This window comes from Actinomycetospora rhizophila (assembly GCF_042657905.1).
Lineage (GTDB): Bacteria > Actinomycetota > Actinomycetes > Mycobacteriales > Pseudonocardiaceae > Actinomycetospora > Actinomycetospora rhizophila.
The window spans coordinates 57160-113600 of the sequence record NZ_JBHSKG010000019.1 but is presented as its reverse complement, the minus strand read 5'-3'; the positions used below and the strand labels follow the sequence as shown (position 1 = coordinate 113600).

Here is a 56441-nt window from a genome sequence, read left to right as displayed (position 1 = left end):
TGACAACGAGCCTCCAGGGACACACACCGTGACCGGAACTGCAGAGCGTACGGCCTTCCGGGGTATCGATCCACAGGACGTGCGCCAGGGCGACCTACTCCTCGTGACCCAGATTCCCGGCGAACCGCTGGGTCAGATGATGGAGGCCCTGGACGGTACGCGCTTCTCGCACTCGGGCATCGCGGTACGGCATCCCCGCGGTGACCTGGACCTCCCCGCGACGCACATGGCCAGCGCGCTCGCCACGAAGCTCGACGGCGAGGGGTTCGACATCGGCGGTGTCCGGTGGGACCCGTTCCACGAGCTGTGGGACAAGCACCGCGACCTCTACTGCATCCCGATGCCGGACCAGCTGCGCGGGCGGGCGCTCGCCTACCTCGACGTCTTCCGCCCGGAACCGGGTCAGGAGGGGACGTTCTCACTCGTCAAGCTCGTCGCGGTCGCCCTCGCGCTGCGGGCGATCGAGCTCCAGGAGGACCGGTCGCAGCACGCGGAGGCGCTGTTCACCGCGGCGTCCGACATCGCCACGGCCTGGGCCGCCACCGTCGACGAGCCGAGCTACTACTGCGCGGAGCTCGTGGCCAACGCCTACGGCCGGACGTTCACCCGCGCCGAGATGGTGCCGCCGAAGGGCACCCCCGGCCTCGGCGACGGCTTCGACGAACCGTGGTGGATCAGCCGCCTCGCCGCTCTGCTCTCGGAACGGTTCGAGGGCATCGACGACCCTCGGGGACGGGCGTGGGCAGGCCTCACCTCGGCGCTCGCGGGCGGCGACTGGGACTTCGTCGTCCACGCGATCGGCGCCTCCGCCCGCTCGGCGATCTTCATGTTGCGCGGGCGGATCGAGGGCGACGTGGCGGTGCCGGACGAGCTCGTGGCGCCGGCTCCGGGTCACCCAGGTCTGGCGCAGAACGACGCGATCCCTCCTGCTCTCGTCACGCCGCGGATGCTGTGGGCGGTGTTCGGGCACGACGCGGCCGGCAACGACCTGATCCGGCGGATCGAGCCTCCGAGGTGAACGCGGCGGCGGCCCGTGTCCTCGGGACACGGGCCGTCGACCCCGAACAACACACGAGGTCTTCGAGGAGGGCGTCCGTTCTCGTGCGAACGAACCGCGCCGGGGAGTTCGTACGCGACGGGCAGCACGGGAGGCGGACCGGGCGCCTCAGCGATTGCTGTAGACGACGACCTGCAGGCGGGTCAGCCGGTACTCGTCGGTCGAGACGAACACGTCGCTGGCGTCCAGGACGTGACGCTGGCCCGGACGGACGTAGATCACCCAGACCTGCCGGTCACTTCGCTGCAGGGATTGCTCGAGATTGCGCACGAATCCCTTCATGACCTCCTCCCGGAAGGGATTGAAGAGGAAGAACACGGTCTCGTCGTCGTCGAGCTCGTACTCGGCGACATCCGCATGCACCACCGTGATCCGATCGGAGCGACCGCCGCGATACTTCGCGATGTTCGCTCGTGCGACGTCCACCAGGGTCTTCGAGAACTCGACCCCCACCACCCGTCGGAATCCTGCATCTGATGCGATCAGCATGGCGAGGCCCTTGCCGCATCCGAGGTCGACGAAGGTCCCTTCACGAGGCACCTCGACGAGGCGGAACAGCTGGCGGAGCTCGTGGTACGACGTCGGCTCGTAGTGCACGGCGTGGGCCTGATTCGGGCCGACCACCTCGAGCTCGAGCACATCGACCTGCGCGTACGTGTCGGTCCCGTGGCGTAGGTCGAACCACGGGTCACGCGCGACACTGAGAATCTTCCGCCCGGTGTGGGCGACACCGTACTGGCGAAGTGCCCTCCGAAGCGTGTAGACGATGCCGCCCTGCTCCAGCGACGACGAGAACAAGGAATGTATCCGCACTCGAGCTCTCGAAAATGCTCCGACGCTCCGCACAGTAATGCCCCCCGCCCTTGCCGACCTGGACGACTCGGGTCCCGATCGCCGCAGCGGAACATCAGCAACCCAGCGCGAGAGGCTAGCGAAGCGGGCGGGATGGAGGGAAGCGCGCAATCCGATCAGCGCCCGCGCGCGAAGAGGATCTCGCTGATCGTCCGGAGCAGCACCTTCGCGTCCAGCCAGAGCGACCAGTTCTCGATGTAGAAGTTGTCGAACCGCGCTCGGTCGGAGATCGGGGTGTCGGCACCGCGCAGGCCGCTGACCTGGGCGAGACCTGTCAGTCCCGAGGGGACGCGGTGCCGCTGGTCGTAGCGCGGGTGCTCGGAGGAGAACTTCTCCACGAAGTGCGGGCGCTCGGGACGGGGCCCCACCAGCGTCATGTCGCCGCGCAGGATGTTCCAGAGCTGCGGCAGCTCGTCGAGCGACGTCCGGCGCAGCAGCCGCCCGACCGGACCGACACGGTCGTCGCCCGCGATCGACCACTGCGTCGCCGACTCCCGCTCGTCCGCCGGGCGCATCGAGCGGAACTTCAGGCACTCGAACACGCGGCCGTCGCGGCCCACCCGCGCCTGCCGGAAGATCACACCGGGTCCGCCCTCGAGACGCACCGCCAGCGCGATCAGTCCTAGGGCGGGCGCGATCAGCACCAGCGTCGTCGCGCTGACCACGACGTCGAAGACCCGCTTGAGCGCCCAGCTGACGCCGTGGAGCGGAGGCGTGCGGATCCGCATGATCGGCACCGAGCCGATGTGGTCACCGGTGCCGGTCTGGGTGACGACCGCGGGCAGGCGCGGGACGACCAGGAGATCGCAGCCGGCGCACTCGGGGCTACGGACGCGGTCGAGCAGGTCGGCCTCGTCGAACTCCCCACCGGCGACCAGGACGACGTCGATCCCGTTCTCGACGACGACGTGCTCGAGATCGGCGAGGGCGCCCACGTGGGGGGCGACCGCCGACGCGGCGGGATGTCGGCCGTCGTCGAGGAACCCGGCGACGGCGAGCCCGTAGCGGGGGTGGCGCTGGAGGATCTCGATCACGTCGGCGGCCAGGGGCCCACCGCCGACCACGAGCGTGCGGTGGGCGACCACCCCGCGACGGCGGGCGGCGAGGATGAACCGGGTCGTGGCGATGCGCCCGAGCACGACGAGCCCGAGGCCGGGGAGGGCGATCAGCAGGAACGTCTCGACGCCCTCGCCGTCGTGGCGCAGCGCGAACACCGACGCCACGAGTGCGGCCGCGACGAGCAGCCGCCCGATCACCATGGGGAGCTCGTCGAGGACCGAGAGGTGCAGGGTTCGGCCTGTCCAACCTCGCCGCGCAGGCCCAGCAGCTCGACACCCCGCTCGTGACGCTCGGCGCCGGCGCGTTCCAGGGCGGCCTCTACGCGGCGGCCGGGCGCCTGATCGGCCCGTTGACCTTCCTCGCGACGTCGCTGCAGCTCGTCGCCGCGCCCTGGCTCGCCCGAGCCGGCACCGACCCCGACGCGCTGCACGCCGAGGAGCGCCGCGTGATCAAGGTCGGCGCGGCGCTGGCCGTCGCGCCGCTGCTCGTCGCGCTGGCCGGGCCGCCGCTGATCCCGCTGCTACTGGGCGAGGAGTACGCGCGCTCGGGCACCGTGTTCGCGGTGCTGGCGATCGGGGCGGCGGTCGTGACGCTCAACCAGCCGCCGGCGATCATCGCGCAGACCCGCGGGCACCAGCGGGGCGTCGCGACCGCCATCGCGGTCGGCCTGGCCTTCGGGCTCGCGGCGACGCTGGTGCTGGCGTCCCTCGGCGGCGCCGTCTGGGCGGCCGCCGGCTACGTGGTCAGCCAGGTCATCATCTTCGTCCTGCTCTGCGTCGTCGCCCGCCGCGCCCGCCGCGCGCCCCTCCCCGCCCCCACGTGAGCGAACTTCGGGGCTATAGCCCCGAAGTTCGCTCACATAGGTTGACCGGCGTGTCGCTGTTCCCGGGGTTCGACGTCGTCGACGTGACCGTCGGCGGCACGACGATCCACGGCCGCGTCGGTGGGTCCGGCCCACCGCTGCTGCTCCTGCACGGCATCCCCGAGACCCACCTCATGTGGCGGCACCTCGCCCCGGAGCTCGCCGAGCAGTGGACCGTCGTCGCCACCGACCTGCGCAGCTACGGCGGCAGCGGCCCCGGCACGGGTGACGACCACTCCATGCGCGCCCTCGCCGCCGAACAGCTCGCCGTCATGCGCGCCCTGGGCCACGACCGGTTCGCCGTCGCCGGCCACGATCGCGGTGCCCGCTGCGCCTACCGCATGGCCCTCGACCATCCCGACCATGTCGGCCGCCTCGCCGTCCTCGACGTCGTGCCGACCGCCGAGGCGTTCGCCCGCGCCGGCCGCGAGTTCGCGCTCGGGTACTGGGTCTGGTCGTTCCTGGCCGCGCCGGCGCCGGTGCCCGAGCAGCTCGTGCTGGGCGCGCCCCGGACGCTCGTCGACCACATGCTCGACTCCTGGTCCGACGACCCCGCTGCCTTCCCGCCGTGGGTGCGCGAGCGCTACACGGCCACCTTCCGCGACCCGGCCCGCGTGCACGCGATCTGCGAGCAGTACCGCGCCGCCACCGAGATCGACGTCGCCCACGACGAGGCCGACCGCGGCGCCCACCGCCTGCGGTGCCCCGTGCTCGCGCTGTGGAGCGCCACCGGCGCGCTGAACCGCTGGTACGACCCCCTCGACGTCTGGCGCGAGTGGGGCGACGACGTGCGCGGCGGGCCGGTCGACGCCGGGCACTTCCTGGCCGAGGAGGCGCCCGACGCGGTCGGCAAGGCGCTGCGCGAGTTCCTGGCCTAACCCTGGTCGGCGTGGTGCCCGTTCGTGCCGGGCACGGTGATCGTGCCGCGGGTGGCGCGGCGGCGGGGCCGCGGCGGCGGCGTCGTGGCCTCCGACGGCTGCTCGGGGACCGTCTCGCTCGCCCGCTCGGCGGTGGTCCGCTTCGGGGTCGGGTGCACCTCCGGCGCGGCACCGCGCGCGCGGACCCGGGCCGTCGGGTGGTCGCCGGCGCCGTCGGTGCTCGGCAGGGGTTCCGGACGCGTCCGGACCGTGCGCGCCCCGGACGCCGGGGACCACGCCGGGGGTTCCGGCGCGACGGGTGCCGGGGCCGGGGTGGGTGCCGGAGCGGGCGCCGGCGCCTCCGGCGTCGACGACGATCCCGACGGCAGGGCCAGCACCGTCCGGCGCGCGCCGCCGGGGGCGTCGCGGACGTCGGTCGCCCAGGTCAGGAGCGCGCCGAGCACGGGGACGCCGGCCAGGCCGAGCGCCGACGCGGCGGCGTCGACGTCGTCGGGGCGCGTGCTGCCGCGGCGGCAGACGAGGACGACGCCGTCGGCGTGCCGGGCGACGTCGACGGCGTCGGCGGCGTCGGTGACCGCCGGGGTGTCGATGAGGACGTGGTCGTAGCGCTCGCGCAGCGTCGCCAGCACCGCGTCGAGGCGGCCGCCGACGAGCACCTCGCTCGGACGGGACCCGGTCGCCCCGGCGGTGAGGACGTCGATGCTGCCCCGCGACCAGCGCTGGATCGCCGCCTCGAGCGCCACGCCCTGCTCGAGGACCTCGCGCAGGCCCACCTGGGCGTCGAGGGCGAGCGCGCCGGCGAGCGTCGGGTGCCGCAGGTCGGCGTCGACGAGCAGCACCGAGGCGCCCGACGCGGCGAAGGCGACGGCGAGGTCGACCGCGGCGGTCGAGGTGCCCTGGTCCGGGCCGGTGCCGGTGAGCACGAGGCAGCGGCGGTCGTCGGCGACCGACCGCAGGGCGGCCCGGGCCCGGCGGTAGGACTCGGCGCGGGCGCGCATCCGTCGCGCGACCCGTCCACGAGCCCCGACCGGCGGTTCGGCGAGCAGCGCCGGGTACCTCGGCGCCCGCCGCAGCGCGGGCACGACACCGAGCACCGGGCCGCCGAGGCGCTCGGCGAGGGTGTCCGGGCTGTCGACCGCGTCCCGCAGCGCCCGCCGAGCGAGCGCGACGCCGACGCCGAGCACGAGGCCCACGAGCAGCGCGACGGCGAACAGGATCGTGGTGCGCGGTCCGGACGGTTCGTCGGGCAGGGTCGGCGGGAGGATCACCTCGGCCGTCGCGATCGGCCGGTTCACCGCGCCGCCGGTCGACTCGATGGTGCCGACGAGCCGGGTGAACGCCGTCGACACCGCACCGGCCACGAGGCGGGCCTGGTCGGGCGAGCGCTCGGTGACCTCGAGGGTCAGCACGACGGTCTCGGTCACCGAGCTCGCGGTGATCGCGCCCTGGATCTCGTCGGCGGTCGGGGCGCCCCCGAGCAGCAGCGACGCGTCCCGCGCGACCCGGGGGCCCTGCAGCAGCTCGGTGTAGGACTTCACGCGCTCGGTGGACAGCTGCGCGCCCGAGTAGGCGTCGGTCGAGGACGACTCGGGCTGCGCGGACGCGACGTAGAAGACCGCCGACGACGTGTACGTGCGCGGCAGCAGGACGTCGAGCAGCACCGCGCCGAGCAGGCACAGCACCAGCACACCGGCGATGAGCTTGCGGTCCTCGCGCAGGACGGTCCAGTACTCGCGCGCGCTCATGAACGTTCTCCTCCGAGGGCCGCGGGGGGTCGGGCCGGGGACGGGATCGGGACGGCGGGGGGCGTGGGCGACGACGCGGCTGCGGCACGGCCGGCCCACCACCGGTGCCAGCGCGCCAGGGCCGGCGTGCCCGGCTCGGCGCGCTCCGCGGTGGTGAGCCCCTCGGCGGCGCAGGCGACGGCGACCAGCGCGAACGCCCAGGTCGACGCGGCGGCGGGCTGGGAGAGGAGCAGGGTCAGGAAGACGACGAGCGCGACCGGGACCGCCCGGCCGAGACGGCCCGCGCCGCGTCCCGGGGCCACGAACGCGGGCACGAGGATCGCCAGCGAGACGAGGACGACGAACGGCAGCCCGTTGACGGCGATGTCGGAGACCAGGTTGATCCCGGCCTGCTTCTCGGAGCCGAGCCCGCCGAGCGGGGACTCGGTGAGCGCGCGGACGCCGGCGTCCGTGGCGTCCTGGCGCTCCGCGAGCGAGGTCTCGTTGGAGCTCTGCTTGGCGCTCAGCCCGAGCACCGGGGCGTAGAGCGCCACCCACCCGGCGCCGGCGATCGCCGCGAGCCCGCCGATCTGGCGCAGGAACCCGCCGAGCCCGATGCCGCCGCGCGGACGCAGGAAGACGTCGAGCGCGAGCACCACGACGAAGACGCCGAAGCCGGCGGTGGACAGGGTGCCGGCGAGCCCGGCGAGGATCAGCACCTTCACCCAGTGCGCCCGGTAGCCCACGGCGTCGGTGAGGAACCACGCGGCCGCGCAGGACATGGCCATCCAGCCCGACTCGCGGCCGAACCCGGTCAGCCGCGGCACCTCGAGCCCGAACACCTCGCTGGTCGAGTAGCTGATCGTGAAGGGGACGTAGACGGGCTGCAGCTCGACGGTGCCCACCGGGACGGTGGTGAGCTGCCCGGCGCCCAGGCCGGCGACGCCCCAGAGCAGCGCGGTGACGACCCAGGACGCGCAGACGAGGACGACCGCGACCACGAATCCCCGGGCCACCGCCCGCCGGGCCCGCGGGTCGGCCAGCACGATCGCGAAGGCGACGAGCGAGCCGATGGTCAGCACGAAGTCCTGGAAGAGGTCGCGCACGCGGTCCGGCGCGAACACCGCGGCCCCGTGGCCGACCATCCACAGGTAGGCGACGGCGACGAGGCCGACGAGCAGCGGCACCGCGGGTACCGGACGGGCGCGCACCCGCTCGCGGCGCAGGAGCGCGGCGATCGCGGCCAGCACCGCGACCGCGCAGCCCGCCAGCGCCGTGCTCTCGCCGAACACCCCGGGACGCAGCAGGGGCAGGGTCGCGAGCATCGTGGCGGCGGCGACGAACGGCGGCAGGGTGGGGGCGGTCAACGAGCCCCACAGGGTCCGCGTCGGCCGCGCCATGTCACCCCCTGCTCGGTCGTCCGTGCCCGGGCGGCACGGCCGTTCAGCGTAGAGCGAGGCTACCCGATCGGGTCAACGCACTCGGGGCCGGAATCACGCTCGGTCGTCGAGGAGGCCCGTGACGAAGTCGTCGGTCCCCAGCGAGCCCGCCGCCTTCTGCGCCGAGACGACATAGTGCTCACGGTCCGCGAGCACGCGGGTGATCGCCCTCCCGACGTCCCCGACGTCGTCGACCCGGGCGCCCACGCCGCACCCCGTGGCCTCCAGCACGGTCGCGATCCAGCCGCGGTCGGGCCCGAGCACGGGGACCCCGCGCGCGCAGGACTCGGCGACGATCCCGCTCGGCGCGTCGTTGTCGTGCAGCACCGCGGCGACGTCCACCGAGCGCAGGGCGGCGTCGAACTCGTCCTCGTCGAGCAGGCGGTCGTCGACGTGCAGGCGGCCACCGGCGCGCAGGCGGGCGGCGTCCGGGTCGGCCTCGAGGAACGCGCGGACGTCGGGCTCGCAGCGCCCGGCGAGCACGACGTCGACGTCGTCGCGGGCGGCCGCGGCGCGCACCAGCACCGGCACGTTCTTGCGCGCGCTGACCACCCCGAGGACGCCGAGGCGGGCGCGGCCGCTCGTCCGCGGTCCCGGCGGCATGTCGTCCACCGGGGTGACCGGGTCCCGGACCGGCAGCACGCCGGGGAAGCCGGGCCGGCGGGTCACGACGCCGAACGCGTCGGTGAGGAAGCGGACCCGCACGCCGGGCAGGCGGCGCAGCGCCGCGACCAGCGCGGGCTTGAGCGCCATGCCGACGGTCGCCGGCTCGGGCCCGCCGGGCAGCGCGGTACGCATCAGCAGGACGGTGACCCGGGGTCGGCGCGGGCGGGCCTTGGTGAGCGAGCCCCGCAGGAGGGTGCGCAGCAGGGGGCGGACGGCCTTGTCGCCGTCGGGGATCACGAGGTGCGCGGCGCCGCGGGCGCTCGCCGCGGCCAGCGCCTCGGGGACGGCCCGGTCGTGGTCGTCGCTGCTCAGCCGGACGGTCTCGAGGCCGGCGAGGTGCGTGGCGAACTCGGGCGAATCGGCCACCCGGGGCGAGACCAGGAGAAGACGCTCCGTAGGCGGGAGGACGTCGAAGAGCAACCGGACGTAGCGCAAACGGTGCCCGAGCGGGTCCAGCTCGACCACCGCAGTACTCCGAGAGTGATGCATGTTGCTCCATCCTGACGTAAGTCGTGCGCGATCGTTAGGTTACGCAGGCTGACTGAGCATGGGGCGAGGTGTCGATGGAGATCGCGTGGATGACCGACGCGCAGGCTCCCTACCGTGAACCGCTGTTCTGCGAGCTCGCGCGGCGCGGCGACCTGACGGTCCACTTCCTGTTCACCGAGGAGCCGGAGCGCCACTTCCGCTACCGCCCGCACCCCGGGTACGCGTCCGCGCTGGTGCCGTGCTGGCAGATCCCCCGTCGGGGCCCGCTGGCGGGCCTCGACTCGTACCAGGCGGTACTGCGGCCCGGCGCCACGCGCCCCGTGCTCGGCGCCGACGTGATCGTCATCCCGACCTGGGCGCAGCTGGCCAGCGCCTGGACGATGCTGCGCGCGGTGCGTCGCGGCGTCCCGTACGTGATCTTCTCCGAGAGCACCCTGACGAGCCGGCGCTTCGCGCGCGGACCGGTCGACTGGCTGCGGCGCTGGCTGTTCACCCACGCCGGTGCGGTCGTCGTCCCCGGCCCGGCCGCCCGCGACGCCTCGATCGCGTCCGGGGTGGCGCCCGAGCGCATCGTCGAGTCGGTCAACAGCATCGACCTGGGGCTCTTCGGCGACCGCCCCCGCGAGATCCGTGCCGGGCTGGGGGAAGGTCCCGGCCCCGACGCGCCCGGGCACCGCTACGTCTACGTCGGCCAGCTGATCGCGCGGAAGAACGTGGGGGCGCTGGTCGAGGCGTTCGCGCGCCTGGACGGGTCGCCGACGCTGGACGTGGTGGGCGACGGGGTGGAGCTGCCCGCACTGCGGCAGCAGGCGGCCGACCTGGGCGTCGCCGACCGCGCGCACTTCCGCGGGTTCCTCGACGAGGACGGGGTGGTGGAGGTCCTCGCGACCACGCAGACCCTGGTGCTGCCCTCGCTCGAGGAGGTCTACGGGTTCACGCCGCTCGAGGCGCGCGTCGCGGGCCTGCACGTCGTGGTGTCCGACCGCGCGGGGATCGCCGAGAACCTCCGCGACGTCGACGGGGCGTGGATCGTGCCGCCGGACGCGGACGGGCTGTTGCCGGGGCTCGAGGCGTCGCGGCGGGCGTGGACCGGGTGGGCGCAGGACGTGCCCACCGACTCCGCCTCACCCGAACGCTCCGCCGACGACGTCCTCGCCGCGGCCAAGATCGCGTTGGGAGGCGCTGCGCGCACGTGAGTGAAATGGGTCGCCGGGGCGACCCATTTCACTCACGTGGCGGAGCCATTGAGCACGTTCCCCGCGACACGGATCGCGCCGGAGCGGCGCAGCGCGAAGGCGCCCTCGAGCGTCCCGACGCCCGGGCCGTCGACCCGGTTGCCGGTGATCGCGCCGGCCGGCACGTCGTCGAAGGCCACCGCCCGCACCGCCGGCCCGCAGCGCATCGTGTTGCCCTCGACGACGACCTCGGTCGGCGGGTCCTGCGGGCGCCCGCCCGCCGTGAGGGCGTCGCCGCCGGCCAGCGCCCCGACGACCGGGATCGCGGTGGTGTTCATCGTCGCGTCGTGGCGGTTGCCGCGGACGGTGACCCGGCGCGCGCCGCTGATGATCTGGACGTGCGCGAACTCCCGGAGCCCGCACGCGGTGAACGTGTTGCCCTCGACGAGCACGTCGGTGGAGAAGTCCTCGACGTGCACGGCCTCCATCCGGTAGCGCTCGATGGTGCAGCCCCGCACGACCACGTCCGCGCAGTACGCGATCCCGACCGCGAAGCCCGGGGAATCGTTGTCGCGGAAGGTGCAGCCCTCGACGAGGACGTTCCGGAACGAGCCGGAGGGACTGTTGAACTCGAGGTCCGTGTTGGCGTTGCGCACGAACGTTGCGCCGCGCACCACCGTCTGCTGGGTGACCGCCCGCGACTCGTTGGCCTGGTACAGCCCGTAGGTCGTGGTGGCGACGGCGGAGTCGGTGATCGCGAGGTCGGTGCTCGTGTCGTTCACCGTGCCCACCTGGATGCCGTGGGCGAAGGTGGTCAGCGCCTCGGTGTGCCCGAGCAACACCGACCGGGAGAGCCGGAACCCGTCGGCGCGGCCCAGCCGCACGAGCACCGTCTCGACGTCGGCCAGGCGCTCGACGACCAGCCCGTCGAGCGTCACGCCCGGCGCGTCGACGAGCAGCCCGACAAGGATGCCGCCGCCCGACTCGGGACGCAGAAACGACCGTCCGGGCTCCCCGGCCACGGTCACCCCGGCCGGCACCGCCAACGGCTCGCCCAGCACCAGCCGGTACTGCCCCGCCGGCACGGCGACGGTCCGCGGCCCGTCCGAACTCCCGGCCGCGACGAGCGCGGCGCGGAACGCCGGCGCGTCGTCCGCGCGCCCGTCCCCCCGCGCGCCGAGGGCCCGAACGTCGACCACCGGGCCGGTGCGCAGCGGCGCACCACCCGGCGTCGGGACGTCGCCCGGGATGCCGGGCACCGGCGGCGCGGCCGCCCCGGCGCACGCGGCGGGCGCGGCGACGGCGGCCAGGCCCGTCGCCAGCCCGAGGCGCCCGGCGAGGCGCAGCGCGCCACGGCGGGACCAGGAGTCGATCACGGCAGCAGTATGCCGCCGAATCGGTGAGCTGGCGTCGTCCGCGCCTTCCCGCCACGGCAGCCCTTCACAATTCGGTTTCGTTCCCCCCGCACACGACGGGGATCCCTCACGATGCCAGCGCCCGCATCATCTCCGTGGTGCTTTGTACGTCGGCCGTGGGGGACACGTGAGGAGATCGACAGTCATCGTCGCAGTCGGCGCAGCAGCGCTGGGCTGGACCGTGGTACCCGTGATCGACCGCGCATGGCGAGGCACGATCGATCAGCGGACAGTCCGGGCGTGGCGTGCGGAGGCGGAGCGTCCGCGAAGTCGGAAGTCCTGCAGCGAATCCGAGCTCAGAGGCATCCCGGACCAACGAGGGGTGGCGTCGCCGCACAGAGCGCGGACCCGTGCATTCGTTTCGCCGACCAGCCGGAACTGTCCGCGAACAATGAGGGGCTCCTGAGTCTCTCGTGGGATGGAACAGCGCATTGCTATGCCGCCGAGCGCTCAGCGGTCGGCGGTCGCCGGCGTCGTCGTCGCAGTCGTCGGCGTACTGGTCGGCTTGGTCGTCGCGTTCGTCGCGCTCGTGCTCGTCCTCTGAGGATCGTGTGGCGGCACAGCGCGCGGCGTTCGCTTGAGATCGGTCGACGGGACTACCCGTGTCCTGACCGCATCCCCGGACGGCGCGTCTGGGCTTTCGTCGTCGGCCGACGGTGCTGAGCCGTTGGCGGCGGTGCCGCCGGGCTCGTCCTCCCCGTTCGACCCGTTCCCGACGGCGTCGCCGGACGGAGGGTCTGCGCCGGCCGCATCCTCCTGCCCCGGGGTGTCGGCCACGGACGAGCTGTCGGTCGTCGACCCGGACCCTGCCGAACCGCCTCCGGAGGGAGCCTCGGCGCCAGCAGCATGAGCCTCACCGAAGGAGTCAGGGGGACCTGTCGGTGCAGGTGACGGCGACTGTCGCCGGGTGGCGCCCCCGGACGTGTTCGGCGCGATCGGCGTCCCGGCCACGATGTCCGTCTGCGGAGACCCCGGAGGTGAATCGGACGCCGCCGGATCGGCGGAGACCGGTGGTGCGATCGGATCCCCCGGCGGCGCGCCGACAGCCCCGCGATCGCCCGGCCGAACCACCTCCGCGTGGATGGGGTCAGCCCGTCGGGGCCACGCAGAGGAGCCGCCGGCAAAGCCGGGCTCGGCGATACCGAAGGGCCTCATCCGCCCGAGCGCATCCATCTCCACGCTGACCGTCGTCGACGGCGCAGCCCACGCCGTGCCGACACCGGTCGGTGTCCCTTCGGGCCGGGCCGCGATGCTCGCGGCGCCGACCATCACGACTAGCGCCGCCGCGGCGGCCACGAGAGGTGACCGCCCCGCGCGGGACGGCGGCCGTACCCGCCGGACCGTCAACCCGGGTCGAGGTCGGTCCTCGCCGGCCGGCGCTTCGCGTCGCCACGCCACGAGCAGCCCCCCCAGCTCCCGCTGACGCCTGTCTCCAAAGAACAGGGGAGGCGGCTCGATCGATCGGCCTAGTCGACCGACGAGATCGAGCAGTTCGTCGTCAGCGCGTACGGCATCCGGGTCGTCGTTCCCCTCGAGACCCTCGAACAGATCAAGATCGGCGTCGAGGTCGACATTCGGCGTCGTCTGTTCCCGAGAACGGAAGCGATGGCGAGTCATTCACGTCACCACCTGCCTCGCCCGTCGCCGACCGGGAACGGCGGAATGCGCCCCGGAGTCGGGCGCCGTCGTTGACCCGACCTTGACATCGAGTGTGTCCGCCGATGTCGCCATGAGCAAGCGATACACGAGAAATGCGCCTGCGGGGTGGGTTCTGGCCGGTAGGCGCCCTCGCCATTCGGTCCCGGCTTCGGCGCGGTGTCTTCAGGGCTTGTCGTCGACCGCCGTGGTCGCGGCATCTCCTGCCGACCGGGCCACGAGCGGGATGCGGGGACGCGGCGAGGGGACTTGTCGCGGGGCTGCCTGCACGGAGGCAGCGCGTTCCTCTGCGGCGGTCCTGGCCCCGTTCGTCACGAACCGCTCCTCGGTAACGTGGTCCTCGAACCGTTGGGCACCCTCGAACCCGTTCGTGCCGCCGTCACCTTCGTGGCGCTCCCACCCGTCGTGGCCGACGTCCTCGCTCTCGCCCACTGCGCGGGCGTCGGGCTGGTGGGCAGGCGCAGACGGCAACGCCTCCGGCAGCGAGCGGGACGCGGGTACCTCGGCGTCCGCCGCGCTGATGGCCAGATAGCCCCAGTAAGGCCGCAGTTGCGACTCGGGCGCCCTGGTCAGGATGGTGCCGACGACGGGGACGTCGGCGGCGGCGAGGCGAGCGAGAGCTCGCCCCAGGTCGTTCTTCGTCGTACCGCCGTGGCGAGCCATGAGGATGACACCATCCGCGCGGGACCCCAGGACGACCGCGTCGGTCACGGGGATCAGTGGCGGTGCGTCAAGGAGGACGATGTCGTAGCGCTCGCGGAGCTCAGTCATCAGCTCGGCCATCTTGCGCGACCCCAGCATCTCGCTGGGGTTGGGAGGGAGTGCGCCGGCGGCGAGCACGTCGAACTCTCCGCCAGCCCAGGGCTGCACGCAGTCATCGAGCGTCGAGCGCCCTGTGAGGATGGTCGTGAGCCCTACCGCCGCCTCGATTTGGAGATAGGCCTCCACCTTCGGGCGACGGAGGTCGGCACTCACGAGGAGCGTTCGATAGCCCTCCTGGCCGAGGACCGACGCGAGGTTGCACAACGTCGCGGACTTGCCCTCATCGGGAAGCGCGCTGGACCCCACGAGAATCTTTCGCGGGCTGTCGACCCCGAGGAAACCGAGGTTCGTACGAACGTGCCGGTAGGCCTCAGCGTACGCCGACTGCGAATTCTCGTGCACGCCGACCGGATGCTCGGCGAACGCCGGATCGTCGACGACGGACCCCAGAGCCGGCGCCTTCGCGATCTTGCCGAGCACATCGCCCGACTTCACGGTGTTGTCGAGCTGGTGCCACGCGAGGGCTGTGAGAAGGCCAAGGACGAGGCCGGCAGCGAGACCCAGTGTCAGGTCGTAGGAGGTGGACGGGGATACGGGGGACGCGGAGAACGACGGCGGTCGCACGACTCGTGCCACCACCGTGGGAGCACCGGGCTGAGCTCCTGCCTGCTGCTCGAGCTGTGCCACCAGGACGACGAACTCGTCACCCACGGCTGCCGCCACGCGCTGGGCTTGCTGCGGTGACCGGGCCGTCACGGTTGTCCGGATCAGAGAGGTGTCCGGCACGGTCTCCGCGCTGATCGCGGGCGACGCGGCGTCGACGTCCCTCAGACGATCGACCACGTCCTGTCCGACCCGTGGATCGCCGAGCAACTCGACGTAGGAAGCGATCTTCTCTCGCGCCAGCATGGTCGCGTCGTATGCGGCCGATGCGTCGGAATCGCCACCCTGCGTGGCGATGTAGAAGATCGCCTCGGACGAGTAGCGCCGAGGCGTCAGCAACGTCAAGACGAGGGCGGCCAGCACGCCGACGAGAACGCAGGCCACCACGACGACCCATCGCTCACGGAATACCGCGAAGTACTCGCGGAGAGTCATGATTCCCCCTCGGAACACTCCCACTCACCGTGGTGGGCGGACCGTAGCGCACGGTAACGCCGTTTCGGAACACGATCTTTCGCGGTCCGGTGACCAGCCATGTGCGTACCGCATCCGTGTAACGGTCTCCGGCCCCTTTTCGACTGGGGTCCTCGCGCACCGTCGGGGGAGGCCGGGCGAATGCTGGGAGATCGCATGCTGTGGGGGTTGACTGTCCGCAGGAACAAGATCGTTGATCCTGCGTTTTCGTACGGGTCCGAATCGATCGTGACCGAGGCCGAGAGGCGATCGCTCTCGTGGCGGCTCCGTCGGCTCGTCCTCGCGTCACTGGACTGTGGCTGTTGGGCGGTCGCCCTGACTGTCGCGACGGCACTGCGCTACGAATTCGATCTCTCGGAGATCCGGAGCTCCGGTCTCGAGACCACCGTCGGGATCGCGATCATCTGTCAGGTCGTCGTGGGGCTCGCGTTGCAGGTGTACCGCGGCCGTCACTGCGTCGGCACTCTCGACGACGCGCTGACGGTCGCGACGGTCGCGAGCTTGGTCGGTCTCGTCGTCTTCGGCACCAACATGGTGCCGGCGTCGCCATGGGTTCCCCGCTCCGTGCCCGTCGTCGCGACGTTCGTCATGGTCGCGTTGGCCGTCGGGGCGCGGACGGCAGTGCGTCTGCGCCGCGAGCGCGATGGGAGACCGGACAAGAGCTCCGCCCGCCGCGTCATCGTGTTCGGCGCGGGCACCGAAGGGCAGCAGCTCATCCGCACGATGCTCTCCGACCCGGGCAGCAACTATCTGCCCGTCGCGCTCCTCGACGACGACCCGGACGTCCGGCTGCGGCGCGTTCTCGGCGTCGCGGTGCGAGGGACGCGCGCCGACGTCGCCCGGGTCGCCGAGGCCGCCCACGCCGACCTCCTCGTCATCGCCCACCACTCCCTCGACGCGACAGCTGTGCGCGACCTGGCCCTGGCCGCGACGGAAGCCGGACTGTCGGTCCAGGTCCTCCCGCCGTTGACCGAGCGCCTGCGCTCGTGGTCGCGGCTCTCCGACCTCCAGGACCTCGACATCAACGCCCTGCTCGGCCGCCGGCCGGTCGAGATCGACGTCGCCGCGATCGCCGGCTACCTCGGCGGCCGGCGGGTGCTCGTGACGGGCGCCGGCGGCTCCATCGGCTCGGAGCTCTGCCGGCAGATCCACACGTTCGGCCCGTCCGAGCTGCTGATGCTCGACCGCGACGAGTCGGCGCTGCACGCGACGCAGCTGTCGATCTACGGCACCGCGCTGCTGGACACGCCCGACGTGATCCTCGCCGACATCCGCGACGCCGCGACCCTGTGCCGGCTCTTCGTGGAGCTCCGGCCCGACGTCGTCTTCCACGCCGCCGCCCTCAAGCACCTGCCGCTGCTCGAGCAGTACCCGGGCGAGGCCTGGGAGACCAACGTCTGCGGCACCGACCACGTCCTGCGCGCGGCGCAGCTCGCCTCGGTCGACCGGTTCGTCAACATCTCCACCGACAAGGCCGCCGACCCGATCAGTGTCCTGGGCCGGTCGAAGCGCATCGGCGAGCGCCTCGTCGCCCAGATGGCGACCGAGAGCGAGGGGACCTACCTCTCGGTCCGCTTCGGCAACGTCCTCGGCAGCCGCGGCTCGGTCCTGACCACGTTCGCGGACCAGATCGCGAACGGCACGCCGGTGACCGTGACCCACCCGGACGTCACCCGCTTCTTCATGACCATCCCCGAGGCGGTCCAGCTGGTGATCTACGCAGCCGCCATTGGTGCGCCGGGCGAGGCGCTGGTGCTCGACATGGGCGCCCCGGTGCGCATCGCGGACGTCGCCCGCCAGCTCATGGGGCTCGCCGGCAAGCCGACGGAGATCGTCTACACCGGCCTGCGGGACGGGGAGAAGCTCCACGAGGAGCTCCTCGGCCGCCTGGAGGTGGCGCGGCGCCCGATCCACCCCGCCATCTCGCACATCGACGTGCCCACCCTCGACCCGGACGTCGCCCGGGCGCGCGCGAGCGCCGTCGGTGCCGCCCGCGCGCTCAGCGAGCTGACCACCCCGCGGCCCGCCCCGGACCGGCTCCTCGTCGAGGAGCCGGTCCCCGCGCCCGCCACCGCCACCCCGGTCGGCGAGACCATCGAACGGAGCGCCTCATGACCGCGGCCCGCGCGGACTTCCTGCCCTTCGCCCTCCCCACCGTCGCCGAGGAGGACGTCGCGGAGGTCGCCGAGGTCATCCGCTCCGGCTGGCTGACCTCGGGACCCCGTCTGCAGAAGCTCGAGGTCGAGTTCGCGGCCGAGGTCGGGACGGCCGCCGCGCTCGCGGTCAACTCGGGTACGGCGGGGATGCACCTCGCGCTCGCGGCACTCGGGATCCGTCCGGGCACCTCGGTGATCACGACGCCGATGACGTTCTGCTCCACCGCGCACGTCATCGAGCACGTCGGGTGCCGCCCCGTCTTCGTCGACGTCGAGCGGGACACGCTCAACCTCGACCCGGAGCAGGTCGCGGCCGTCCTCGAGCGCGGCGAGCACGACGTCAGCGCGATCATGCCCGTCCACTACGCCGGCCACCCGGTGGAGCTCGATCGCATCGTCGGGCTGGGCCGGCGGTTCGGGATCCCGGTCGTCGAGGACGCCGCCCACGCGTTCGGGGCCGCCTTCCGCGGGACGCCGATCGGTCAGGTCGACGCCGACGACCCGCTGCGCGCGGTGTCGTTCTCGCTCTACGCGACGAAGAACATCACCAGCGGCGAGGGCGGGGTGCTCACCGCCTCGGAGAACCTCGTGCGCGACTCGCGGCTGTGGTGCCTGCACGGCATGAGCCGCGACTCCTGGCAGCGCTACGGCCCGCGAGGGTCGTGGGCCTACGACGTCGTCGTGCCCGGCTTCAAGTACAACATGACCGACATCCAGGCGGCGCTGGCCAGCACCCAGCTGCGCCGGTGGCGGGCGTTCCAGCAGCGGCGCACGGAGATCGCCGCCCGGTACACCGCACTGCTCGCCGACGTCGACGAGATCGAGACACCCGTCGCGCGCCCGCACGTCACCCACGCCTGGCACCTCTACCCGGTCCGCCTGCGGCTCGGATCGCTCGCGCTCGACCGCGGGGAGTTCATCGAGGCCCTGCGCGAGCGCAACATCGGCACGAGCGTGCACTTCATCCCGCTGCACCAGCAGCCGTACTACCGCGACCGCTACGGGTTCGCCGCCGGGGACTTCCCGGTCACGGAGACGGAGTTCGAGCGTCTCGTCTCCCTGCCGGTCTACCCACGGATGATCGACGGGGACGTGGACGACGTCGTCGCCTCGATCAAGGATGTCGTCGCCGGCCACCGGCGGGTGGCGTCGTGACCCGCTCCGCGCTGCGCCGTCGCCTCAAGCGGGCCGGCGACGTCGCCCTCTGCGTCGTGACGCTCCCGATCACCGCTCCGGTCATGGGAGTGCTCGCCCTCGCGGTGAAGGCCACCAGCCCCGGCCCCGTGATCTACCGGGCGAAGCGGATGGGCCGGGACGGCGAGGTGTTCGAGCTGTTCAAGTTCCGGACGATGACCGCCGGGTCGGCCGGGCCGGGCGTCACGCGCTCCGGCGACCTGCGCATCACCTCGGTCGGCCGCTGGCTGCGGGCGGGCAAGCTCGACGAGCTGCCCCAGATCCTCAACGTGCTGCGCGGCGAGATGAGCGTCGTCGGCCCGCGCCCGGAGGACCCGCGCTACCTGCACGCCTACACCGAGGAGCAGCGCGCGGTCCTCACGGTCGCGCCGGGCATGACGAGCGCGGCACTGTTCCACTTCGGCAACGAGCAGGCCTTCATCGAGCGTGCGTGCCCCGACGACGTCGAGGCCTTCTACCTGGCGGAGATCCTGCCGGTGAAGCTGGCGATCGAGCTGCACTACGTGCGCGAGTGGGGACTGCGCCGCGACCTCGGCATCCTCGCCCGCACCGTCGGGGCGATGTTCACGTGACCGCCCCCGACACCGATGCCACGGTCGTCGACTCCGCCGACGTCGATCCCACGGCCCGCCTCGGCGCCGGCACGCGGGTGTGGCACCTCGCCCAGGTCTGTGAGGGCGCGGAGCTCGGTCGTTCGTGCGTCCTCGGACGCGGCGCCTACGTGGGTCCCCACGTCTCGGTCGGCGACAACGTCAAGATCCAGAATTACGCGCTGGTCTACGCCCCGGCGACGCTCGGCCACGGCGTCTTCGTCGGACCCGCCGCGGTGCTGACCAACGACCAGAACCCGCGCGCGGTCGACGTGCACGGCGACCCACGGACCGCCGCCGACTGGTCGCCGGTCGGGGTCGACGTCCGCGAGGGCGCCTCGCTGGGCGCCCGGTCGGTGTGCGTCGCGCCGGTGACGGTGGGGCGCTGGGCGATGGTCGGCGCGGGCGCGGTCGTGACCCGCGACGTCCCGGACTTCGCCCTGGTCGTGGGCGTGCCGGCCCGCCGCGTCGGGTGGGTCGGACGCGCCGGGTTCCCGCTGCAGCCGTGCGGCGACGGGACCTGGCGCTGCGAGAAGACCGACGAACGGTACGTCGAGAGGAGGGGGGAGCTCCATGACATCGGTTCCTGAGGTCGTCCGGGTCGATCCGGAGGTGCCGGCCACGGGCGTCCTGGTGGGCGACGAGGAGCGCGCGGCCGTCGACCGCGTGCTCGCCTCGGGGATGCTCGCGCAGGGCCCCGAGGTCGCCGCGTTCGAGGCGGAGTTCTCCGAGCACGTCGGTGGTCGGCCCTGCGTGGCGGTGAACTCGGGGACGAGCGCGCTGCTGCTCGGCCTGCTCGCGGTCGGCGTCGGACCCGGCGACGAGGTCGTCGTCCCGTCCTTCAGCTTCGCGGCCACCGCGAACGCGGTCGCGCTGACGGGCGCCCGGCCCGTGTTCGTCGACATCGACCCGGCGCAGTTCTGCCTCGACCCGTCCGCGGTCCGCGCCGCGATCACCGAGCGGACCGCCGCGATCATGCCGGTACACCTCTACGGCCACCCGGCCGCGATGACGGCACTCACCGAGATCGCCGCGGCGCACGGCCTGGCCCTCGTGGAGGACGCCGCGCAGGCACACCTCGCCTCGCTCGACGGCCGCCCCGTCGGGACGTTCGGCGCGGTGGCCGCGTTCAGCTTCTACCCGACGAAGAACATGACCACCGGGGAGGGCGGTCTCGTCGTCTGCGCCGACGAGGAGACCGCTCGACGTGTCCGGCTCCTGCGCAACCAGGGCATGGAGCGCCGGTACGCCAACGAGATCCTCGGCTACAACATGCGGATGACGGACCTGCACGCCGCGATCGGACGCGTGCAGCTCCGGCGGCTGCCGGCGTGGACGATGGCCCGCCGCGAGAACGCACGGGTGCTCACCGAGGGTCTCGAGCACCTCGGGGCGGTCGCGGTGCCGCGGGTCGCGCCGGGGGCGCAGCCCGTGTGGCACCAGTACACGGTGCGGGTCCCGGATCGCGACCGCGTCGCCGCGAGCCTGGAGGAACTCGGTGTCCGGACCGGCGTCTACTACCCGACGCCGATCCATCGACTGCCCGCCTACGACCTCGACCTGGACCTGCCCCACACGGCGGTCGCGGCGAGCGAGGTCCTGTCGCTACCGGTCCATCCGGCGCTGACGCGGGCCCAGGTCGAGCGCGTCGTCGCAGGTGTCGCCCTGGCGGTGGCGCGATGAGCCGCCCGCTGCGCGCCGGCCTCGTCGGCCTGGGGGTGATGGGCCGCAACCACGCACGGGTGCTGCAATCCCTGCCGGACGTCGAGCTCGTCGCCGCGGCCGATCCGCGACCCGAAGCCCGTGCGGCCTCCAACGGCATCGACGCCGTCGCGACCGTCCGCGAGCTGATCGACCGCGGTATCGACCTGTGCGTCGCCGCGACGCCGACGATCACCCACCAGGACGTGGCCTTCGAGCTCGCCGAGGCCGGTGTCGCCACCCTCATCGAGAAGCCGCTCGCCCCCGACCCGAAGACCGCGCAGACCATCGTCGAGGCGTTCGCGCGCCATGGCGTGCTCGGCTGCGTCGGCCACATCGAGCGGTTCAACCCCGCACTCCAGGACCTGCGCCGAAGGCTGGCCCTGGGGGAGATCGGCGAGCTCTACCAGGTGGTGACGCGGCGACAGGGTCCGTTCCCGGCGCGCATCGTCGACGCCGGCGTGGTCGTCGACCTCGCCACGCACGACATCGACCTGACAGCATGGATCACCGGCTCGCCGTACCGCTCGGTGTCGGCGTGCACCGCGCACCGCAGCGGGCGCCCGCACGAGGACCTGGTCAGCGCGGTCGCCGAGCTCGAGAACGGGATCGTCGTGACCCACCTGGTCAACTGGCTCTCACCGTTCAAGGAACGCATCACCACGGTGACCGGCGATCTCGGCTGTCTCGTCGCGGACACCATCACCGCCGACCTGACCTTCTTCCAGAACGGATCCGAGCCGGCCCAGTGGGAGCGCATGGCCGCCTTCCGCGGGGTGACCGAGGGGAACATGACCCGCTACGCGATCCCGAAGCCCGAACCGCTCCTCACCGAGCTGTCCCACTTCGCGGCGGCGGTCAGGGGCGAGCCGTCGACGATCGTCACGCTCGAGGAGGGTCTCGCCACCGTTGAGATCGCCGAGGCCCTGCGCGAGTCGGCGGCCTCCGGAGAGACCGTCAAGGTCAGCCGGTGAAGATCACTGTCGTGGGTCTGGGAAAGATCGGCCTTCCGCTGGCCGTGCAGTTCGCCGGTCAGGGCCATCACGTGATCGGCGCTGACGTCGACGAGCGGGTCGTCGCTGCTGTGCAGGTGGCTCGGCCCCCGTTCCCCGGCGAGCAGGAGCTCGACGAGCGGCTCGCCCGCGTCGTGGAGCGCGGCGTCCTCGACGCCACGACGGACACGGTCTCCGCGGTTGCGGCGAGCGACGCGGTGGTGGTCGTCGTGCCGCTCTACGTCGACACCGCGGGGACCCCGGGATTCGGGGCGATCGACGCGGCGACCGAGGCCGTCGGCCGCGGTCTGCGCCCGGGCACGTTCGTCGCGTACGAGACGACGCTGCCCGTCGGCACCACACGCGACCGTCTCGCCCCATGCCTCGAGGCGGCGAGCGGGCTGCGGGTGGGGAGCGAGTTCTTCCTCGCGTTCAGCCCGGAGCGGGTCTCCTCCGGCCGGGTCTTCGCCGACCTCGCGCGCTATCCCAAGCTGGTCGGCGGCGTGGATGCGGCCAGCGCGGAGCGGGCCGTCGCCTTCTACGAGGCCGGTCTGACCTTCGACGAACGCCCGGACCTCGGTCGTGCCAACGGGGTGTGGGATCTCGGCTCGGCCGAGGCCGCCGAGCTGGCGAAGCTCGCGGAGACGACCTACCGCGACGTGAACATCGGTCTGGCCAACCAGTTCGCCCTGCACGCGGACCGGATCGGCGTCGACTTCGCCGCCGTGGCCGAGGCCTGCAACTCGCAGCCCTTCAGCCACCTGCACCGCCCGGGCATCGCCGTCGGCGGGCACTGCATCCCCGTCTACCCCTGGTTCTACCTCGCGGGCGATCCGGCCGCGACGGTGGTGCGCGCGGCGCGCGAGGCGAACGCCGCGATGCCCGAGCACACCGTCGACCTGCTCGAACGCGTGCACGGACCCCTCGCCGGCGTCACCGTCGTCGTGCTCGGCGCCTGCTACCGCGGCGGGGTCAAGGAGACGGCCTTCTCCGGGGTCTTCGCGACCGTGGCCGCGCTCGGTCGTCGCGGGGCGACACCGGTCGTGCACGACGTGCTCTACGACGACGACGAGCTCGCCGCCCTGGGCCTCGACCCCTGGACGGGAGAACCGGCCGGGGCGGCCGTCCTGCACACCGACCACCAGGAGTACGCGACCTTCGGGGAGGACGAGCTGCCCGGGGTCACCACCGTGGTCGACGGCCGCGGCGTACTCGACCCCGGGCGCTGGCCGACGGCGACGGTCGTCGCCCTCGGCCGGGGCGGGGCCGGACGGGGCAGGGCCGGGAGGCCGGATGGGCCGTGAGCCCGGCCGCACCGCGGCCTCAGCGCGCGGCCAACACCTCGGCGACCCGGCGTGCGGCGGTGCCCGTGCCGTAGGGCGCCACGGTGGTCGCCGCCGGATCCGGCCGCTCGACCACCGACGGGAGCGCGGCCGGGTCGTCGCACAGCGCGTTCCATCCGAGCTCCACGGTCTCCGGCCACTCGGTCTCGGGACGCATCGTGGTGCACTTCCGGCGCAGCAGGAACGACTCCTTCTGCAACCCGCCGGAGTCGGTGACGACCGCGGACGACGCGAGGACCGCGCGCACCAGCGCCGGGTAGGGCAGGGGGTCGACGATGTGCAGACCGGGCCGTTCCAGGGGCAGGCCGTAGGCCTCGGTCTTCGCGCGCAGGCGCGGGTGGGCGGCGAGCACGACCGGCGCGCTCACGGCCGCGAGACCGGCGAGCAGCGCATCGAGCCTCGCGGGGTCGTCGGTGTTCTCGGCACGATGCAGCGTCGACAGTACGAAACCGGGCGGGACGTCCGCGATCGAGGACGGGAGAGGACCGTCCGCCACGGCGTCGCGGACCCGAAGGCAGACGTCGGTCATGACGTCACCGACCTCGACGGTGCGGTCGGCGAGCCCCTCCTGAGCAAGATGCGCACACGCCCGCGCCGTCGGGGCGAGCAAGAGGTCGGCAGCGTGGTCGGTGAGGACACGGTTGTGCTCCTCGGGCATCCGTCGATTGAACGACCGCAGCCCAGCTTCGAGATGAGCGACCGGCAGATGCTGTTTCACAGCCGCCAGCGCGGCCGCGAGTGTCGAATTGGTGTCGCCGTACACGAGCACCCAGTCAGGTTTCTGCTCGACGAGCACCGGCTCGAGCGCCGCGAGCATCGCACCGGTCTGCGCGCCATGGGAGCCGGAGCCGATACCGAGATGGACGTCCGGTTGCGGGATCTCGAGATCAGCGAAGAAGACATCGGACATCCGGGGGTCGTAATGCTGACCGGTGTGCACGATGATGTGCTCACCGACCGACGCCACGGCCTCGGCGACCGGAGCAAGCTTCACGAATTGTGGACGGGCTCCGACCACACTCACGATTCTCACGTGCAGGACGGTACCTGAAATGCACAACGGTGACGGCCCGACCCGCGTCGCTCATCTGTCGTCGGCACACCACTGGAGCGATACCCGAATCTTCGGACGACTCTGTCGCACGCTCTCGCGGCACGGCTACGACGTCACGCTGGTCGCGGCGGGGGACGAAGGACGCCGAGAGGAGGACGGCGTCCACATCGTCGTTGAACCGATCGCCAGCGGCCGAGCGCAGCGACTGCTCCTGGCCGTCCCCCGCGTCCTCGCCGCCGCCTTCCGGGCCGACGCGGACATCTACCACCTTCACGACCCCGAACTCATCCCGATCATTCCGCTCCTGCGCCTCCGTGGCGCCCAGGTGGTCTACGACGCCCACGAGGATCTACCGAGTCAGGTCCTGGACAAGCACTATCTCCCCCTCGGGGTCCGGCCAGTCCTCGCCGCCGTCGCCCGGCTCCTCTGCGCCGTGGCCGACCGGAGCGCGCACCAGATCGTGGCGGCTACGCCGACGATTGCTGAGCGGTTCCGGTCGGAGCGCTGCACCGTCGTCCACAACTACCCTGAGTTGCTCGAGGACGTCGACGACACGGTCGACTACGACGACCGTGATCCCGCGATCGCTTACGTCGGCGCCGTCACGGCCGTCCGCTGCGCCACGGAGATGGTCGACGCCATGCACCTCGCCGACCTCCCCGAGGACTGGCGACTCCGCCTCGTCGGCCCGGCCTCGCCCGCGAACCTGCGCGACGAGCTCGCGACCCGCCCCGGATGGACACTCGTCGAGGACCACGGCAACGTGTCGCCACGACGCGCACGCGAACTCACCGCGAGTGCCCGGATCGGGTTGGTGCTGTTCCAGCCCACTCGCGCGCACGTCGACGCCCTGCCGACGAAGCTCTTCGAGTACATGGCGGCCGGCCTGCCCATCGTCGCGTCCGATTTCCCCGTGTGGCGGACGATCATCGACGGCGCCGGCTGCGGCATCCTCGTCGACCCGATGGACCCGTCCGCCATCGCGAAGGCCCTCACGACTCTCGCACGAGACCCTGCTGGTGCTCGGGCGATGGGACAGAACGGTCGATCCGCCGTCCTGGGCCACATGAACTGGGCGATCGAGGAGAGGAATCTCCTCGACGCCTACACGAGGCTCGACGCGCGGGAACGTACCTTTTCGAACTGATCGCTCGCCACGCCCGACAGCACACCGCTGATCGCGGCGGTCAGCCCGAGCGCGTAGAAGAAGGCGCGGTTGTTGTTGAGGTCACCAGTACTCATCGTGACCGCAAGAACGTAGACGAGAATGCAGAGGCTCGTCACGGTCGCGAATTGATGGCTGGCGCGTTGTGCACGCCACAGCCACACCATGATCCAGACCAGGAAGAGACCACCGAGGAAGACGCCCGCCTCGGCGAGCACCTCGAGCGGTAGATTGTGCGGGTAGACGTAGGGATCGGGAGCGACCTCGGAGAAGTTCCCCATCCCGAGACCGAACGGCTGTCGGTCGATGGAGTTCAGCGCATTCTCGTAGAGACCGTTGCGCTCGCGCACGGTCCCGGTGTTCTCGCCCTCCAGAAAGCTGGAGATGCGCCCCTGCGCGCCGGCCGGGGCCAGTTGAAACGACGCGAACAGACCGCCGCCGATCAGAGCAGCGACCACACCGGCCCGGAGCTTGGGCGGCCGCAGTCGTACGACCATGACGGTCAGCACCACGGCGACGAGGACACTGATCAGGGGCCCGCGGGAACCGGACTGGAGGAGCACGATGCATGCGATGGTCCCGCCGGCGAGGGCGAGCCACCACGGGGTGATGCGGTAGATCAGGCCCATGCCGAGCACGACGACGACCAACCCTGCCGCGACGCCGAGCGCGATGGTGTCGGCGCTCTCGGAGGAGATGGCGGAGTCCGTCGATCCGTCGGAGTACTGCGGGTCGACGAGACCGCTGGCGACGACGAACCCGCACCAGCCGGTCCACGCCCATACGTGACGAATGAGATCGTCACCGTTCAGTACTAGGAAGATCGGCGCCGCGGCGGACAGCAGCGTCAGCGTGAACAAACGCGTGACCTTCTCGCTCGCGTACGGGGTGTCGCCGGCCAGCAACGCGGAGGGAACGAGGACCGCGAATCCGAGGAGCACACCGAAGACCGCCGGTGGGATGGGCTCGAACAACACTCGGAACGCGATGAGTATCACGACGACGAGGGCCAGGACCACGGTCAGATCGAACGGCAAGTAGCTGAAGGGGGGCGCTGCCTTGAAATCGCCGGCCATGACGAATCCGCTCATCGCCACCGGAGCCACCCACTGCCGCATGCGCTCAGGCTAGCGAGAAGGGAGGCCGGTCGCTACAGCCGTGGGGCTCGACATCGTCATGGCTTCATCGCTCGAATGGGCCGAGGTCGACAGCTCGACCCTGAGGGCGGGAGACTCCGCCGACATCGGTCTCGGGAGCGCCCTCCGACACACCCGCGTCGAGTGCCGGACTTCCGTCGGCCAGTCGATAATCTCCTGAACCGTCATGTCTGAAATCAACGAAAGCGGGGTCGGCGATGATTGTGCCGACCTGCTCCCCGAGCTGGAGCCCGATCCCCTCCTCGCCGTTTCCCCAGACCAGGTTATTCACGTATCGATTCCGCGGACCAGTGGCCCCGCTCTCGACGATGCCGAGACGAGCATTGGCCACCACGATGTTATTGGCGACGAGGAAATTGTCCGCAGGAACGTCGCCGTTGTTGGGGGCGTCGCCCTGTCCGATGACCATCCCGCCTTGGCCATTGGCGAACACGAGATTATTGGTGATCGTCAGAGCGTTACAGTTGTGCCAGCAGTGGATCCCGAAGCCGGAGTTGCCATACGCAATGTTGTTGGCCACGAGCCCGTTCGGATTGCTCATGTAGATGCCGTGCTCTAGCCTGCTGCGCCCGCAGCCCCAGACGGTGTTCCCGAGGACGTCGATGTCATGCGCCGAGTAGTCCCCTGCCCCGCTGTTGATACAGCTGCCCCGGGGAACGTCGTGCACACGGTTGCCGACGATCCGGACGTATGACCCCTCGTTCTGCAATCCGACGAGAGCGTCACCCGACATCTCGAAGCCGACGATGTCGACGTAATCACCGGTGTTCCGCCAGACCGGCTCCTCCGTGTTGCTCCCTGTGAGGACCACTGGTCCGCCCGGCCCGGCGACGAACGCAATTCGATCGGTGCTCGTGCCGCTGACCTGGGTGTGGACCGGGGTCGGGTAGGTCCCCGGTGCGATGACGATCTGTACGCCCTGTCTCGCTGCTGCCGCCGCACGGTCGATGGTCCGGAAAGGCTGCGTCCCGGTTCCCGCATTCTCGTCGTCGCCGTCGGGAGACACGTGCAGGGTCGACGTGGGCACCGTCGGACTCAACGGCTTGCCGCGATCAGCAGGCTCACCCGCGGCCGGCGCGCAACCCACGATCAACAGCATTGCGACCGCACTCACGTACGCAAGGATCACCACACGGCTCCTCGTCGAGGCCCGAAACGGAACGGCGACGACCGTAGCGGGATCGACGAGGCACCTCCATCATCCTGGGAGAGCGCGCCGGGCAACAGATCACGAGAGCGTCTGCAGCCCCGGACGGGCTCACGCCCGGGTCGATCTCCTCGGCAGTAGCACGCCTGGACCCTTCACTTCAGCACGCGGGCGTCCTCGACCTCCGCTGCACTCATCCGATGGAACTCCACGCGCAGTCGCCCGACGAGCCGCTTCTCGTACCGATTGACGTAGGGCAGAAAACCTGCTCGTTCGCAGCCCTTGAGACTCGCGATGTTGTTGATGCCGACGAAGGTGACCACGTAGCGAGCGCCGATGTCGGCCGCCTTGTCGGCGATCATGGACATCCCAGCGCTCATGATCCGCTGCCCCTGGTGCCGGACCGGCGTGAAGGCCCCTTCGAGCAGCGCCTCGTCACGACCCAGCACGGGGAACAGCCCGTGGAAGAAGTCCTGGACCTCATCGTTCTCATCCGGCCTGAACAGCCACTGGACGTAGCAGGGGTCGTCCTCGTCGTCGACGGCCACGTACGGACGCCCGATTCCCCGCTCCAGCAGGCGGGTCCGCGTCTGGCGCTCCCAGCGCTCAGCGGAGTCGACGTCGGCGTGGAGGTCCAGGATGTGCTCGACATCGGCCTCGACCAAGGGCCGCACCGAGATCGGAATCTTGGCGGCAGGCGTCTCGTGCGGGGCCTGGAGATCGCGCTTGAGGCCGTAGGCGGGTGTCGTCGAGGACACGTGCTTCGCGACGGATCTCGCCGTTTCCTTGAACGTGCCCGACTCGAGTGTGTTCTTCGCGAAGCGGGCATAGCGCGCGACCGTGGCGCTGGCCCCTTTGGTATCGACCATGACCTTCCTCCCGTCTCGGCCAGCGGCGATGCCGATAGTCCGGACCCCAGTCGGGCACCTCGGGCGAACCGTTACAGCGATGCGCCGGAGGCGTCAGAAGCATCGGCCGCACGGACGCACAAGAAGTACATGAGGACGTAACTCGTGACCTGGGCCGCGGAGAGCACCAGAACAGCGGTGAGAATGGGGGCCCCGGCCAGTCCGCACACTGCGGGACCACCCGCGGCCAGCACGAGACGCCACACCGACCAGCCGAGGAGCCGACCCTGCCGCTCCAGCAACATCAGCGCGGGCGACACGGGGGCGATCGCGAACTGGGCGAGATAGGCAGGGGCGAGCAACCGCGCATACTCCCCGGCCTCGGTCCACTCCGGCCCGAACACCCAGCCGAAGAGGTTGGGGGCGAAGAGCAGCAGGACGAGAGCCGGCACGACTCCGAGCATCAGCATCCGCCCGACGTTCGAGCGCACCGAAGCGCCCATCGTGCTCTTCCGGTCGCGCAGCTCGGAGCTCGAGTCACCGACGAACACCTTCGTCACGGCCTCACCGATCAGCGCGGCCGGGCCGCTCACCACGCGCACCGTCAGACCGAGCAGCCCGGCGCGCACGTCGCCGTAGAGCGCGCTGACCACGAGCAGGGGCGTGTCGAGGCCAGCAGAGTTGATCAACCGCGAGGGCATCGCGACCAGCGGGAAGCGACGGAACCGCCGCAGCGCCGCAATGATCGCTCGCCTGCCCGGCCACGGCTGGCGGAGCAGGCCGCGCCGCGAGAACAGCCCACCCATCGCGGCCAGCCGACCGATACCGAACCCGGAGAGCAACCCCAGAGCACCGGCACCGGCGACGCCGAAGGCGATCTGGGACCCCGCCTGACCAATGCCCTGCAGAGCGTTGCGGCGGCCCAGCGCCCCGTATTCCCGGCTCCGGGTCATCCACTCGGAAAGCAGGAGATAGGTCCCGAGGACGACGACCGACAGCGCGACGAGCCACCAGACGTCCGCGAGACGGGGCACCCCTAGGAGATCGGAGAGCGGGCCGGCGAGAAGCGGCCCGAGGGCGGCGGTCAGGAGACCGGTGAGCGCGACCCAACCGAGACCCGCCCAGGCGACCGAGGCGGCCTGCGAGTCCTCCACCGGGATCGGGACCGCGTACTCGAGCGCGGCCGTCGAGACGACGCCGACCAGACCGACGACGGCTGTGAACACGGTCAGGAGCCCGAACTCGGCAGGGTCGTAGAGCCGGGTCAGCAGAGGGTAGGCGAGGATCACCAGCCCCTGACCGATCGCGCTGCCCGCGACGATGCTCGAGACACCACGGAGGCTGGACGGGAGGCGTCCGACGAGTGTCCGAACACGTCCGGTCATCACGAATGCACAGGGCCGGGGCGTGGGAGTGAGCTCGCCACGGCATGCCAGAACCCGCACCCGTAGCCCAGGTGCAAGCACGCAACCGCGATGGGCACGCGCCCTGCCACCGCTGTGCCGTGGTCACGCTCGCGCCATCCCGCGTAGCCGAGGACGCCGAGCCACACCACGATCCCGCCCGCCCACGTCCCGAGCAACGGACGGCGTGGGCCCACCAGCGCCAGGAGCGGCCCGCCGACCACGCCCGCCACAAGGGCGGCCGGGACGAGGTGCCGGAGCGAGGCCACCCTCCCGTGCTTGCGCAGAGTGGCCAAACGCCACCACCCGTACTGGTAGTACTGGCGCCAGAGAGCACCGAGAGCCGGCCGCGGTCGGTAGCTCGAACGGAGTCGGGGCTCGAACCACATCCGGTGCCCGGCGAGCCGGGCACGGAAATGCAGTTCGTCGTCCTGGTTGCGGATCAACGACTCGTCGAACCCGCCGATCTCGTCCAGGAGCTCGCGGCGGTACGCGCCTGGATAGGCCGTGTCCACCCAGCCCGGCCGTTCGCTGTAGTGGTACTGCGCCGGGCCCTGGCCCAGCGGCGACGCCGTGGCCCGGACGATCGCCTCGGCCATCGGACCCGCACCCGAGACGGCTTCCGCAGTCTCCCGACCGCCGACGAGTGAGGCACCCGAAGCATCGAACGCCTCCACGAGGACTGCGGCGTAGCGAGGATCCGTCGTGCTGTGCGCGGACACCAGGCTGACCAGCTCGGCCGCCGTCCCCGCGATCCCGATGTTGAACGCGGCGGGCGCGATGCGCCGCGGGTTGTGGAGCAGGCGGACACGGGGGTCCGCTCCGGACAATGCCTCGACAATCTCGCGAGTCCGGTCGGTCGACCCGCCGTCGACGACGACGACCTCGATGCCCTCCCCCGGATAGTCCTGGTCGAGGAGGCTCCGGACGCACTCCTCGATGTGGCGCTCCTCGTTGAGCGCCGCGATGACGAACGCCACCCGACGAGGTGGCGCAGGAGAATCGGACTCAGTCCGCCCCCGAGGTCGATGCATCGATGACCGCCGATCCCCATGGAGTTGGGCGGATCGACCCCCCGATCCGCCGAGGCGGGATGCTAGCCACGACGCACCGTGCTGCGGAAGTGCGATTCCGCCGTCACTACGCCAAGCGGTCGCCCCACGATCAGAGGGGCGCAGAGATCGAGCGAGCTGTGTCAGGCTTTCCGCCGTGAGGACACCGATCTTCCACGAGGCCTGGTGGCTCGACGCCGTGGCGCCCGGTCGCTGGCGAGAAGTACGGGTCGAGGAGAACAACCGCGTGATTGCACGACTACCCTTCGTGGAGAGACGCTTCCTCAACGTCACGATGGTGCTCGCCCCGCCGCTCGCGAACCGTCTGGGGCCGATCACCGATCTCGAAGTCGGACGCACCGAGACCCGCCTCAAGCGGTTCGATCACATCGTCGACGAACTACTCGCCCAGCTCCCACCAGCGGATCTCATCCGCCAGGTGCTCCACCCTGATGTCGTGAGCTGGCTGCCGTTCCACCGACACGGCTTCCGAATCGACCCGCAGGTCTCCTATGTCATCGACGACCTGTCCGACCTGGACAGAGTGTGGTCCGAGGTGTCTGGTCACACACGACGGGTGATCAAGAAGGCCGGCCGGGAACTCACGGTAGCGAGGGACGAGGACGCCTCGCGGCTCATGCCCATGATCCGGGCAACGGCCGAGCGTCGGGATATCACCGTGCCCATCGCACCCGACGCCGTCGACCGCGCGGTGCGCGCCAGCGTCGAGCGCGGACGAGGGACGGTCCTCACGGCGGTGGACGCGTCCGGGGTCGTGCACGCGTCCTTGTTCTGCGTCTGGGACAGCGACCGCGCCTGGTACCTCGGGGGCGGCGGCGATGCAGTGCTGCGCTCGAGCGGGGCCGGGTCGTTGCTGATGTGGGAATTGATCAAAGAGGCGGCCGGCCGCACCTCGCGCTTCGACTTCGAGGGGTCGATGATCCCGGGCGTCGAACGCTACTTCCGGAACTTCGGTGGACGGCAGGAGACCTGCTATCTCGTCACGCGGACGAGTCGGAGGCTCGCGCCGGTCTGGGTGCTCTATCAGAAACTCCAGCAGGGCCGACGGACCAGCGCCGCGTAACAACAGAGGGGCTCGATCCGACTGGGGCAACCGCTATGTCGAAGACCTTGACGGCCCGCCTCTGCATCGGGCCCACCGATCCCCGCGTCGCCGCGCGCCTGAGGTACTCCTTCGGTGCGTACGCCGCGTTGTACGACCTGACGGTCGTGACGACGGGCCCGGCGGACGTGGTGGTCGCGCACGGCCCGGTCGACGAGCCCGTCGACGTGGTGATCCCCGACGGTTACCGCGTCCGGCCGGGGTCCGTACCGGCGCCGTCACCGGTGTGGGTAGACGGGTTGCCGTCCTTCCACCGGGACGGGTCCGGCAGGCCGGACCCGCTCGGCGAGGTGTTCGAGTGGTTGGCAGCTCCGCACGAGGACGCGGCACCCGAACTCGACGCCGTCGGTCGGGTGCCGCCCCGGTACGGCCTGGCTCGTTCCCACGGTCTCGACCTCACGGTGCCGTGGGCGAACCGGTGGCTGGCACGACTGCACACCATGGTCCGGTCGGCTCTCCCACGTCTCCCCGAAGTCCCGCCGTCCCCCTTCGGAAGCGGTATGACGTTCGTGGCGAGCCACGACCTCGACCACCTGTCCGGCGACCGTCTCGTCAACGCCCGTCGCGTGGCCAAGAACGCTGCCATCGCATTCCTCCACGACCGCGCACCACGCACGACCGCACAGATCGGTGTCGCCACAGCGCGGCGCGTCGCAGCGCACCGGGCGACCGCGGACGGGGTGCGCGACCTGCTCGCCGGCGAGGCCGCCCGTGGCGTCACCGCGACCTATACGGCCGTCGCCGCATCCGGCCATCGTCGGGACCCGGGCTACCGCCTCGATGACGACTACGTGCGACGAACTCTCGCCGAGATCGTCGACGCAGGTCATGAGCTCGCCGTCCATGGCAGCTACCGCAGTCTCGAGGGAACGGGGCTGCGAGACGAGTATGCCGCGATGCGGGCTGCCGGTTACCCGGTCCGCGGGGGACGCCAGCACTGGCTGCGTCACCGCGGCGGGGAGCTCTTCACCGCGCTGGCCGACAGCGGCGCAGAGTGGGACTCCACGCTCGGCTACCCCGACGACGTCGGGTATCGACACGGCGCAGCGTTCCCTTTCCCTCCGTATGACCTGACGACGGAGAGCCCTCACCCGCTCATCGAGATCCCTCTCGCGATCATGGAAAGGGCCCTCTGCGCCACCGGTGATGCACCGCGTGATTGGACGACGGCCGCACTCGACGTGCTGAGGGCCTCGACCGACGACGGCTGGGGCGGAGTGGCGGTGCTGTGGCACGACGCTGCGTTCACCGGAACCTGCATGCCGGCGGGGCTGGCCGATGTCTACTGGGCGCTGCTCGAGGCCGGCGATCGTTGGGAGACCGCCGGCGAGGTGGCTCACCGGGCACGGTCGCGGTGGACCGCCGCGCAGGTGCTGTCCGTCGCGACGACGACCGCGACCTTTGGGGCGCTCCATGGATGAAAGACGTCCTCGTTTCCCCTCGGAAGGGACTCGATCATGATCTCGCCCCGGCGGGTCCTCGTCCTCGCGCCACACACCGATGACGCCGAGCTGGGCTGCGGCGGAACGATGGCGCGCTGGATAGACGAGGGTGCCGACATCTCGATCGCCGTCTTCTCGACCGCCGAGAAGTCTCTGCCTCCCGGCTCGAAGCGCTACCGGCTGCGGGACGAGTGTCACCAGGCCCTGGATGAGCTCAAGGTGCCCGAGACCAATCGATTTATCTACGAGTACCCCGTCCGGGAACTCGGCTATCACCGCCAGGAAGTCCTCGAGCAGATGATCGTCCTCGCCCGCGACGTCGATCCCGAAGTCATCCTCGTCCCGTCGGGTGCCGACCTGCACCAGGACCACGAGGTGGTCTACCGGGAGAGCCTGCGAGCCTTCCGGCACCTCACGATCATGGGCTACGAGATGCCCTGGAACCACATCACCTTCTCGACGCACGCCTTCGTCGTGCTCACGGAGGAGCACCTGCACCGCAAGTGGGCGGCGCTGACCAAGTACGTGAGCCAGATCGAGGTCGCGCGCCCCTACTTCCGCTACGAGGCCATCGAAGCGATGGCGCGCGTTCGCGGGCTTCAGGTGAAGACCGACTTCGCCGAGGCCTACGAGCTCATCAGGATGAAGCTGTGATCGTCTCAGCGCATCAGCCGAACTTCGTCCCCTGGCTCGGGTTCTTCGACAAGATGGCGCAGTCCGACGTCACGGTGTTGCTGGACTCGGTGCAGTTCATCAAGCGTGGCTACCAGAACCGGGCCCGTGTCAAAGGGCCGAGCGGCGCCCAGTGGCTCACGGTGCCGGTCGTGACCAAGGGCAGGTACGACCAGCTGACCCACCATGTCGAGATTGACGAGACCCAGGATTGGCGCCAGGTGCACCGGCGCACTCTTCACGGCCTGCTCGCGCGCACGCCGCACCGCGACCTCGTGGACGAACTCTTGGAGCCTGTGTACGGCGAGGGCTCGCCCGCGATGCTGGCCGAGCTGAACATCGCGCTGATCCGCGAGGTCGCCGCCCGTCTGGAGATCGACACCCGGATCGTCCTACTGTCGGAGCTCGACGCGCCGGGGAGTTCGTCGCAGCTCATGCTGAACCTCACACGGGCCGCCGGTGGCGACGTCTATCTTTCCGGTCCGACCGGGAGGAAGTACCTCGAGCCCGGGATGTTCGAGACCGCCGGCATCGAGCTCCGGTATCACTCGTTCACACCGTTCGAGTACGCCCAGCCGTTCGGTGAATTCCTGCCGGGCTTGAGCTGTCTCGACTACGTCGCCAACGTCGGCTTCCGCTCATGGCGTAACCAGCGCGAGGACGGCAAGGCCTTGACCCCGGCATCGTGACCCGAACCCTCACGACGCGAGCACACCAGGGGTCGCCTCCTCGCGGAGCATCTCTCGTAAGGATGTCAGCGCGCGGTGCTGAGCCACCCGGATCGCGCCGGGCGTGGACCCGAGAAGCCGTGCGGTCTCGGGGGCGGAGAACCCACCCGTGACCCGCAGGACGAGTACGGCCTGCTGACTGCGCGGGAGGCGGTCGACCAGCCCATGCATCCGCCGGGCCAGCTCGCTCTCCAGCGCCGCCTGCTCGGGCTCCGGGCCAGCCCAGGCACGTTCCGGCACGTCCTCGACCACGTCGAGATAGCGACGTGAGGTCGCCATGCTCCGGTAGGCGTCGGCGACCTTGTGGGAGGCGATCCGGTAGAGGAAGGACAGGAACGAGGAGCCGTCGTTGCGATACTTGGGCAGTGCGCCGATCAGCGCCAGACACACCTCCTGGGCCACGTCCTCTCCCGAGTGCACCGACGCGCCCGGACCGAGTCGGGTGTGGCAGTAGCGCTTAACGAGCGGCTGCACGCTGGAGAGGAGCACGCTGAGAGCACCCTCGTCGCCGTCGCCCGCTCGGGCCGCCAAGGTCTCGAGATGCCGAAGCTGACCGACGTCGAACTCGTCGATCACACCCGCCGCAGAACTCATGTCGCTCCCCCCAGAGCCGACGCGCTACCACGTACCGGGATCATCGTCGCCCACATGGGGTACGAAACGCCACACCGAAAGGGTGATCAATTCGATTCATGGTCACACAGTGCAGCGCTGAGCTGCAGAGACCACTCGCCAGGGAATACCTTTAGCCCGGATCAGTGATCGCCGGACGGCCACGCCGAGCGACCGAATGATCGGTCCGCGTGAGCGATCAAAGGAATGACCGACTCCGCGCCGAGAACGACCCGACGCCGGCGTCGAGCACTAGAGCGATCGCGATGACCACCGCGACGGCGACGAGGACGCCGCCGATCGCGTCGGTCGTGTAGTGCCACGTGAGCGCGACCAGGGCGTAGGCCGCGCAGGCAGGCAGGAGAACGGCAGCGGATCCGATGGCGATCCGGGCTGGACGATGGCGAGGACGGTGTCCGGCGACCAACAGGACGAGTACCACCACGGAGACCGCAGCGACGCGTACCGCATGTCCGCTCGGGAACGCGAGATCTCCGTCGAGCGTGCGACCGACGAGAGGCTTGAGGAGGAATTCGGTCGACACCGCGGCGAGTCCCGGACCGAGGACGGCCAGAGCTGCGGCCGACCACCAGCGCTGCGTCGCGGCCCACCCAGCGATGCCGGCGACGAGCAGGGCGATGACGGCCGGACTACCCAGAAGGATCAGAGGCCGCAGAGCCCCTTCCGCGGAACTGGATGTCACCACGATGTTCGGGTCAACGAGCGCGTCCAGCCGGCCCGGCTCGTCCTGTCCGTGGTATCGCACACCGAGGACGGCAGTGGTCGCCGCACACACGGCGACCACCACGAGCGCGGGGATCCGCCACGACGGCCGCACCAGCACGGGTGTCCTCGGCGCACCGGTCACGAGGCGAGTATGCGGTCTCGCCCGTGACCTCCTCGTGTCGCTGCCTGGCTGTTCAGGGCCCGTCGTCACTCGAAGGATGGAAGATCCGGGAATCCGGCGGAAGCTGCTAACGAATCGTGATCGGGAGGCGAAACCCGATCACAGGCCGGCACCGGCGCCGGCAGCACCCTGGGGGGGTTCTCATGGCCAAGCACTCGGCTCCGCAGACCGTCGCCGTCGTCCCGACCGGCGCCACGATCATCCGACCGGTCGCCGTGAGTGCGGAGGCCTACCTGGGCAAGCTCCGGGCCATGGCCGGCGCCGCGGTGGCGCCGGTGGCGCCGGGCAGGCACGCGCGCTGACGCGCGTCCCGCGCACCGGTCCCCGGACCCCGTCGGCAGGCGCGGCGCCGACGGGGTCCGGGGCCGTCGCGCGTGTCAGGCCGGCTGGACCGTGCCGACGTGCAGCGGGCCCTCGTCGTTGACGGCGAGGAGCATCGGCACCGATCCGCTGGTGTCGATGCGGCAGACCGCCGCGTCGACGAGGTACATGCGCCAGGCGATCTCGATGCCGACGCCGAGCGCCCAGCTGATCGCCGCCTTCATCGGCGACACGTGGCTGACGACGACCACCTCCCCCGTGGCCGCCTCGGCCGCGAGCTCGGTGCAGGCGGCGGCCACGCGGGCGCGCACGGCCACCAGCGACTCGCCGCCGGCGGGCACGTGCTCGGGGTCGGACTGCCATGCGCGCCAGGCGTCGCCGTCGAGCGCGGTCATCGGCTGGCCGTCGAGGTCGCCGTAGTCCATCTCGGTCCACCGGGCGTCGCACTCGACGTCGGTGCCGAACAGCGCGGCCGTCTCCCGGGCCCGCACGAGCGGGCTGGACACGAGCCGGGTGGGCCGCGGGAGGCCCGCGGCGAGCGCGCGGGCCTGTCGTCGCCCGGTCTCGGTGAGCGGCGGGTCGGACCGGCCGCACATCACCCCGCGGGCGTTGGCCTCACTCTGACCGTGGCGGACGAGGGTGAGCACGTACGCCACGGTAATGCCGCGAACCTCCCCCACCGGTGCGCATTCGGGCGACCGAGGGCGTCCGCGAGAAGGACGACGGCGCCGGGCAGGCACGAGATCAGCGCCAGCACCCCGTAGACGACGGACGTCGCGAGGCCCTGCCCCGGGTCGAGCCCGACGGCGGCGAAGGCGACCGCGGCGGCGGCCTCGCGGGGACCCCAGCCGCCGACGGTCAGCGGCACCGACATGGCGAGCAGGGCCACCGTGACCAGCGGCAACAGCTGCCCGAGCGGCGCGGTCACCCCGGCCACGCGGGCCGCGAGCACGAACAGCGCGAGCAGGCCGGCGAGGGCGACGAGCGAGCAGAGCAGCACCAGCGGCGCGGTGCGCACCCGGCCCAGCCCCTCGCGCACGTCGCCCAGCGCGGCGAGCAGCGCGACCCGCACGCGGGCCGCCCGGCGGGCCGTGGCGATCCACACACCCGCGCCCGCCACGACGACCGCGAGTACGCCCGCCACCACCCCGAGCCCGGGGCCGACCAGCGAGTGCAGCAGCGCCGGACTGGCCACCAGCACGGCCACGCCGACGGCGACGACCACGACCTGGCCGGCGACGCGCTCGATCACCACCGCCCGTGCGCCCCGCCCGTCGCCCGGGCGGTGGTGGCGCACGGCGCGGTGCACGTCGCCGAGCACACCGGCGGGCAGCAGGGAGTTCAGCAGCGTCGCGCGGTAGGCGTCGGCGGTGGCGTCGCGCAGGGACAGCGTCAGCCCGACCCCGCGGGCGACGACGCACCAGCGGGCGGCGCCCGCGACGGTGGTCAGCGCGCCGAGGGCCAGGGCGGCGACGACGGTCGGCCAGGTGATCGCGCCCAGCGCCTCGACGACACCGCCCGCGCCGAGGCGGATCGCGAGCAGCGCGGGGATGCCGAGGCCGACGACGAGGCGGAGCACGGCGCCCAGGGTGCACCGGCGGGCGTGTGGGGCACCTGCGGTTTCGGAGATCTGGTCGGGCGGGTTCTCGGGGCTGTTCTCGGGGCTGTGACGGGGCGTGGGGAGCGCCGGTGGAGCGGGGAGATCGGTGGCGGAGAGCTCGGTCGCGGGGAGCGGCACGGGGAGATCCAGACGGGGAGCCGGGGAGCGGTCTGTTCTTGTGTGCGGTGGTCGGGTCAGGTCACGGCAGGGCCAGCAGGTCGAGGTGGCCCACGGTCACGCGCAGGCGGCCCTGCTCGGCGGCCTCGAGGCGGCGCTCGAGGTAGGCGTCGGCGTGGCGCGCGAGGTCGGGGTCCTGCGCGACGGCCGCGGCCACCCAGCCGTGGAGCCAGGCGATGACGAGGTCGACGTCGTCGAGGCCGAGGTGCCACGGGCTCGCCCGCGAGCGCACGGCGGCGCCGTGGCGGGCGAAGGCCTCCTCGGCGACGGCCGCGGCGTGGGGGCCGAGGAGCCGCCGCCCGTCGACGACGCGCTGCTGGTGGGCGTCGAAGGCGGTCGCGAACGCGAGGTCGCGGGGCTCGCCGGGGTCGATGCGGACCGAACCGACCACCGACAGCGTCAGCAGCGCGGCACAGCCCGCCCCGACGCACGCGGCGGCGATCGCATCGATCTCCTCGACCGTGAGCAGGTCGAGCAGCGCGGACGCGGTGACGAGCCCGACGCCGGCGAGGTCGGCGGCGGTGAGCGTGGTGACATCGAGCTCGCGGGTCTCCGCGGTGACGGGCGACCCGTCGCGGGCCACGTTCGGGAGCGTGTCGGCGACGTGGCCGAGCAGCGCGGCGTCGCGGTCGGCGAGCACCCAGTGCTGCGGCCCGCCGAGACGCGGCGCGAGCCAGCGCGCCATCGAGCCGGTGCCCGCGCCGAGGTCGAGGATGCTTCCGGGGGCGGGGTGCCCCGCGCGCAGTTCCTCGACGAGGTCCACCGCGCGGGCCTCGGCGTCGGCGCCCTCGCGCAGCGCGAGCCAGTCCGCCGCGGCGGGGGCGCCGGGCGCGGCGTGGTCGGGCCGCCCGCTCACGCGGGGGGCCGGGACCCCGGCAGCTCGGCGAGCGCCTGGTCCACCCGTCGCGACGTCTGTGTCCACGCGCTCAGACTGCATCGTTGGGACGACGCTGAGATCCGTAACCCGTCCCGATGCGCTCGCTCGGCGAACCAGCGGCGCAGCGCTGCGACGAGTGCCGGTACATCCTCAGGAGGCGTTAAGACTCCGCCGTTCGCCACAGTGTCGGGCAGCCCTCCGGCGGTACTGGCCACGACCGGGATACCCCGCGCGAACGCCTCGGTCACCACCATGCCGTACGTCTCGACCCGCGAGGGCGCGACCAGCAGGTCGGTGGCGTGCCACGTCCCGTCCAGCCAAACGCCCGTGCGGGGTCCGGGGATACGGACGCGGTCGGCGAGGCCGTGGCGCGCGATCGTCGCGCGCAGGTCGGTGACGAACCCCGGCGCGCGGCCGGTGGGCCCGACGAGGTCGAGGGTCCACGGGTGCTCGCGCAGGGCCGCGAGGGCCTCGACCAGCAGGTCCTGCCCCTTGGTGGGGGTGACCGCGCCGAGGCAGAGCAGGCGGTGCGCGCCGTCGGTGCCGGCGGCGAGGGGTGCCGGGTCGACGCCGGGAGTGGCGACGACGTCGGCGCCGATGCGCCGCGCCGTCCAGGGGCTCGTCGCGATCACGGTCGCGGCGGCGCGCAGCACCGCGGCCTCGCCGGCCCCGAGGTCGGGGTGCTCCTCGCGCAGCGGCAGGTGCACGAGGACGGCGACCGGTCGGCGCGCGGCGTGCGGGACGACGACGTCGGGGACGCCGCAGGCCACGAGGCCGTCGAGCAGCACCGCACCGTCGCCCGCGGCCAGCACGGCGTCCAGGTCCCGTCGGGCGGCGTCATCGGGGCGCGGCCACGTCCCGGGGAGCTGGGCGTCGTGGACCGTCCGTCCGAGCGCGCGCAGACCCTCGATCACCCGGGAGTCGTAGACGTCGCCGCCGCTGACCAGCAGCGCGTCGGCGACGGGACGGACCAGGGTGAGCGAGGAGGGTCCCCGTGCGGTCGTCACCGGTCCAGGATGGCCACGATGACACTCCCGCCGCTGGCCGCCGAGGACCACGAGTGCTGCGGGCTCCGGTACACCGAGCTCACGGTGGCCGGCGCCTGCGAGATCGTGGCCGCCGTGCCGGCGCGGGCCCGGGCCGCCGTCGCCCGAATCCCGCCCGAGGCCCGCCACGGGCGCCCGGCCGAGGACGTGTGGTCGGTCGCCGAGTACGTGTGCCACCTGCGCGACGTCGCGATGGCGTTCACGATCCGGTTGCACCGCGCCCGCACCGAGGAGCGCCCGGCCCTCGAGCCGGTCTACAACGACCTGCGCGCCCGCCGCTTCCGCTACGACCGCCACGACGTCGACGCGGTCCTCGACGAGCTCGCGATCGTGACCCCGGGCCTGCTCGACGAGGTCGCGCGCTTCCGCGACGCCGACTGGGACCGCACGGTCACCCGGCTCCCCCACGAGGAGCGCACGGCCCGCTGGCTCCTGCGCCAGGCCGCCCACGAGGGCATGCACCACGTCCGCGACATCGACAGCCTTCGTGAGCACTTTCCGGGCCCATAGGCCCGGAAAGTGCTCACGTATGGGGCGGACGCGGAGCCGGGGCGAGGCGGCCGGTGGAGGTGGTGAGGGTGATGGTCTGTCCCTCGACGCCGCCGCCCAGCGGGTCCTCGCCGACCACGGTGCCCGCCGGGGCGCGGCTGTCGACCGTCGCCGTCGCCACCGCGAACCCCGCCGCGCGCAGCGCCGCCGCCGCCTGGTCGGCCGGCTCGCCGACGACCGCGGGGATCGTCGTCAGGCGCCCGCCGGTGAGGAAGCGGGGGTCGGGCGCCGGCAGCGGCTGGACCGGGCTCGCGCCGAGGATCGAGGTCATCGCGCGGTAGAGCGTCTGCGCCGGGGTGGTGCCGCCGAACAGGTTCCCCGTGGCGCAGGTCGTCGGCGGGCTGCCGGTGCAGATCGGGCGGGGCGACGCCGAGTCGTCGAACGTGATCGCCGCGGCGGACAGCGAGGGGGTCGCCGCGACGAAGGCGCCGGACTCCGAGGTCTGGGTGGTGCCGGTCTTCGCGGCGGTCGGGCGGTTCCAGCCGGCGGCGGTCGCGGCGGCCGCCGACGTGCCGCCGGGCTGGTCGTCCTTCGACAGCGCGGTCATCTCGGTGTCGGCCAGCGGCCCGGGCACCACCTGCTCGCAGCCCTGGACGTTCAGCGGGACGGGCCGGCCGGCGGCGTCGGTGACCGCGGTGACCGGGCTCGGCGGGCACCACACGCCGTGCGAGGCCAGCGTGGCGCCGACGTTGGCGAGCTCGAGCGAGCTCGTCGGCGTCGGGCCGAGGGTGAACGACGCCTGGTGCTGGGCGCGCACCTCGTCGGCGATCGACGGCTGCCCCGGCCCCGGCGCCTCGGCGAGCGAGCGCAGCCCCAGCTTCACGGCCATGTCGACGACGGGCGTGATGCCGGTGGTCTCCTCGAGCTTGACGAAGGCGGTGTTCGGCGACTGCGCCAGCGCGTCCTGCAGGGTCATCTGCGGCGGGTAGTCGCCGTCGTTGGACACGACGAAGCCCGGGGTCAGCGGCGAGGCGTAGCCGTTGGCGGGCACCGGGATGACGCTGTCGACCCCGCCGCCCTGCGCCAGGTACGCCGAGGACGTGAAGATCTTGTAGACCGACCCGGCGCCGAGGTTCTCGGGCGTGCCGGGCAGGTCGTAGGTCGTCTGGCGCTGGCCGGCGTCGAGCCCGTAGCCGCGGTTGGCGACCATCGCCGTGACCCGGTGGGCGTCCCCGCCCGGCGCCACCACCGACAGGACGTCGGCGACGTGCGGCTGGGTCGGCGGGACCTCGGCGTCGACCGCGGCCTTGGCCTGGTCCATCGCGGCGCGGTTCATCGTCGTGCGCACGGTGTAGCCGCCGCGGCGCAGCTCGTCGGCGTCGATCCCGGCGCGCTCCAGGTAGTCGAGCACGTAGGAGCAGAAGAACCCGGCGTCGCCCGCGCCGATGCAGCCCTCGGGGAGCCCGTGCAGGACGGGGCCGACGCCGAGCGGGGCGGCGGTGGCCTGCGCGGCCTGCGCGGGGGTGATGTCGCCCTGCTGCGCCATCTGGTCGATCACCACGTTGCGCCGTCCCGTCGCCGCGGCCGGGTGGCGCACCGGGTCGTCGGCCGCCGGGCTCTGCACCATGCCGGCGAGCAGCGCCGCCTGCGGCACGGTGAGGCGGTCGGCAGTGGTGTCGAAGTACGTCCGCGCGGCGGCCTGGACGCCGAAGGCCTGGTTGCCGAACGAGACGACGTTCAGATACCAGGTCAGGAGCTGCTCCTTGGGCACGGTGTGGTCGAGCTGCTCGGCGACCTCGGCCTCGCGGACCTTGCGCCCGAGGTTCGGCGCGGTGGCCCGCAGCTGCTCGGCGGGGGTCTGCGCGGCGACGTACTCGTCGTAGTTCTTGACGTACTGCTCGGTGAGGGTCGAGGCGCCCTGGGTCGCGCCGCCGGTCGAGTTGTTGACCAGCGCCCGGAGCACGCCGCGCGCGTCGAGACCCGACTCGACGAAGAACCGCCGGTCCTCGATCGCCACGATCGCCGCCTTCATGGCCGTGGAGATCTGGTTCGAGGCGACCGCCTGGCGGTTCTGGTCGTAGAGGTAGGCCAGCGGGGTGCCGGCGTCGTCGGTGATCGTCGTGACCGAGGGCATCTCGCCGCTGAGCACGCCCGGCGTCGTCGCCGCCACCCCGTTCACGGCCTGGCCCGCGAGCCCGCCGAGAGCCCCCACCACGGGGTAGAGCAGCCCGGCGACGAGCACCCCGCCGATCACCCCGATCGCCAGCAGGCGCGCCCCGAGCGTCATCGATCTCCGCACGAGAGCCATCCTGCGCCCGCTCCCGGGTGCTGCGTGTGAGCGGGTGACCAGCGGAAACGGGCACGCGGGACGCCGCGGGCGCCCGATGCAGGAATCGCCGGGGAGATCCCGGCGACATCCCCCCGGTCGGGGGGACCGACGTGTGCGTGCGACCGTGCGGGGGAACGCCGACCGTGCTCGACGCCCGTCACCGACTGCTTCGTCGACCCCGACGACGAGGAGGCTCTGCCATGGCAGGCCGACACCGCCGCTCCCCTGCTCCCGGTGCGACACGCCCGATCACCCGCACCGTCGCCCGCACCGCGCTCGCCCCGCTCGGCGTCGCGTCCGCCGCGGCCCTCGCCGCGGCACCGCTGGCCGCCGCGGCACCCGCCCAGCCGGCCGGTGCGCCCCCGTGCGAGGACACCGCCGACGTCTGCGTCGACCTGAGCCGCGGGACCGCCTGGCTCACCGACGACGGGCGCGCGACGGGCGACCCGATGCCGATCACGTCCGGCTCCCCGGACGACCCCACGCCCACGGGGACGTTCACGGTGCAGCGCAAGGAGCGCTACCACGTGAGCAAGGAGTTCGACGACGCGTCGATGCCCTATTCGGTGTTCTTCGACGACGAGGGCCGGGCGTTCCACTCCGGGAACCGCGCGAGCAACTCCCACGGCTGCGTGCGCCTCGACAAGGACGACGCGAAGGCGGTGTTCGCCGCCCTGGAGCCGGGCGACGAGGTCCAGATCGTGCGGTGATGCTCCGCACGTGAGTGATATGGGTCGTCCCGACGACCCATATCACTCACGTGAGCGTCAGCTCATACCCCGCCGACGCCACGTGCGACTCGTGCAGGGTGACGGTGATGCCCGCGAGGCCGTCGGCGTGCGGGCCCAGGCGCCCGTCGCGGACGCGCTCGGCGAGACGGCGCGCGATCACCTGCGCGAGGAACTCGGTCGACGTGTTCACCCCGGCGAACTCGGGGTGGTCGTCGAGGTTGGTGTAGGTCAGGTCGGCGAGCGCGTCGTGCAGCTGCTCGGTGGCCAGGCCGATGTCGACGACGATGTTGTCCTCGTCGAGCTCGGCGCGCCGGAACACGGCGTCGACGACGAACGTCGCGCCGTGCAGCGCCTGCGCCGGTCCGAAGACCGCTCCCCGGAAGCTGTGGGCGATCATGATGTGGTCGCGGACCGTCACGGAGAACATGGCGCCCATTCTGACGGGCGCCGTTCAGAGCAGGGCGACGAGGACCGCGAGCACGGTGGCCAGGGCCAGCACGACGAGGAAGCGCTCGAGGTCGGCGCGCAGCGCCCGGCGCCACGAGGTGTCCGTCGCCGGCCGCGGGCGCACCGGTCCCGGTGACGGCGACATCGGGGTGACGGACATGGGCTCTCCCTGAGCGACAAGGTGCGACGAGGTGCGACGAGGTGCGGCGAGGTCGCGGCGAGAGATCCCGCCGCACCTGTCACGGTAGGCAACCATCGCGCGCCTGAGTAGGGACCTTGGCCCACCATCGGCCGCGAGGACGGTCGGATTTGTGACAGGGCGTGATCGTGGCCCGGTGCTTCAGCCCCCGCGGCGCACGAGCGCCGAGCGCCGCAGCGCCGAGGCCTGCGACCAGACCCGGCGTGCGGCCCCGCTCCGCTCGGCGACCTCGCGCGCCTTGACGTAGACCGTCGGCGGGAGGTGGGCCAGCAGCGAGGAGCAGCGCCGGTGCAGCAGCGTCGAGAAGCTGTCGACGTCGGTGTCGATGTAGCGCTCGAGGTCCTCGAGCCAGCGGGCGCTGTTGCGGGCGTCGCGCTGGCTCGGCACGAGCGCCGCCAGCCGCTCGGCCTGGTAGCGCGCCAGGGCGGCCGGGACGTCGGGCTCCTGCGCGATCGCCGTCCCGAGCGCGATCGCGTCGGCGAGGGCCAGCGTCGTCCCCGAGCCGATCGCGAAGTGGGTGGTGTGCGCGGCGTCGCCGGCGAGCACCGTGCGCCCCGACCACCACTGCTCGCAGCGCAGCGTGCGGAACTCCAGCCACGGCAGCGGGGCGTCCGCCTCGCCGGGCAGGCCGATCAGTGGGTGCCCGTCGAGGTGGCGGGCGAAGAGGCGCTCGAGCAGCTCCCGGCTCTCCTGGGCCCCCATCCGGTCGAGACCGAGGCCGCGCCAGGTCTGCGGCGAGCACTCGACGATGAAGGTGCTGTGCCCGGCGTCGTAGCCGTAGGCGTGGCACCACAGCCAGCCCGCCGAGGAGCGGACGAAGGCGAACAGGAACGACGTGTAGACCTTGGTGGTCGCCAGCCAGACGTACTTGTTGGTCCCGACGTCGACCGACGGCGCGAAGACGTCCGCGTGGGCGCGGCGGTGGGCGCTGCCGACCCCGTCGGCGGCGATGACCAGGTCGGCGTCGCCCTCGTCACCGGGCGCGATCTCGCGCTCGAAGTCGAGGCGCACCCCGAGCTCCCGGGCGCGCGCGGCGAGGATGTCGAGCAGCCGCTGGCGGGAGATGCTGAAGCCGCCGCTCGGCCGCGCCACCCGCCCGCGCCCCTCGACGTCGACGTCCTGGCCGTCCCAGGTGAAGGCGGCGTCGGCGATCTGCTCGGCGCTGGCCGGGTCGCCCTCGCGCAGCGACGCGAGCAGCGGGTCCCAGAACACGACGCCCCAGCCGTGCGTGGTCCCGGCGGGGTTGCGCTCGGCCACCGTGACCTCGTGGCCCTGCTGGGCGAGCAGGACCGCGGAGTAGAGGCCGGCGGGACCGCCGCCGATGGTCGTGATCTTCACTGCGCACTCCTCGCGCGTCGCGCGCGCACCCGTTCGATCCGGCGGACGACGGCCGGACGGTGCCGGCGGAGGCCCTCGCGCGCCGCGTCGACGGCGGCGAACAGGGCCGGCACGTGCCGCCCGGTCCGGCCGAGGCCGACCACGGTCGTCGCCAGCTCCATGCGGTCACCGTAGATGTCGGTGTCCACGCGCTCGGGGTGGGAGCACGTGTCGATCCACTGCAGGTCCTCCTGCCCGTGGAACCAGTCGAGCAGGTCGGCGTCGAGCAGGGTGCCGGGCGAGCTGCGCGCGAACTCCTCGTCGAAGGCGCGCTTGAACCCGAAGAGCCCGGGCCCGGCGGTCAGCGCCAGGCTCCGCGCGAGGACCTGCGGCCCCGCCTCGAGGGTGAACGCCAGCAGGCGGCCCTCGGCGGCGAACCCGGTCGCCATCTCCTGCAGGAACCGCCCGTGCCCCGGCCGGGCGGCCATCGCGGTGCCGGCGCGGCCCTTCCACCCCTGCGCCTCGAGCGCGAGGAACCGGTCGACGGCGCCGCCCGGGTCGGCCCGCCCGCGCTCCACGGCGACGACGTCGGCGCCGAGGCCGCGCTGCAGGACGCGACGCTTGCGCTTGAGCTCGGAGCGGCCCTTGCTGCTCATCCACTCGGCGAGGTAGGTCGGCGACGGGCGGCGGCGGACGAAGGAGCGCTCACCGAGCGAGGTGCACCGCGCGGGCCGGGCGGCGACGGCCCGGCGCAGCGAGCGCCCCACCGCACCGTCGGCGGGGATGCCCGGCAGGTCCAGCCACGGCGCCGGGCGCAGCGCGGGCACGGCGTCGAGGACGGCCGCCCACAGCCGGTCGAGGTCGACGTCGGGGTCGACCAGCGGGGTGCCGAGGAAGCAGTAGGGGTGCAGCCAGGTGCGCAGCCCGACGAGCCCGAGGACGCCGGCGCGGCGCCACGGGACACCGCCGGGCACCGGGACGAGCGCATGCGGCGTCGCGTCGGCCACGGGCAGCAGGAACACCGTGCGGCCGTCCTGCTCGGCGGTGAGCAGGCGCAGCGACGGCGGCGGGCCGAGGTGCCGGGCCGCCGGGAGCACCATCTGCGGGGCGAGGAACGGGTTGGGCTCGAGCGCCCGGTGCTCCAGGTCGCGCCAGCGCGCGAGGAAGCCGGGGTCGTGCGCCGCCGACGGCAGCGCGGTGACGGCGACCGTGGGGTCGACGCGCTGACGCGGGTGGCCCGCGACCGGCCGCTCGGCGAGCCGGACCCTGTTCACGGACGTCTCCCGACGCCCACATCCCGTCGGGGTACGGACGAATTGTCCGGGACGACGGGGAGATCAGCCGGGGAATCGTGTCCCTCGATCACCGGAACCGTGACCAGCACCGCGAGAGGTTAACAACGGCCGCGCGGACGCCATTCTGGAGGGGCTGCCTCGAATGGGGATCACCGTTGTACCGATGACGAACATTCTGGACAGCTCCGGTCGGGCTAGCCGCAGCAGCCTCCCCCGCAGCAGCCCCCGCCGCCGCCCGCGGGCGCCATCGCCGGGGGCGGGCCGGGGCGCGTGGCGGTGCGGGCCATGCCGCCGAGCCCGACCGTCGTCAGCAGCTTCACGGTGTCGTCGTGGCCGGCGGGGCAGTCGGCCGGGTCGCTCGCGGCGCTCATCGGCCGGTCGACCTCGAACGTCGAGGTGCAGGTCCGGCAGCGGAACTCGTAGCGCGGCATGGTCGTCAGCCTACGAACGGGGAGTTCGCGCGCATAGAAGCCGCGAACAGCGCGTTCGCTGCCCCAGGATCAGCCGCGCAGGGTCAGTGGTCCACGCGCACCGCGAGGCCGGGGCGCTCGCCGGCGGCGAGGGCGGGCATGACGGCCGGGAGGTCGTCGAACGCGCAGCTGTCGGTGATCAGGGCGTCGAAGCGCGGGTCGGCGAGCAGGCGCAGGGCCAGGCGCAGGCGGTCCGACGTCGACCACCGCGCCCGGCGGGCCGGGGCCACGCGCCCGACCTGGCTGGCGCGCAGGGTCAGGCGCCGGGAGTGGAACGCCTCGCCGAGCGGCACGCGGGGGGCGCGGTCGCCGAACCACGACATCTCGACCACCTCGCCCTCGTCGCCCAGCAGCTCCAGCGAGCGCGCGAGGCCGGCCTCGGTGGTGCTGGCGTGCAGGACGAGGTCGCACCCGCCCGCCGCGTCGTCCGGGGTCGCGAACCCGACGCCCAGCGCCTCGGCCACCGCGCGGCGCGAGGTGTCGACGTCGACGAGCTCCACGCGCACGCCGGGGAACGTCGCGAGCACGCCCGCCACGGACGCGCCGACCATCCCCGCGCCGACCACCGCGATGCGGTCGCCGACCCGCGGCGCGGCGTCCCACAGCGCGTTGACCGCCGTCTCCACGGTCCCCGCGAGCACGGCGCGCCCCGGCGGGACGTCGTCGGGCACCTCGACCACCGCGTCGGCGGGCACCACCGCGCGCTCCTGGTGGGGGTAGAGCCCGAACACGGTCCGCCCGGCGCCCGGGCCGGTCTCGACGACCCCGACCGCGAGGTAGCCGTAGACCACCGGCCCCGGGAAGTCGCCGGTCTGGAACGGCGCGCGCATCCGCCCGTACTGGCTCACCGGGACCTCGCCGCGGAACACCAGCGACTCGGTGCCGCGGCTGATCCCCGTGTGCAGGGTGCGGACGACGACGTCGTCGGCGCCCGGCTCGGGCAGCGGGATCTCGGCGATCTCCGCCCGTCCGGGCGATGGCACCCGGAACGCCCGCGTGGTGCGCGTCATCCGTCCGACCCCTCCTCGACCCACGGCGATCTCCGGGCGGCCATGCTGGCACGTGTGCGACGCCCGCCCCCGATCCTGACCGCCGAGCTCGTCGGCGGCGCGCTCGTGAGCGCGGGCCTGCTGGGCGTGCTGGCGCAGGGTGTGGGACTGGGACCGTTCGGGATCGTCGTCGGGGCGACGGCGGCCGCCGCGCTCGTCGTGCTGCTCGCCGGTGCGCCGGTCGACGCGCTGGGCCCGGCGGGGCGCGTCACGCTCGTGCGCGGGGTGCTCGTCGTCGGCGTCACCGCGCTCGTCGCCGACCCGGTCTCGACCCCCGCGCTGGTCGTCCTCGCCGCGGTCGCGCTGGCCCTCGACGGGGTCGACGGGGCCGTGGCGCGCCGGCGCAACGTGGCGTCGGTGTTCGGGGCGCGCTTCGACATGGAGCTCGACGCGTTCCTGCTGCTCGTGCTGTCGTGGCACGTCGCGGGGCAGCTCGGCTCGTGGGTGCTGCTCATCGGGCTGGCGCGCTACCTGTTCGTCGCGGCGATGGTCGTGCTGCCGTGGCTGGGCGGCGAGCTGCGGCCGCTGTTCTCGGGCAAGGTCGTCGCCGCGGCGCAGGGCGTGGTGCTCGTCGTGGCCGCGTCGACGCTGCTGCCCGCCGTCGCCGCGACGGTGCTCGTGGCCGCGGCGCTCGCCGCCCTGCTGTGGTCGTTCGGGCGCGACGTGGTGCGCCTGTGGCGCGGCGCCGACGACCACCCGGTGCGCGTGCGCCGCGGCCTCGCCGGCGTGCTGACGCTGCTCGCCGGGGCGCTGGTGCTGCTCGCGCTGCTGCTGCCCGGCGACATCGCGCGGCTGGTCGAGCCGGCGTTCGTCCGGGTCCCGCTCGAGGTGCTGGTGGCGCTCGTCGTGGCCGTCGCGCTGCCCGCGTGGGCGCGGCGCGTCCTGGCGTGGCTCGCGGGCGTGGTGCTCGGGGTCATGCTGGTGCTGACGCTGTTCGACCTCGGCTTCTCGGCGGCGATCGCGCGCCCGTTCGACCCGGCGCGCGACGCGGTGCTGCTGGGCAACGCCTACGACTTCGTCGCCGAGACCTCGGGCCCCACCGTCGGCGTGGTCGTCGCCGTGCTCGTCGCCCTGCTCGGGATCGGGCTGGTGGTGGGCACCGGCGGCGCGGTCGCCCGGCTCGCGCGCCTCGCCGCCGGCCACCGCGCGGCCGCGCTGCGGCTCGCCGCCGTGCTGGCCGTGGCCTGGTTCGTGGCCTGGACGCTGTCGCTGCAGCTCGTGCCCGGCGTCCCCGTCGCCTCCCGCGACACCTCGATCCGCGCGGTCGACCGGGCCGTCGCGATCGACGCCGGCGTCCGCGACCAGCAGGCCTTCGCCCGCGAGGCCGGCGTCGACGCCTTCGCCGACGTGCCCGACGACCGGCTGCTCACCGCACTGCGGGGGCGGGACGTCGTCGTCGCGGTGGTCGAGAGCTACGGCATGTCCGCGCTCGAGGACCCCGGGCTCGCGGGGCCCGTGCGCGCCGTCGTCGACGACGGCGAGCGCCGTCTGGGTGCGGTCGGGTACACCGCGCGCACCGGGAAGCTCACGTCGCCGGTCGCGGGCGGCGGCAGCTGGCTCGCGCACGCGACGCTGCTCTCGGGGCTGTGGATCGACGGCGAGCAGCGGCACACCGACCTCGTCTCCTCGAGCCGGCTGACGCTCACCCGCGCGTTCGAGCAGGCCGGCTGGCGCACCGTCACCGTCCAGCCCGGCACCACCGGCCCCTGGCCGGAGGCGGCGTTCTTCGGCCTCGACCGCGCCTACACCCACGACGACCTGGGCTACCGCGGCCCGCGGTTCAGCTGGTCGCCGATGCCCGACCAGTACCTGCTCAGCGCGTTCGACCGCCTCGAGCGCGGGCCGGGCGCGCCGCCGACCATGGCCGAGCTGGTCCTGACCTCGAGCCACGGTCCGTGGGCGCCGCTGCCCCGCACCGTCCCGTGGGAGGCGGTCGGCGACGGCAGCGTGTTCGGCCCGCAGGAGCCGCAGCGCTCGTTTCAGTCGATCTTCACGACGCCGGCGCCGCAGGTCCGCGAGGACTACCGCCGCAGCATCGAGTACTCGCTCTCGACGCTCTACGGCTGGGTCGAGCGCCAGGCCGTCGCGCGCCCCGACCGCGCTCCGGTGCTCGTGATCCTCGGCGACCACCAGGCCTCGCCCGCCGTCACCGGGCCGACGCCGGACCGGGACGTCCCGATCTCGATCGTCAGCCGGGACCCGGCCGTGCTCGGCGCGGTGGACGACTGGGGCTGGGCGGACGGGCTGACCCCCGACCCGGGGACGCCGGTGTGGCGGATGGACGCCTTCCGGGACCGGTTCCTGACCGCGTACGGCCCCCGTCCCTGAGGGTCCCTACGCCACCTGCTCCGCCGAGAACCCGCCGGTCGAGTAGGTGATGACGGTGCCCTCCTCGACCTTGGAGAGCAGGCCGGCGGCCGCGTCACGGCACTGCGAGGCGCCCTCGACGTCGTCGAGCCGGCCGGTCACGTCGATGTTGTCGTGCCGGTGGGTCTCGACGGTGACCATGAACCCCCCGTCGGGGTGCGGCAGCGTCTTCACCGCGACCACCTCGGACACGCGGTACCAGTCGCCGTCCTCGGCACGGATCCAGCTCGGCTTCGCCATGGTCACCGATTCTGTCCGGCGGGACGGGCCGGCGTCACGCGTCGGTGAGTTCCTCCTCAGCGATCTCCTCCGCGATCTCCTCCCCGGCGGACCGCCACGCCGAGGACAGCAGCCCGCTCGGGTCCCGCGGCGTCGGCCGGGCCGGCGCGTCGGGGTCCTCCGGCGCCGCCGCGAGGGTCGCGACGGCGGCGGCGAGCTCCGCGGCGTCGACGCCGAGGGCCGCGAGCATCTCCGCCGCCTGCCCCCAGGGCCGCGCGCCGAGCGCGGTGAGCAGCCCGGCGGCCGTCACCTCGGCCGGGTCGCCGGCGTCGGCCACCGTGCGCGACGCGTCCCGCAGCACCTCGGCGACCGCGTCCCCGGGCAGCGGCCGGGCGCCCGCCGCGGCCCGCACCACGGGCTCGGACACCGACGACAGCACGACGAGCGCCATCGCGGCGTCGGCCATCTCCGGGGTGACGCCGGCGACGGCGAGGACCCCCGCCTCCGTGCCGCCGGCGCGCACGAGACCGAGCAGCAGGTGCCCGGTGCCGAAGTACGCGTGGCCGCGCTCGTCGGCCTCCTGCCAGGCGAGCGCGACGACCCGCTCGGCGTCCTCGGCGACCGAGGGCGCGACGCGCGGGCTGGGTGTGGGCCGGACCGGGACCTCGAGAGGCGCTCCGGCCAGCGTGTCGTGGATGGGCGTGGTCGTCCCCATGACGGTTCCCTAGCGGGTCGTCGACGCCGGAGACGAACAGGCCCGCGGGGCTCCGGGCGCGTCCGGGGCCGGGGCGGCACCGCTGGTCATCGCCCGTGGTCCCGGCCGGGGCGCCCCCCGCGGGGGCGGGACGAGCGTGGGGGACGGCGACCGCCGGACGGTGACGCTGCGCCGACCGTCGTGGCCGGTGGCGCCCCCTCCGGCGGAATCGCCGCCGACACGCCGGGCGGGACGGCGACGCTTCGTTCCCGGGATCACCCCGCGGAGTGGTCCTCGGGCGCCTGCACCGCGTGGTCGTAGTACCGCAGCAGCCCGCGGGCACCGTGCGCCGCGAACGCGGCACCGGGATCGGCGGGCTCGTCGGGCACGCCCGCGAGGAGGTCCCGCAGGTGCCGGTCGACGAGCGCGTCGAGGGCCCGCCAGCGCCCGACGGCCGCGTCGAGGTCGGCGGGCTCGCCGGCGAAGTCGCGCTCGGCCGCCGCCACCGCGCCGGCGAGCGCGGCCCGCGCGGACGGCTCGACGCCCTCGAGGGCGTCGGCGGCCTCGAGCACGAGGCGCGCCGCCCAGAGGATGTCGTCGACGTGGTTGCCGAGCCAGTGCCGGCGCCGGTGCACCGCGCCGAGGTCCGGCCAGCGCTTGCGGGCCGCCTGGCGCGAGCGGCCGGTGACGCCGCCGAGGTCGGCCAGGCTCGCGCCCAGCCACACCGCCGCGCCGGCGTGCCCGGCGGTGATCGCGGCGGCGGCCGCCCGGGCCTCGGCCTCGACGTGCAGTGCCGCGCCCAGCCCGGCGAGCGCCCGGTGGCGCGCGGCGCGCTCGCCCGCGCGGTCGTCGAGCTTCGGGCCGGGGTCGTCGACCATGGTCCGCCGGGACGTCTCGGCGACGGCGCCTTCCAGTGACAACGCGAGGTTCACAGCTGCCAGTCTGGCACCTCTGTCAACCGATGGTTCACAGCAGCTTGCTTCGCTGACGGTCACCGTCGCGTCGTTCCGAGCAACGCGATAGCCTGACCGAGTGAGCACCGGGGGCGGGTCGCTCACGCGCAGCGAGCATGGGGGGCTGTCATGGGGAGCGGTGTCACCACCACACGGCCGCGCCGGCGGGGTCACCGTCGCGGGGGCCTGGCCGGCCTGGCCGGCCTCCCCTCGTTGCGGGGCATGACCCCGGCCGAGGCGCGGGCCGCGCAGGTGCTGGGCATGGCCTGGGACCCGGCGGACGTCGTGGAGCTGGCGATCGAGTGGGTGGGCGCCGGGCGCGACACCCCCACGGTGATCGACCTCGCCGGCTCCGACTGGGACGACCCGGACCTGCCCGCGCTGTGGGACCGCGTGCTCGACGACCTCGCCCCGGCCCACCCCGCGCCGAGCACCGCCCGCCGCCGGGTGGCTGCCTACCTGGCGCGGCGCCGCGGGATCACCGTGCGCGTGCGGGCCGTGGCGCTCCCCGGCCCGCGGCGGCCGGGCAGCGGTTCCTGACGCGTCAGGTCCCCACGAAGCCGGTGCGCGGCCCCTCGTCGTGCAGGCGCGCCATCACCACGGCGTCGGTGCGCAGGGTGGTGCCGTCGCCCAGGTCGAGCGTCGGGTGCGACTCGCGGGCCTCGAGGTGGGCGACGATGCGGTGGCGCAGCGACGCGGCGGTGTCGTCGTCGAGGCCGGTGACGGTGTGCTCGTGGCCGCTGCGCAGGGCCACGTACAGGCTGGAGCTCATGGGCCCAGCCTGGGCCGTCGGCGGGCCCGTCGGGGCCGTGTTCGCCGAGAGCAGCAGAACCCGGGACCGGTCGTCCCGGTAGTGCTCCGAACGGCGCAGTGACCCGTTAGTGTGATCAGGTGCCGCGAGGTGGGTGGGTCGCCGCCGCGCTCGCGGTCGCGCTGCTGGTCGCCGCGCTGGTCGCGCTCCTGCGCTCCCCGACGGTCACGGCCACCGCCACCGCGGTCGGCACGCCGGCCGGCGCCGCGCGCAGCGCCGTCGCGCTCGCCGCCACGACGCCCGTGCAGGTCGCGATCGCGGCGGCCGGCGGCATCGGCACCGACGAGGTCGCCGACGCCGTCGAGGTCGGCGCGTCGGACGCCGGCATCGTCACCGTCGTCGCCCGCGGCCGGTCACCGGAGCAGGCGCGGGCCCTCGCGGGCGCGGCGACGGGCGCGCTGGCCGAGGCCCTCGCCCGCGTCGACGCGGCGGGCCTGCGGGCGGCGACCGCGCCGCTCGACGACCAGCTCCGCGACACCGGCACCAGGCTGCTCGCGACCCCGCTCGGCGACCCCGCGCGGGCGCTGCTCGAGCAGCGCTATGCCGCGCTCACCACCGAGATCGCCGGCCGCACCGCCGCCCCGGCGCCGCGCCTGCTGCCCGACGGCGACCCGGTGGTCGCCACCGAGCGCTCCCCGCTCGCCGAGGCCCTGCTCGCCGCGCTCGCGGTGCTCCTGCTCGCCGCCGTCGCGACCCTCGTCGCGCGCGGCCTGCGCGGCGAGCGCGCCGCGCGGGCCCGGCGCGACCGCACCCTCGCGCTCGCCCGCGTCGACGGCCCGCACGCCGTGCTGCACCCCGGCGACGACGTGCCCGCCGTGCTCACCCGGCTCTACACCGACGTCGTGCGCGGCCGTGGCCCGGTGCTCGTGCTCCAGCTCGCCGGACCCCGCGCCCGCGACCTCGGGCGCGACCTCGTCGAGGCGGCCCGCATCACCGGCGACGTCCTGCCTCTGCGCGACCTGACCCCGGACGTGCGCCGGCCCCCGCCCGACGACCGGGACGCGCCCGCCGTCCACTCCCTGCGCCGCCCCCGCGCCGACGACGACGCGCTGGCGCGGATCCGGGAGGTCGGCGTGCGCGCCGCCCTGGTCGCCGTCGACACCCGGCGCGGCCCGCCGACGCGGCTCGCCGACGCCGTGTCGGTGCTCGAGGGCCGCGCCGTCGAGGTCCGCGGCGTCGTCGTCTGGCGCGGCCGCTTCCCCCGCGCCACCTCCTGAACCACCCCCGTCTCCCCCACCCCCGAGGAGCTCCCCCCGTGCCCGAGCCGGACCAGCCCGCAGAGACCCCCGCCCCGACACCTCGGCGGTGGTCGCGCCGACCGCTGCTGTGGGTGGCGCTCATCGCGGTGGTGCTCGCCGTGGCCGGGCTGACGGTCGGGCTCGGGGTCCGGACGGCGACCGCCGACGCCGCCACCGGGATGCTGCGCATCGCCCACCTGTCACCGGTCACCCCGGCGGTCGACATGTACGTCACGGGCCCCGACGCGCCCGAGACCCTCGTCGCGCCGGGCGTCGCCTACCGCGGCACCTCGCCCTACCTCACCGAGCCCGCCGGGACCTACACGCTGACCGCGCGCCCCGCCGGGGCCGCGCCGGACAGCCCGCCCGCGGTGCGGGTGTCGGTCGAGGTGCCCGCCGGCACCGCGCAGACCGCCGCGTTCGTCGACTCGACGACCTCGGGCGCCCCGGAGCTGCAGGTGCTCGACGACCAGACCGCGCCGGCGCCCGCGGGGTCGGCGCAGGTCCGGGTGGTGCAGGGCGCGAACGGCGTCGGCGCCCTGGACATCGAGCTCCGGGGCGGCCCGCCGCTGGCCACCGACCTCTTCTACGGCTCGACCACCCCGTACGTCACCGTGCCGGCCCGCGCGTGGCAGGTCGACGTCCGCTCGCGGCTCGGCTCGACGAACCGGACGACGGTGACGCTCGCGGACACCGGGGTGACCACGCTGTTCGTCGGCCGCGAGCCCGACGGCCAGCTGATCGTCGAGGCGGTGGCGGACGCGGCGACCGTCGCCGGCGTGCCCGCCCCGGGCACCGAGCCGACCACACCACCGGCGACGCCCACCCCGCGCCCCACGCCCGACCCGGAGACGCCGCTGCCCCCGGCACCGCGCATGCCGCCGGTGCCGCGCGGCGGCACCGAGGCCGGGCTCGGCGGGCTGGCCACGCCGACGCTGCTCACCGCGATCGGCGACTGGTTCTCGGGCCTGTTCTCCGACGACGCCGACGTCCCACCCGCGCCCCGGATGCCGCTGGCCGCGGCGCTCGCCGCCCCGGAGGGCCTGCGCCCGACCGGCATGCAGATCCCGTCGATCGGGCTGGCCGCACTGGCGCTCACCGACCTGCGCATCGACTACCGCGGGGCCCTGCAGGTGCCCACCGACTTCGGGCAGGTCGGGTGGTACACCGCCAGCGCGGTGCCCGGCGACCCCGGCCCCGCGGTGTTCGCGGGCCACGTCGACACCCGGCGCGGGCCCGCGGTGTTCGCCCAGCTCGACCGGTTGCGGCCCGGTGACATGATCGAGGTGCCGCGCTCCGACGGCGGGACGGCGCGTTTCGCCGTCGACAGCGTGGAGTACTACCCGAAGGACACG

The 56441-nt window shown here is 73.1% G+C and carries 55 protein-coding genes (2 of these 55 only partly in view); 23 read left to right on the top strand and 32 right to left on the bottom strand.

Annotation, left to right across the window (positions count from 1 at the left end; translation table 11 throughout):
- Window positions 1-6 carry the beginning of an ATP-binding protein gene (locus tag ACFPK1_RS27285; RefSeq protein ID WP_378024102.1) on the bottom strand. The gene continues 3297 nt to the left of window position 1, outside the view, so 6 of the gene's 3303 nt are visible here — the first part of the coding sequence; it begins with the start codon at window positions 4-6; its stop codon lies off the left edge, out of view.
- A 97-nt stretch (window positions 7-103) separates the two neighbouring features.
- Between ACFPK1_RS27285 and ACFPK1_RS27280 the strand changes: the two genes are divergently transcribed.
- On the top strand, window positions 104-1018 hold the full coding sequence (locus ACFPK1_RS27280) for a hypothetical protein (protein ID WP_378024101.1): 915 nt from the start codon (window positions 104-106) through the stop codon (window positions 1016-1018).
- Between the two features lie 147 nt (window positions 1019-1165).
- Here the strand turns inward: ACFPK1_RS27280 and ACFPK1_RS27275 are convergent, their stop codons facing one another.
- Window positions 1166-1855 carry a methyltransferase domain-containing protein gene (locus ACFPK1_RS27275; protein WP_378024100.1) on the bottom strand — a complete coding sequence of 230 codons (690 nt, stop codon included), beginning with the start codon at window positions 1853-1855 and terminating at the stop codon, window positions 1166-1168.
- A 170-nt stretch (window positions 1856-2025) separates the two neighbouring features.
- On the bottom strand, window positions 2026-3198 hold the full coding sequence (locus ACFPK1_RS27270) for a sugar transferase (protein ID WP_378024132.1): 1173 nt from the start codon (window positions 3196-3198) through the stop codon (window positions 2026-2028).
- On the opposite strand from ACFPK1_RS27270, the gene ACFPK1_RS27265 reads away from it, so the two are divergent.
- Window positions 3135-3791, top strand: coding sequence for a lipopolysaccharide biosynthesis protein (locus ACFPK1_RS27265; RefSeq protein WP_465252231.1), 657 nt, complete (start codon window positions 3135-3137; stop codon window positions 3789-3791). The two genes, ACFPK1_RS27270 and ACFPK1_RS27265, sit on opposite strands and share 64 nt — an antisense overlap.
- Before the next feature lie 50 nt (window positions 3792-3841).
- The gene (locus ACFPK1_RS27260; RefSeq protein WP_378024098.1) at window positions 3842-4708 is read left to right on the top strand and encodes an alpha/beta fold hydrolase; all 867 of its coding nucleotides are present in this window, start codon (window positions 3842-3844) and stop codon (window positions 4706-4708) included.
- On the opposite strand, the gene ACFPK1_RS27255 is transcribed toward ACFPK1_RS27260, so the two are convergent.
- The 3 genes from ACFPK1_RS27255 to ACFPK1_RS27245 all read right to left on the bottom strand — a co-directional run bounded on the left by ACFPK1_RS27255 (window position 4705) and on the right by ACFPK1_RS27245 (window position 9002).
- Complete coding sequence (locus tag ACFPK1_RS27255) at window positions 4705-6453, bottom strand: tyrosine-protein kinase domain-containing protein (RefSeq protein ID WP_378024097.1); 1749 nt, start codon at window positions 6451-6453, stop codon at window positions 4705-4707. The two genes, ACFPK1_RS27260 and ACFPK1_RS27255, sit on opposite strands and share 4 nt — an antisense overlap.
- Window positions 6450-7832, bottom strand: coding sequence for a hypothetical protein (locus ACFPK1_RS27250; protein ID WP_378024096.1), 1383 nt, complete (start codon window positions 7830-7832; stop codon window positions 6450-6452). The genes ACFPK1_RS27255 and ACFPK1_RS27250 overlap by 4 nt, the downstream gene beginning before the upstream one ends.
- 93 nt (window positions 7833-7925) lie before the next feature.
- Window positions 7926-9002, bottom strand: coding sequence for a glycosyltransferase family protein (locus ACFPK1_RS27245; protein ID WP_378024095.1), 1077 nt, complete (start codon window positions 9000-9002; stop codon window positions 7926-7928).
- Between the two features lie 98 nt (window positions 9003-9100).
- Here ACFPK1_RS27245 and ACFPK1_RS27240 point away from each other — a divergent pair, with 98 nt between their 5' ends.
- Window positions 9101-10222, top strand: coding sequence for a glycosyltransferase (locus ACFPK1_RS27240; protein ID WP_378024094.1), 1122 nt, complete (start codon window positions 9101-9103; stop codon window positions 10220-10222).
- 32 nt (window positions 10223-10254) lie between these two features.
- On the opposite strand, the gene ACFPK1_RS27235 is transcribed toward ACFPK1_RS27240, so the two are convergent.
- From ACFPK1_RS27235 to ACFPK1_RS27225, 3 genes are all read right to left on the bottom strand, one after another.
- Window positions 10255-11577: a right-handed parallel beta-helix repeat-containing protein gene (locus ACFPK1_RS27235; protein ID WP_378024093.1), complete on the bottom strand. Its 1323-nt coding sequence runs from the start codon at window positions 11575-11577 to the stop codon at window positions 10255-10257.
- Between the two features lie 489 nt (window positions 11578-12066).
- Window positions 12067-13233, bottom strand: coding sequence for a hypothetical protein (locus ACFPK1_RS27230; protein ID WP_378024092.1), 1167 nt, complete (start codon window positions 13231-13233; stop codon window positions 12067-12069).
- 204 nt (window positions 13234-13437) lie between these two features.
- A complete protein-coding gene (locus ACFPK1_RS27225) occupies window positions 13438-15132 on the bottom strand; it encodes a tyrosine-protein kinase domain-containing protein (protein ID WP_378024091.1) in 1695 nt (564 codons plus the stop codon).
- Window positions 15133-15588: 456 nt separating this feature from the next.
- Here ACFPK1_RS27225 and ACFPK1_RS27220 point away from each other — a divergent pair, with 456 nt between their 5' ends.
- From ACFPK1_RS27220 to ACFPK1_RS27190, 7 genes are read left to right on the top strand one after another with little or no spacing between them, the layout of a single operon-like run.
- Window positions 15589-17286 carry a polysaccharide biosynthesis protein gene (locus tag ACFPK1_RS27220; RefSeq protein WP_378024090.1) on the top strand — a complete coding sequence of 566 codons (1698 nt, stop codon included), beginning with the start codon at window positions 15589-15591 and terminating at the stop codon, window positions 17284-17286.
- Entirely contained in the window at window positions 17283-18482 is a 1200-nt protein-coding gene (locus tag ACFPK1_RS27215) for a DegT/DnrJ/EryC1/StrS family aminotransferase (protein WP_378024089.1), read from the top strand. Before ACFPK1_RS27220 ends, ACFPK1_RS27215 begins: the two co-directional genes overlap by 4 nt.
- A complete protein-coding gene (locus tag ACFPK1_RS27210) occupies window positions 18479-19093 on the top strand; it encodes a sugar transferase (protein ID WP_378024088.1) in 615 nt (204 codons plus the stop codon). The genes ACFPK1_RS27215 and ACFPK1_RS27210 overlap by 4 nt, the downstream gene beginning before the upstream one ends.
- Window positions 19090-19701, top strand: coding sequence for an acyltransferase (locus ACFPK1_RS27205; protein WP_378024087.1), 612 nt, complete (start codon window positions 19090-19092; stop codon window positions 19699-19701). The genes ACFPK1_RS27210 and ACFPK1_RS27205 overlap by 4 nt, the downstream gene beginning before the upstream one ends.
- Window positions 19685-20794 (top strand): DegT/DnrJ/EryC1/StrS family aminotransferase, encoded by a 1110-nt coding sequence (locus tag ACFPK1_RS27200; protein ID WP_378024086.1) that lies wholly within the window; start codon window positions 19685-19687, stop codon window positions 20792-20794. Before ACFPK1_RS27205 ends, ACFPK1_RS27200 begins: the two co-directional genes overlap by 17 nt.
- Complete coding sequence (locus ACFPK1_RS27195; RefSeq protein WP_378024085.1) at window positions 20791-21786, top strand: Gfo/Idh/MocA family oxidoreductase; 996 nt, start codon at window positions 20791-20793, stop codon at window positions 21784-21786. The genes ACFPK1_RS27200 and ACFPK1_RS27195 overlap by 4 nt, the downstream gene beginning before the upstream one ends.
- Entirely contained in the window at window positions 21783-23108 is a 1326-nt protein-coding gene (locus ACFPK1_RS27190; protein ID WP_378024084.1) for a nucleotide sugar dehydrogenase, read from the top strand. The genes ACFPK1_RS27195 and ACFPK1_RS27190 overlap by 4 nt, the downstream gene beginning before the upstream one ends.
- A 19-nt stretch (window positions 23109-23127) precedes the next feature.
- On the opposite strand, the gene wecB is transcribed toward ACFPK1_RS27190, so the two are convergent.
- Complete coding sequence (gene wecB, locus ACFPK1_RS27185; RefSeq protein ID WP_378024083.1) at window positions 23128-24180, bottom strand: non-hydrolyzing UDP-N-acetylglucosamine 2-epimerase; 1053 nt, start codon at window positions 24178-24180, stop codon at window positions 23128-23130.
- Window positions 24181-24199: 19 nt separating this feature from the next.
- Between wecB and ACFPK1_RS27180 the strand changes: the two genes are divergently transcribed.
- Entirely contained in the window at window positions 24200-25348 is a 1149-nt protein-coding gene (locus tag ACFPK1_RS27180) for a glycosyltransferase family 4 protein (protein ID WP_378024082.1), read from the top strand.
- Here the strand turns inward: ACFPK1_RS27180 and ACFPK1_RS27175 are convergent.
- The 5 genes from ACFPK1_RS27175 to ACFPK1_RS27155 form a co-directional block, all read right to left on the bottom strand.
- Complete coding sequence (locus ACFPK1_RS27175; protein WP_378024081.1) at window positions 25306-26484, bottom strand: O-antigen ligase family protein; 1179 nt, start codon at window positions 26482-26484, stop codon at window positions 25306-25308. The two genes, ACFPK1_RS27180 and ACFPK1_RS27175, sit on opposite strands and share 43 nt — an antisense overlap.
- Before the next feature lie 64 nt (window positions 26485-26548).
- Window positions 26549-27637: a right-handed parallel beta-helix repeat-containing protein gene (locus ACFPK1_RS27170; RefSeq protein WP_378024080.1), complete on the bottom strand. Its 1089-nt coding sequence runs from the start codon at window positions 27635-27637 to the stop codon at window positions 26549-26551.
- A 188-nt stretch (window positions 27638-27825) separates the two neighbouring features.
- Window positions 27826-28539 (bottom strand): GNAT family N-acetyltransferase, encoded by a 714-nt coding sequence (locus tag ACFPK1_RS27165; protein WP_378024079.1) that lies wholly within the window; start codon window positions 28537-28539, stop codon window positions 27826-27828.
- 71 nt (window positions 28540-28610) lie between these two features.
- Window positions 28611-29963, bottom strand: coding sequence for a lipopolysaccharide biosynthesis protein (locus ACFPK1_RS27160; RefSeq protein WP_378024078.1), 1353 nt, complete (start codon window positions 29961-29963; stop codon window positions 28611-28613).
- Complete coding sequence (locus ACFPK1_RS27155) at window positions 29903-30901, bottom strand: glycosyltransferase family 2 protein (RefSeq protein ID WP_378024077.1); 999 nt, start codon at window positions 30899-30901, stop codon at window positions 29903-29905. The genes ACFPK1_RS27160 and ACFPK1_RS27155 overlap by 61 nt, the downstream gene beginning before the upstream one ends.
- Window positions 30902-31130: 229 nt before the next feature.
- On the opposite strand from ACFPK1_RS27155, the gene ACFPK1_RS27150 reads away from it, so the two are divergent.
- From ACFPK1_RS27150 to ACFPK1_RS27135, 4 genes are read left to right on the top strand one after another with little or no spacing between them, the layout of a single operon-like run.
- The gene (locus tag ACFPK1_RS27150; RefSeq protein WP_378024076.1) at window positions 31131-32057 is read left to right on the top strand and encodes a GNAT family N-acetyltransferase; all 927 of its coding nucleotides are present in this window, start codon (window positions 31131-31133) and stop codon (window positions 32055-32057) included.
- Between the two features lie 35 nt (window positions 32058-32092).
- Window positions 32093-33517 (top strand): polysaccharide deacetylase family protein, encoded by a 1425-nt coding sequence (locus tag ACFPK1_RS27145; RefSeq protein ID WP_378024075.1) that lies wholly within the window; start codon window positions 32093-32095, stop codon window positions 33515-33517.
- Between the two features lie 36 nt (window positions 33518-33553).
- The gene (locus tag ACFPK1_RS27140; protein WP_378024074.1) at window positions 33554-34192 is read left to right on the top strand and encodes a PIG-L deacetylase family protein; all 639 of its coding nucleotides are present in this window, start codon (window positions 33554-33556) and stop codon (window positions 34190-34192) included.
- Window positions 34189-34899 (top strand): WbqC family protein, encoded by a 711-nt coding sequence (locus ACFPK1_RS27135; protein ID WP_378024073.1) that lies wholly within the window; start codon window positions 34189-34191, stop codon window positions 34897-34899. Before ACFPK1_RS27140 ends, ACFPK1_RS27135 begins: the two co-directional genes overlap by 4 nt.
- A gap of 9 nt (window positions 34900-34908) precedes the next feature.
- Here ACFPK1_RS27135 and shbA read toward each other — a convergent pair whose 3' ends face one another.
- Together shbA and ACFPK1_RS27125 are read right to left on the bottom strand one after the other, a co-directional pair.
- Entirely contained in the window at window positions 34909-35532 is a 624-nt protein-coding gene (gene shbA / locus ACFPK1_RS27130) for an RNA polymerase sigma factor ShbA (protein WP_378024072.1), read from the bottom strand.
- Between the two features lie 217 nt (window positions 35533-35749).
- On the bottom strand, window positions 35750-36418 hold the full coding sequence (locus tag ACFPK1_RS27125) for a phosphatase PAP2 family protein (RefSeq protein WP_378024071.1): 669 nt from the start codon (window positions 36416-36418) through the stop codon (window positions 35750-35752).
- A gap of 182 nt (window positions 36419-36600) precedes the next feature.
- Between ACFPK1_RS27125 and ACFPK1_RS27120 the strand changes: the two genes are divergently transcribed.
- Window positions 36601-36759, top strand: a complete 159-nt coding sequence (locus ACFPK1_RS27120; protein WP_378024070.1) for a hypothetical protein — start codon at window positions 36601-36603, stop codon at window positions 36757-36759.
- Between the two features lie 75 nt (window positions 36760-36834).
- On the opposite strand, the gene ACFPK1_RS27115 is transcribed toward ACFPK1_RS27120, so the two are convergent.
- The 4 genes from ACFPK1_RS27115 to ACFPK1_RS27100 all read right to left on the bottom strand — a co-directional run bounded on the left by ACFPK1_RS27115 (window position 36835) and on the right by ACFPK1_RS27100 (window position 40439).
- Window positions 36835-37425: a histidine phosphatase family protein gene (locus ACFPK1_RS27115; protein ID WP_378024069.1), complete on the bottom strand. Its 591-nt coding sequence runs from the start codon at window positions 37423-37425 to the stop codon at window positions 36835-36837.
- Window positions 37374-38357 carry a lysylphosphatidylglycerol synthase transmembrane domain-containing protein gene (locus ACFPK1_RS27110; RefSeq protein ID WP_378024068.1) on the bottom strand — a complete coding sequence of 328 codons (984 nt, stop codon included), beginning with the start codon at window positions 38355-38357 and terminating at the stop codon, window positions 37374-37376. The genes ACFPK1_RS27115 and ACFPK1_RS27110 overlap by 52 nt, the downstream gene beginning before the upstream one ends.
- 220 nt (window positions 38358-38577) lie before the next feature.
- Window positions 38578-39411 (bottom strand): class I SAM-dependent methyltransferase, encoded by an 834-nt coding sequence (locus tag ACFPK1_RS27105; protein WP_378024067.1) that lies wholly within the window; start codon window positions 39409-39411, stop codon window positions 38578-38580.
- The gene (locus ACFPK1_RS27100; protein ID WP_378024066.1) at window positions 39408-40439 is read right to left on the bottom strand and encodes a glycosyltransferase family 4 protein; all 1032 of its coding nucleotides are present in this window, start codon (window positions 40437-40439) and stop codon (window positions 39408-39410) included. The genes ACFPK1_RS27105 and ACFPK1_RS27100 overlap by 4 nt, the downstream gene beginning before the upstream one ends.
- An 18-nt stretch (window positions 40440-40457) precedes the next feature.
- Here ACFPK1_RS27100 and ACFPK1_RS27095 point away from each other — a divergent pair, with 18 nt between their 5' ends.
- The gene (locus ACFPK1_RS27095) at window positions 40458-40988 is read left to right on the top strand and encodes a DinB family protein (protein WP_378024065.1); all 531 of its coding nucleotides are present in this window, start codon (window positions 40458-40460) and stop codon (window positions 40986-40988) included.
- A 13-nt stretch (window positions 40989-41001) separates the two neighbouring features.
- On the opposite strand, the gene ACFPK1_RS27090 is transcribed toward ACFPK1_RS27095, so the two are convergent.
- Entirely contained in the window at window positions 41002-43275 is a 2274-nt protein-coding gene (locus tag ACFPK1_RS27090; protein ID WP_378024064.1) for a transglycosylase domain-containing protein, read from the bottom strand.
- A gap of 221 nt (window positions 43276-43496) precedes the next feature.
- On the opposite strand from ACFPK1_RS27090, the gene ACFPK1_RS27085 reads away from it, so the two are divergent.
- On the top strand, window positions 43497-44006 hold the full coding sequence (locus ACFPK1_RS27085; protein WP_378024063.1) for a L,D-transpeptidase: 510 nt from the start codon (window positions 43497-43499) through the stop codon (window positions 44004-44006).
- A gap of 46 nt (window positions 44007-44052) precedes the next feature.
- On the opposite strand, the gene ACFPK1_RS27080 is transcribed toward ACFPK1_RS27085, so the two are convergent.
- The 6 genes from ACFPK1_RS27080 to ACFPK1_RS27055 form a co-directional block, all read right to left on the bottom strand.
- Complete coding sequence (locus ACFPK1_RS27080; RefSeq protein ID WP_378024062.1) at window positions 44053-44454, bottom strand: 6-pyruvoyl trahydropterin synthase family protein; 402 nt, start codon at window positions 44452-44454, stop codon at window positions 44053-44055.
- Window positions 44455-44478: 24 nt separating this feature from the next.
- Window positions 44479-44634, bottom strand: coding sequence for a hypothetical protein (locus ACFPK1_RS27075; protein ID WP_378024061.1), 156 nt, complete (start codon window positions 44632-44634; stop codon window positions 44479-44481).
- A gap of 180 nt (window positions 44635-44814) precedes the next feature.
- Window positions 44815-46011, bottom strand: coding sequence for an FAD-dependent monooxygenase (locus ACFPK1_RS27070; RefSeq protein WP_378024060.1), 1197 nt, complete (start codon window positions 46009-46011; stop codon window positions 44815-44817).
- A complete protein-coding gene (locus tag ACFPK1_RS27065) occupies window positions 46008-47264 on the bottom strand; it encodes a GNAT family N-acetyltransferase (protein ID WP_378024059.1) in 1257 nt (418 codons plus the stop codon). The genes ACFPK1_RS27070 and ACFPK1_RS27065 overlap by 4 nt, the downstream gene beginning before the upstream one ends.
- A 215-nt stretch (window positions 47265-47479) precedes the next feature.
- Window positions 47480-47716 (bottom strand): FmdB family zinc ribbon protein, encoded by a 237-nt coding sequence (locus ACFPK1_RS27060; RefSeq protein WP_378024058.1) that lies wholly within the window; start codon window positions 47714-47716, stop codon window positions 47480-47482.
- A gap of 83 nt (window positions 47717-47799) precedes the next feature.
- The gene (locus tag ACFPK1_RS27055; RefSeq protein ID WP_378024057.1) at window positions 47800-48765 is read right to left on the bottom strand and encodes a zinc-dependent alcohol dehydrogenase; all 966 of its coding nucleotides are present in this window, start codon (window positions 48763-48765) and stop codon (window positions 47800-47802) included.
- Window positions 48766-48819: 54 nt separating this feature from the next.
- Here ACFPK1_RS27055 and ACFPK1_RS27050 point away from each other — a divergent pair, with 54 nt between their 5' ends.
- Window positions 48820-51132 carry a CDP-alcohol phosphatidyltransferase family protein gene (locus ACFPK1_RS27050; RefSeq protein WP_378024056.1) on the top strand — a complete coding sequence of 771 codons (2313 nt, stop codon included), beginning with the start codon at window positions 48820-48822 and terminating at the stop codon, window positions 51130-51132.
- A gap of 6 nt (window positions 51133-51138) precedes the next feature.
- On the opposite strand, the gene ACFPK1_RS27045 is transcribed toward ACFPK1_RS27050, so the two are convergent.
- From ACFPK1_RS27045 to ACFPK1_RS27035, 3 genes are all read right to left on the bottom strand, one after another.
- Window positions 51139-51411 carry a hypothetical protein gene (locus tag ACFPK1_RS27045; RefSeq protein ID WP_378024055.1) on the bottom strand — a complete coding sequence of 91 codons (273 nt, stop codon included), beginning with the start codon at window positions 51409-51411 and terminating at the stop codon, window positions 51139-51141.
- Between the two features lie 34 nt (window positions 51412-51445).
- Complete coding sequence (locus ACFPK1_RS27040) at window positions 51446-52105, bottom strand: Clp protease N-terminal domain-containing protein (RefSeq protein WP_378024054.1); 660 nt, start codon at window positions 52103-52105, stop codon at window positions 51446-51448.
- Window positions 52106-52359: 254 nt separating this feature from the next.
- A complete protein-coding gene (locus ACFPK1_RS27035; protein WP_378024053.1) occupies window positions 52360-53016 on the bottom strand; it encodes a hypothetical protein in 657 nt (218 codons plus the stop codon).
- A 243-nt stretch (window positions 53017-53259) separates the two neighbouring features.
- On the opposite strand from ACFPK1_RS27035, the gene ACFPK1_RS27030 reads away from it, so the two are divergent.
- Window positions 53260-53577: a hypothetical protein gene (locus ACFPK1_RS27030; RefSeq protein ID WP_378024052.1), complete on the top strand. Its 318-nt coding sequence runs from the start codon at window positions 53260-53262 to the stop codon at window positions 53575-53577.
- Window positions 53578-53581: 4 nt separating this feature from the next.
- On the opposite strand, the gene ACFPK1_RS27025 is transcribed toward ACFPK1_RS27030, so the two are convergent.
- Complete coding sequence (locus ACFPK1_RS27025; protein WP_378024051.1) at window positions 53582-53809, bottom strand: hypothetical protein; 228 nt, start codon at window positions 53807-53809, stop codon at window positions 53582-53584.
- A gap of 119 nt (window positions 53810-53928) precedes the next feature.
- Here ACFPK1_RS27025 and ACFPK1_RS27020 point away from each other — a divergent pair, with 119 nt between their 5' ends.
- Both ACFPK1_RS27020 and ACFPK1_RS27015 read left to right on the top strand, forming a co-directional pair.
- Window positions 53929-55065 (top strand): hypothetical protein, encoded by a 1137-nt coding sequence (locus ACFPK1_RS27020; RefSeq protein ID WP_378024050.1) that lies wholly within the window; start codon window positions 53929-53931, stop codon window positions 55063-55065.
- A 38-nt stretch (window positions 55066-55103) separates the two neighbouring features.
- Window positions 55104-56441, top strand: the 5' portion of a protein-coding gene (locus ACFPK1_RS27015; protein WP_378024049.1) for a class F sortase. Its footprint extends 129 nt past the window's final position; 1338 of the gene's 1467 nt are visible here — the first part of the coding sequence; the start codon lies at window positions 55104-55106; the stop codon falls past the right edge of the window.

Excerpts from the sequence above, each read along its gene's own strand:
- ACFPK1_RS27060 (WP_378024058.1), bottom strand. The coding sequence starts at position 47,716 with ATGCCGCGCTACGAGTTCCGCTGCCGGACCTGCACCTCGACGTTCGAG.
- ACFPK1_RS27080 (WP_378024062.1), bottom strand. The coding sequence starts at position 44,454 with ATGTTCTCCGTGACGGTCCGCGACCACATCATGATCGCCCACAGCTTC.
- ACFPK1_RS27240 (WP_378024094.1), top strand. The coding sequence starts at position 9,101 with ATGGAGATCGCGTGGATGACCGACGCGCAGGCTCCCTACCGTGAACCG.
- ACFPK1_RS27175 (WP_378024081.1), bottom strand. The coding sequence starts at position 26,484 with ATGCGGCAGTGGGTGGCTCCGGTGGCGATGAGCGGATTCGTCATGGCC.
- ACFPK1_RS27120 (WP_378024070.1), top strand. The coding sequence starts at position 36,601 with ATGGCCAAGCACTCGGCTCCGCAGACCGTCGCCGTCGTCCCGACCGGC.
- ACFPK1_RS27075 (WP_378024061.1), bottom strand. The coding sequence starts at position 44,634 with ATGTCCGTCACCCCGATGTCGCCGTCACCGGGACCGGTGCGCCCGCGG.
- ACFPK1_RS27025 (WP_378024051.1), bottom strand. The coding sequence starts at position 53,809 with ATGAGCTCCAGCCTGTACGTGGCCCTGCGCAGCGGCCACGAGCACACC.
- ACFPK1_RS27225 (WP_378024091.1), bottom strand. The coding sequence starts at position 15,132 with ATGACTCTCCGCGAGTACTTCGCGGTATTCCGTGAGCGATGGGTCGTC.
- ACFPK1_RS27030 (WP_378024052.1), top strand. The coding sequence starts at position 53,260 with ATGACCCCGGCCGAGGCGCGGGCCGCGCAGGTGCTGGGCATGGCCTGG.
- ACFPK1_RS27230 (WP_378024092.1), bottom strand. The coding sequence starts at position 13,233 with ATGACTCGCCATCGCTTCCGTTCTCGGGAACAGACGACGCCGAATGTC.
- ACFPK1_RS27255 (WP_378024097.1), bottom strand. The coding sequence starts at position 6,453 with ATGAGCGCGCGCGAGTACTGGACCGTCCTGCGCGAGGACCGCAAGCTC.
- ACFPK1_RS27195 (WP_378024085.1), top strand. The coding sequence starts at position 20,791 with ATGAGCCGCCCGCTGCGCGCCGGCCTCGTCGGCCTGGGGGTGATGGGC.
- ACFPK1_RS27145 (WP_378024075.1), top strand. The coding sequence starts at position 32,093 with ATGTCGAAGACCTTGACGGCCCGCCTCTGCATCGGGCCCACCGATCCC.
- ACFPK1_RS27045 (WP_378024055.1), bottom strand. The coding sequence starts at position 51,411 with ATGGCGAAGCCGAGCTGGATCCGTGCCGAGGACGGCGACTGGTACCGC.
- ACFPK1_RS27040 (WP_378024054.1), bottom strand. The coding sequence starts at position 52,105 with ATGGGGACGACCACGCCCATCCACGACACGCTGGCCGGAGCGCCTCTC.
- ACFPK1_RS27250 (WP_378024096.1), bottom strand. The coding sequence starts at position 7,832 with ATGGCGCGGCCGACGCGGACCCTGTGGGGCTCGTTGACCGCCCCCACC.
- ACFPK1_RS27140 (WP_378024074.1), top strand. The coding sequence starts at position 33,554 with ATGATCTCGCCCCGGCGGGTCCTCGTCCTCGCGCCACACACCGATGAC.
- ACFPK1_RS27055 (WP_378024057.1), bottom strand. The coding sequence starts at position 48,765 with ATGACGCGCACCACGCGGGCGTTCCGGGTGCCATCGCCCGGACGGGCG.
- ACFPK1_RS27090 (WP_378024064.1), bottom strand. The coding sequence starts at position 43,275 with ATGGCTCTCGTGCGGAGATCGATGACGCTCGGGGCGCGCCTGCTGGCG.
- ACFPK1_RS27200 (WP_378024086.1), top strand. The coding sequence starts at position 19,685 with ATGACATCGGTTCCTGAGGTCGTCCGGGTCGATCCGGAGGTGCCGGCC.
- ACFPK1_RS27095 (WP_378024065.1), top strand. The coding sequence starts at position 40,458 with ATGACACTCCCGCCGCTGGCCGCCGAGGACCACGAGTGCTGCGGGCTC.
- ACFPK1_RS27085 (WP_378024063.1), top strand. The coding sequence starts at position 43,497 with ATGGCAGGCCGACACCGCCGCTCCCCTGCTCCCGGTGCGACACGCCCG.
- ACFPK1_RS27215 (WP_378024089.1), top strand. The coding sequence starts at position 17,283 with ATGACCGCGGCCCGCGCGGACTTCCTGCCCTTCGCCCTCCCCACCGTC.
- shbA (WP_378024072.1), bottom strand. The coding sequence starts at position 35,532 with ATGAGTTCTGCGGCGGGTGTGATCGACGAGTTCGACGTCGGTCAGCTT.
- ACFPK1_RS27180 (WP_378024082.1), top strand. The coding sequence starts at position 24,200 with ATGCACAACGGTGACGGCCCGACCCGCGTCGCTCATCTGTCGTCGGCA.
- ACFPK1_RS27165 (WP_378024079.1), bottom strand. The coding sequence starts at position 28,539 with ATGGTCGATACCAAAGGGGCCAGCGCCACGGTCGCGCGCTATGCCCGC.